Source organism: Streptomyces sp. TRM68367 (assembly GCF_014495685.1).
Classification (GTDB): Bacteria; Actinomycetota; Actinomycetes; order Streptomycetales; family Streptomycetaceae; genus Streptomyces.
Map to the genome: position 1 here is coordinate 1 of NZ_JACTVI010000067.1, position 51,736 is coordinate 51,736.

Sequence of the window (51,736 nt, forward strand, 5' to 3'; positions counted from 1 at the left end):
GTCCTTCGTCCGTCCGGACGAAGGACGCCGACGAGACTCCCGGACGAACTAGCCGCGGCTGTCCGTCGCTTCCAGGGTGAGGGGGTGGGTGGCCAGCGGGGTCACCTGGATGTCCGCGTACGGCCGGATGGGCAGGGAGGCCAGCACCTTCTCCAGCTCATCCGCGTCTGCGGCCGACCAGATGCCGACGTTGCCGCGCTGGCCGGGCATCCGCCAGATGTGCTTGAGGACGCCTGTGGCCATGAGTTCGTGCGCGTGTGCGTGCTCGCGCTTGACGACCTCGTCGCGTTCTTCGACCGGCAGCTCGTAGACGCGGGAACCGTCGAGGTGGATCATGAAATCCATGGAAGTCCTCCTTGGGTGAGTTGTTCGATGTGCCGCGCGGCGATGGGCTGTGTGATCCCAGCTGTCTCGTCCGTCAGCGGGTCTGCGGTCCATCGGGGTGGGCGGAGACGGCGTCGGCCTCGGTTTTTCTCGGCGCGGGCGCCGATGAGTCCACGCGCTGATGGCCGGCGGGCAGGAAGCGGACCACGCCCAGCGTCGTGGCCACCAGGAGGGCGGCCCCGATGATCAGGCTGATGCGCATGCCCGTCATGAAGTGGGCCGAGTCGGCGATCAGTGCGCCCAGGAGGGCCACGCCGATGGCTCCGCCGAACTGGCGGGCCGCGCTGAGGACTCCGGAGGCCAGGCCTGCCCGCTCGTGCGGGACCGATTCCAGCATCGCCGTCGTCAGGGGCGGGATCGCCAGACCTCCGCCGATGCCCAACGGGACAAGCAGCACCAGGAGCAGGGGAGTTGGGGTGTCCTCGGTGACGAAGAGCAGCCCGAGGATGCCCAGCGTCTGGATGATCTGGCCGATGATCAGCGGGAAGCGCGGCCCGTGGCGGTTGGTGAGCTTGCCCGCCAGCAGGTTGACCAGGGTGGTGAAGGCCGTCATCGGGATGAACATGAGGCCTGCCATCAGGGCCGAGGCGCCGCGGTGTTCCTGGAAGAAGATCGTGAAGACGAAGACCAGGCCGTAGTAGCCCAGGTTGAGGGCCAGGCCGGCGCTGGTGCACACGGCCACCGCGGGGTTGCGGAACATGGTCAGCGGTACCGCCGGGTTGCTCTGGCGGGACTCGGCGATCAGGAACACGGCTGCGGCGATGACCGCGACCGCGAAGCCGGCGATGGTGGCCGGGTCCGTCCAGCCGCTGGAGCCTGCGTTGATCACCGCGAAGACCAGGGCCGCGAGGGCCAGGACGGCCGTGATCTGGCCTGCCGGGTCCATCGGAGCCTGTCCGCGCGGGGATCGTGGGGCGCGGAGCATGCCGATGAGGGCGACGATGCCGACGGGGATGTTGATGAAGAAGATCCAGCGCCAGCCGAGCCCGGTCGTCAGGGCTCCGCCGACGACCGGGCCCGCGGCGACGGCCGCCCCGCCGCCCGCCGTCCACCATGCGATGCCGCGGGCGCGCAGCGACGGGTCGTCGTAGGCCTGGCGGACCAGGGCGAGCGAGGCCGGCATCATCACCGCTGCCCCTGCTCCCTGGATCGCCCGCGCGATGATGAGCACGTCGAGGCTGGGGGCGAGTCCGCAGAGCGCGGACATCAGGGTGAAGACGGACAGGCCGATCGTGAAGGCGCGGCTCGCGCCGACACGGTCCGAGATCGCGCCCGCCGACAGCAGCAGCGCAGCGAAGAGCAGGGTGTACGCCGTCACCACCCACTGCAGCGCCGAGACCTGACCGTCCCACTGCGCGCCGATGCTCGGCAGCGCGACGTTCACCACCGTCGTATCCAGCGTGATCACGAAGAACGCCAGACAGGCGACGAGGACGGTGGCATTGGGGCTCAGACTCGGCCGGACGTCAGCCGCCCTTGCCCCGGAGGGAGAACCAGCGGCAGGTCGCCTGCTCACAGTGTCCTTTCGAAGTGGGCCCTCACCGAGTCCAGGGCCGGTGCCACTGTCGATTCCTGGTCGTAGAAATCAAACTGGGTACCCGTTGTCCACTGCAGTTCCTTGGGGGCCGTCAGCGCCTCGTGGAAGCGGCGGGCGCCGTCCGGGACGGCGGCGTCCGGGCTGTGCAGCATGAAGGTGGGGGCCGTGCACCGGGGGGCGACCGCGATGGGGTCGAAGGTCAGCCACTGCGGCCAGCTCATGACGGCGAACCGGTTGCCCCACTGCGGGATGGCCCCCCGGTCGGCGTTCAGGTAGTAGTCGAACGGCCCGTACATGGCGGCCCGTTCGTCGGTGTCGCTGGCCGCCGGAATGTAGTCGACCTCGCCCGTCGACTCGTACTTCGCCCGGGCCGCCTCGCCCAGGGTCATCCGCTCGCGGATGCCGTCCAGGCCGCCGTAGATGTCCTGGACCAGGGTCGCGTCGTGCAGCCATGGGGCCACCATGGCGACGGAGCGGATCTCCGGGGTGCGTGAGCCGGCGACCGCGATGTACCCGGCGCCGGCGCAGATGCCGAGCGCGCCGATCCGGGACGGGTCCACATCGGGCCGGGACTTCAGGTACTCGACGGCGCTCACGATGTCCGCGATCTTGCGCTCCGGCGATTCGAAGTTCTGCGGATCGCCCTTGGACGTCCCGTAGCCGCGGAAGTCGAAGGCGAGAGCGGTCAGGCCCCGCTGAGCGAGTCCGGCGGCGTAGCGGCCCGCCATCTGTTCCTTGACCGTGAGCCACGAGCCGACCACGAGTACTGCGGGAGAGGCGTCCCCCGCCGGCTGCGACGCCGGCCGGTAGAGGTCGCCGCGCAGGTCGACCCCTTCACTGGGGAGTGCCACCCCCTCGACACGCACATCACCGTTGGGGTTCATGGGTCTCCCTTCCAGGTCCTGCCAGCGCTCACTGCGCTCCGCGATGCATGGTAACCAAAACGCTTGACTTACTGTCAAGCCATGAGTCATTTTTCCTTGATCGAATATGACTACCTTGTTGACATTCCATCCGTCACGCAGTCACTCTCGATCGATCACCGAACAAGGAGTCGACTATGACGCAGGGTCAGCTCGCCCCGCCGCGCGACGCCCAGTCAGTGGGGCGCTACTTCCTGGACCAGATCGGCGGTGGGCAGCTCGAAGCCGCGTTCGCCTGCCTGGCCGACGACGTGGTGATGGAGATGCCGTTCGCCCCGCCGGGCAGCCCGACCCGGCTGGAAGGGGCCGATGCGCTGCGCAGCCTGTACACGGGGGTCGTGGGCGCGGCCCTGTCGATCGAACTGCCGGTGAGCACCACCTGGCCGTTCGCCGACCCCGAGTGGGCGCTGGTCGAGTACACGGGCCGGATCGTGCAGCCCGGCGGGCAGGAGTACACGAACGTCTACCACGGCCTGTTCCGGGTCGTGGACGGGAAGATCAAACTCTTCCGGGAGCTCTACGACACCTACCGGTTCGCCGAGCAGGTGCCCCTCGAAGCCCGTCGGGCGATGTTCCCGACCACCGACGAGGGGTGAGCGGGATGCCCCAAGCCGCCGCCCGTGCCGTCGGTGTGGGAGTCCCCCTGTCCGGAGCCTGGGCGACACCCGCCACCCAGGTGCGGGTCGCCCAGCAGGCCGAGGAGCTCGGCTACCGGTCCCTGTGGACCTTCACCCGCCTGCTCTTCCCGATGCAGAGCAACGATGCCGAGTGGTCGTCCGACTTCCAGCCGGCCTTCCACTACGGCGTGGCGGAACCGCTCATCACGCTCGGATATCTGGCCGGCTGCACCGAGCGGATCCGGCTGGGCATATCCGTACTCAACGCGCCATTCTTCGCCCCCGCGGTGCTGGCCAAGCAGCTCATCCAGCTCGACCGGGTGTCGGACGGACGGCTCGACGCCGGTCTTGCCCAGGGCTGGTCCGAGGAGGAGTTCCGGGCTGTCGGCCTGCCCATGGAGCGGCGCGTGGCCCGCACTCTGGAGTACGTCGAGGTGCTCCGCCGGATGTGGGAGCAGGATCAGGCGGAATTCCAGGGCGAGTTCACCGAGCTGCCCCGCACCCTGGTCCGTCCTCGCCCCGTGCAGCCGGTCTTCCCCCTGCTGCTCGGCGGCTCCACCGAGAAGGCCTGGACGCGGGCGGGGCGCCTGGCCCAGGGCTGGGTCAGTCCGGGTTTCGTCACCGTGGCGGAGGTCGCCGAGGCCGCGTCCGGGGTCCGCGCGGCCGCCGAACGCGCCGGGCGCTCCCCCGACGAGATGCGCATCGTCGTGCGGGCCACCGTCTTCCTCGGCCCCGAACTCGGTTCCGGGCGCGCCCCCTTCAACGGTTCGATCGGCCAGATCCGGTCGGACATCGAGCAGATGCACGACGCCGGAGCCACCGAAGTCTTCCTCGACTTCAACTTCGATCCGCAGGTCGTCGGTCCCGATGCGGACCCCGCCGGCTCCCTCGGCCGGGTCGAGGAAGCGCTGGGTGAACTCGCTCCCGTCGCGCTTCCCGCCGCACGGTGAGGCGTACACCAGGAGACTTGGAGAGACCATGATCCATGCGATTTCGCGGCTCGTCGCGGGCTGCCGGCCCGACGGCACCTCGGTGGTCGAGGCGAGCGGGCCCCTCGCCCCGGTGACCGTGGGCGCGCTGCCCGGCGTCGAGTTCTATCAGGTCTGGGGGCGCAACGACGCCCCTGCGATAGGCGACGGCGGCACCGAAGCGGCCTTCGTCCCCTACTTCCCCGGGGCCGACGGGACCCGCTTCGTGATCCTGCGCTGGCCCCCGGAGACCGGGCGGGGCCCGCAAGGCGATCCCGACGCGCTCTCCGCCGAGGTCGAGGGGGTCTTCCCCGGACTGCTCCAGGCCCTGGCTCCGGACGAGAAGGGACACCACGCGACGGACACCGTGGACATGTCGATCATTCTCGAGGGCGAGCTCTGGCTCCAGCTGGAGGACGGCTCCGAGACCCGGCTGACGCCCGGCAGCTGCGTCGTGCTGCGCGGCAACCGGCACTCCTGGTCCAACCGCAGCGCCGAACCGGCCGTCATGGCCAGCGTCTTCATCGGTGCGAACGACAAGCTCCGCCAGACCGGCTGACCCCCTTAGTACGCGCCTGCCCGGTCGGTGGAAGTGAGCCGGCCGGGCAGGCCCGCGTCGTTCAGGGCCTGCTGGTACGCGGCGGTCGACTCGGCGACGTACCCGTACTGCTGCCAGATGTCCGCGATCCGGCGCCACGCGGCGGCCGACGAGCGGGCGGGGGGCAGTTGGCGAAGCTGCTGTGCCGCGGCCCGGAGCGTCTCCTGCGCCTGCTGGCTCTCCCCCGCGCTGAACTGGGCGTGCGCCAGCACGGCGCGGGCCTCGACCGACTCCCGGCGCGGTTCGTCGCGCAACAGCCCCAGTGCCTTGGACGCGTGCTGCTGCGCTTCGGCGGCCCGGTCCAGTCGCAGGCACGCCAGCGCGATTCCGGTCTGCGCCGATGCCTGCTCGAGGACCGTTCCGACGTCCACGAGCTGGGCGTGCGACCGCTCGAGCAGCTGATGGGCTCGCTCCGGGGCACCGGGATCGGAGCAGAGCAGCAGCGTCCCGTAGGCACCGCAGAGCAGGGCGTGGTGGCGCACATGGTCGCTCTCGGCCAGCAGCGCGCGTGCCCGCTCGGCCAGTGCGAGGGCCTCGTCGATCCGGCCCTGGGACTGCGCCACGAGAGCGGCGTTCCAGTAGGTCTCCCGCTGTGCGGTCCGGCCGCCGCGGTCGTCGGCGATCCTGATCAGGCGGTCGGCCACGAGGCGGGCCTTGGCCAGGTCGCCGCGGGTCCGGTAGCAGCCGACCAGCACGGCTGCGAGCTGGATGTGGTCGTCCGTGGCCTCGAGGCCGAGCTGGTCGAGTCGGCGCAGGGCCCGCTCGCCGATCTCGACGCTGAGGACCTGGTCGCCGAGTGCCTGGTGACAGCGGCAGAGCGCCGTGGCCAACTGGCTCCATTCCGCCGATCCGGCAACGCACTTGGGGTCCTCGTACAGCAGGGTGAGCACCTGGACGGCGGCCTCGGTGCGGCCGAGTTGCTCCAGGGCGAGCGCCTGGCCCAGGCGTGCCCGGCGCACGGTGGCCTCGGGCAGGACGGGCGCGGAGGCGAGGACCTCGCTGAAGGCCTGCAGCGCCTCCCCGTTGGCACCGTTGTGCAAGGAGAGGTCGGCGAACGCCGCCTTGAGCTCCAACTCGCGTGTACGGGTGCCGTCCTGACCCGTGAGCAGATAGCCGGTGGTGCATCCGAGGCGCTCGGCGAGGAGAGCCACGACCGCCGCCGAGGGCGTCCGCTTGCCGGACTCGATCAGCGAGATGTAGCTCACCGAGACGTCGTCGCTGGCGAGGTCCTGTTGCTTGAGCCCCCGAGCACGGCGGAGTTCCCTGAGCCGTCGGCCGGTGCCTTCACCGTCTTCGGCGGTGCTGTCCACAGTGTCTCCTCGGGGCCTGCTGGGGTGCTGTCGGCGGGGTGAGGGAAATTTTACAGGAAGTTTGACAACTGTCGCCATCGCCGGTGAAGGAAGTCACAACTTCTGCTCTGCCGCTGCCCACACACCGCGACTTCAGGATGTACAACGTCCCTTCTCGCGGCCTCCCCCCGGCCTTGGCTAAGGTCACGCCGAGTGACGGCAGTGCACCGCATGAGGGATCTGGGCTGGTCGCAAGCGCATGTGGGTTCGAGACAGGAGTGGGGCATGTTCCGACCGATGCGGCGTGCGGCCTTCTTCGACCTCACCCATCCGGAGCGCCCTGTGCACGAGGATGCGGCCCTTCGGGACGCGCTGGCGGGCCACCGGGCCGAGGGGGACCTCGTCGTCCTGGTCGTGGATGCCCACCGGCGGTTGCCGGAGCGGCTGTCCGCCGAGGGGACCCTCGTGCGGCTGCCCCCGTCCGCCACCTGCGACATGGACAAGTGCACGACGGTCGTCGAGGCGATGACCCGCCTGTGCATCGACCCGGCCAGCTGTTTCGGCTACGGGGATCTGTGCGCCGGGACGGGGTTGCTCAGTGTCGTCGGCAATCCGCGCGTCATCGCCTGCAGCGCGGACAGCAGCAGGCTCGCCCAGGAGCGGGGCTGGCCCGTCATCATGCCGCCTTCCGCCGTGTAGGGGTGCGGCGGCCGATGCCATCGGCCCGAGTGGAGAAATCGGCCCGAGTGGAGAAACTGCCGAAGCCCGCCAACGTCCACGGACCTCAGGAAGTCGCCATGCATGTGCAGCAGCCCGCTCATTCGTCCCGCATACGCGTCGATCTGCTCACCAAGGAATTCTCTCCGGAGATTTACGGAGGCGCCGGCGTCCATGTCGCGGAACTCGCCGGGGAATTGCGCGCACTGGTCGATCTCGAGGTGCGCTGCTTCGGTTCGCCGCGCGACGCGCAGAACGTGACCGCCTACGCGGAACCCGAACTGCCGGGAGAGCAGAACCCCGCCCTGCGCGCCCTCGGTGTGAACGTCGAGATCGCCGCGGCATGCGCGGGCGCGGACCTGGTCCACAGCCACACCTGGTACACCAACGGGGCCGGCCGGCTCGCGCAGGTGCTGCACGGCATCCCCCATGTCGCCACCACCCACAGCCTCGAGCCGCTGCGCCCCTGGAAGGCCGACCAGCTGGGCGGCGGCTACGCGTTGTCGTCCCTGGTGGAGCGTTCGGCGCTGGAGAGCGCGGACGCGCTGATCGCCGTGTCGCACGGCATGCGCCAGGACATCCTCCGCGTCTATCCCGACGTGGATCCGGACCGGGTGCACGTGGTGCACAACGGCATCGACACCCGGGCCTACCGTCCCGACCACGGCACCGCGGCGCTCGAGCGGCACGGGGTGGACCCCGACCGGCCCATCGTGCTGTTCGTCGGCCGCGTCACCCGGCAGAAGGGACTGCCCCAACTGCTGTGCGCGGCCTTCGAGTTGGACCCCCGTGCCCAGCTCGTGCTGTGCTGCGGGCAGCCGGACACCCCCGAGATCGGAGCCGAGACCGCGGCGCTGGTCGACGAGCTGCGCCGGGTGCGGGAGGGGGTCGTACGGATCGACGGGATGCTCGACCGGACCTCCCTGCTGCAGTTCCTCACCCATGCGTCCGTGTTCGTCTGCCCGTCCCTCTACGAGCCGATGGGCCTCGTGAATCTGGAGGCCATGGCCTGCAGCACAGCCGTCGTGGCCACCGCGACGGGCGGCATCCCGGAGGTCGTGGCGGACGGCGAGACGGGGCTTTTGGTGCCCATCGAGCAGGAGCAGGACGGCAGCGGCACCCCCCTGGACCCCCGGCGCTTCGCCGCCGACCTCGCGGCCGCGGTGAACCGGCTCCTCGCCGACCCGGACCACGCCGCCCGGCTCGGCGCGGCCGGCCTCGCGCGGGCGCAGAAGGAATTCGGCTGGGATGTGGCGGCGGAGCGGGCGCATGCCGTCTACCGCTCCGTGCTGGATCGCCGGCCGCACGGTCCCCGTACCCCGACTTCATGATGTGTGTTTGATTTCGTTGACCCGACCACCACTTTCGCCGATACCTTCACAGGCATGTCTCAAACGACTTCCGCGCACCGAGCAGAAGGCGTCCCGGAGCATTCGAGGCCCCCAATCGGCAACTCCCTGTTCGAGGGCGGGGCAATGAAGTCCGGGGGGTCCGCTGCGTCATCCGTGGAGGCCCCCCCGAAAGGGGGGGCACGGGTAACAACCCTGGAGTTGTTCTTCGATCTCGCGTTCGTCTTCAACTTCACGCAACTCGCCCGGGTGCTCAGCCGGGACATGACGCTGCGCGGAGTCGGTCAAGTACTGCTGATCTTCTGGCTCCTGTGGTGGATGTACGGCGGATACGCGTGGCTCACCAACCACCTTCCGCCGCACCGCAGGCACCACCGGATCCTGCTGCTGCTCGGCATGGCCTCCTTTCTGGTCATCGGCCTGGCCACTCCGAACGCCTTCGACGGCGACGGCGTCGCGTTCGGCATCGGGTATCTGCTGATCGTCACCGTGCACGCCGCGCTCTTCGCGTTCGGCGGCCCGGGAGCGGCCCGCAACATGCTGCGCATCGCGCCGTTCCACACGGTGGGCGCGCTCCTCATCATCTGCGCCGGCCTCCTCGACGGATGGGTCGTGTACGCGCTGTGGGCCTCGGCCGTCGGCCTCGAGGTCATCGCGCCGGTGCTGACGGGTGTGTCGGGCTTCGAGCTGAAACCGGGCCACTTCGTGGAACGGCACGGACTGCTCATGATCATCGCGCTCGGGGACTCGTTCCTGGCGCTCGGCATCGGCACCGACGGCGGCCAGGCGGGGCCGTCGGTTGTGACCACGGCGGTCCTCATCTTCGTCATCCCGGCCGGCCTGTGGTGGGTGTACTTCGACGAGTCCGAAAAGGCCTGGCGGGCCGAACTCGCCCTGGAGCGCCAGGATGCGGTGCAGCGCTCGCGCCTCGCACTCGCCGCGTTCTTCTACGCCCACGTCCCGATGCTGATCGGGCTGATCCTCATCGCCGCGGCCGTCAAGAAGACCATCGTGCACCCCTACGAACCACTGGCCACGGCCCCGTCGATCGCGCTGGCCGGTGGTGTCGCGCTGTACCTCGGCGGCATCGCATGGTTCCACGGAATTCTGAAGATCGGCCCACAGCGTTTCCACTTCACCGCCGCGCTGCTCGCCGTCCTGGCCGTTCCGGTGGGCCATACCGGATCAGCGGTGGCCGAAGTCGTACTGCTTGGTGTCCTCATCGGCGCCGCCCTGCTCAGCGACCATCGCTGGACCAAGAAAATGGCACACCTCTATCACTGAAAGAAGAAGAATTCATGAGTTCTGTGGCCGACCGGCTGGACATCATCGAGACGTGCACCCGCATGGGCTGGTACATCGACCAGCGCGAGTGGGAGTCGCTGGGGGATGTCTTCAGCGACGAGATCATGCTCGACTACACCAGCCTCAACGGCGGTGAGCCGGGCCCCGTGTCCAAGAAGGACCTGATCGGTGCCTGGTCGGGGCTGCTCGGCAACTTCGCCGCCACCCAGCACCTGCTCAGCAACTTCCTGGTCGACGTGCAGGGCGACAGCGCCGTCACAACCGCGATGTTCCAGGCGACGCACCGCATGCCCAACGAGCACGGCGGACCGCTGTGGACGCTCGCCGGCACCTACCGCATCGCCCTGGAGCGCACGGCGGACGGCTGGCGGATCAACGGCATCGTGATGACGGCCACTTGGGCCGACGGCAACCAGCATCTGTTCGCCCGCGCCGCACAGGCTCAGTCCACCGATTCCTGAGCGGCGATATCAGAAAGTCGACCACCCATTTCTTGCTGGCTCCTGGGTTCTCTCTCAGGATTTCTCTGGGATTCCTTCCATTTCTAGGAGAGTTCATGAGCAACGCCACGGAAGAAACCAGGAAAGTCGTTCAGCGGTGGTTCGACGCACTGACATCGGGCGACTTCGAGACTGCCCTTGACACGCTCGCCGAGGACGTCGAGTGGATCAACTACACGCCGGTGCCCGGCTACAACGACGACATGAAGTGGATCGGCAGCTACCGCGGCCGCAGCGCCGTCCTCGAGACCCTGAAGATCTTCACCAGTGCCGTGGACGTCCGCTTCGAGAAGTTGGTGAACCTGGTCGTCGACGGCGACCAGGCCGCGGGGGTCATCCACGAGATGTCCACCGTGCGGGGCACCGGCGTCGAGTTCGAGATCGAGTTCATCCAGTGGCTGACGGTGCGCAGCGGCAAGATCACGCGCTGGAAGTCCTACACCGACCCGTCGCAGATCATCCGGGCCCTGCGGGGCGACGTGTCGGGGCAGGAGGCCGCCTGATGAGTGCCGAGCTGATCACCGCCGTACGCGACCGGGACACCGCACGGGTCACCGGCCTGCTCGCGGCCGGCGCCGACGCACGCCACCGCGAGCCCAGCACGGGGCTGACCGCCCTGATGATCGCGGCGGGGCAGGCGGACGCCCCCACGGTCCGTGCCCTGATCGACGGCGGGGCCGATGTGCTGACCGCCGACAGCCGGGCCGGCGCGACCGCGCTGCACAAGGCATGCCAGGGCGGCAGCCTGGAGGTCGTGAAGGCTCTGGTGGAGGCCGGTGCCTTCGTGGACGCCGTCGCGCCCACCACCGGGCACACCGCCCTGATGGACGCCCTCTGGTACAAGTACCCGGACATCGCCGCGTACTTGCTGGACCAGGGCACCGCGCTGCAGGTCTACACGCACTACGGCTTCTCCCTCGAGCAGCACTTCGCGTACGAGCTGAACGTCAACACGTTCGGCAAGGACAAGCTGCTCAGGGCCGAGGAGCACCTCAACGCCCGGCGGGCCGGGGACGAGCGCGCGGTGGCCGAGCAGGAACTGATGGCGGCGACCGCAAAGGGCGACACCGAGCGGGTGCGCAAGCTGCTCGCCGCCGGCGCCCCGGTCGACGAGCGCTCCCCCAACCTGAGCGGCTTCAACGACAGTCACACCCCGCTGCTCGTGGCCTGCCGCGACGGTCACGACGAGATCGTGCGGCTGCTGCTCGCGGCGGGTGCGGACGTGAACGCCGTCGAGCCCACCTTCGGCGCCGTGCCGCTGCACAAGGCCGTCTACAACGGTCACGCCGGCATCACCGCCGACCTGGTCCGCCAGGACGGCATCGACCTCGACTTCCAGGGCGCGACCAACGGCTACAGCCCACTGCACGACGCGCTGTGGCACGGCTTCGAGGACTGCGCACGCACGCTCGTCGAGTCCGGCGCCCGGCTCGACCTCATCGGCCACGACGGCAAGACGCCGCTCGACCTCGCCGTCGAGGTCTTCGGCGCCGACCACGCGCTCACCGAGCTGATGAGCTCGCGCGGCGCCCGCTGACCGCTCAGCCCTCAACACCCAACAGCCCTCCACAGACACGGAGTTGAAGCATGCTGTTCTACGTCCAGATGAAGTGGAAGCACGAGGGACGCATCACCCTCGACGAGCTGTGGGAGCTCGAGCAGGACGAGGCGGCGCACGCCCAGGAGACGGTGGACTCCGGTTTCTGCGTGGGCATCTGGAAGGTCGCCGCGCAGAAGCGGGTCATCGCCATCATCGACTCACCGGACGCCGAGGAGCTCGACCGCACCGCTCTGGGCCGGCTCCCCATGCGGGAGTACCTGGAGTTCGAGACCGTCTGGCCGCTGCGCGACTACCTCGGCTTCGCCGAGGACGTCAAGCAGCGCTACAAGGTCTGACCACGGCGGAGTCCGAGTTCGTGAACCGGGAACTGGGCCGCACCGCCCTCGTCACGGGCGCCAATCGCGGCATCGGTCTCGAGACCGTCCGCCAGCTGGATCTGGCCGGCCTCGACGTCGTGCTGGCCGCGCGTGATGTCGCGCACGGCCGGGCCGCCGCGCGCTCGCTCGACAGCCCGCGCATCCGGGTGGAGGAGCTGGATGTCACCGATGCCAAGAGCGTCGCGGACTGCGCCCGGCGGCTGGCCGACGACGACGTCGACATCGACGTCCTGGTCAACAACGCCGGGATCTACCCGACCGACTCGTTCTTCTCGCTCGACGAGGACACCATGCGCCGAGCCCTGGACGTGAACCTCATGGGGGCGTTCCACGCCTGCCGGACGTTCTGTCCCGGTATGGCGCGGCGCGGCTACGGCCGGGTGGTGAACGTGTCCTCCGGGCTCGGCGCCCTCACCGAGAACGTGCCGTCCCCGGCCGCGTACGGCATCTCCAAGGCCGCGCTCAACGCGCTGACCCTTGTGGTGTCCGCAGCGGTGCCGGGGACCGTCAAGGTCAACGCGGTCTGTCCCGGCTGGGTCCGGACCGACATGGGGGGCCGTGGGGCACCGACCGGTGTCGAGCAGGGCGCCGACACGGTGACCTGGCTGGCGCGCCTGCCGGACTCCGGGCCCACCGGGGGGTTCTTCCGCAACCGCAGAAAGATCGACTGGTGAGCGCGGCCCGGGTCGTCGCGGTGGTGGCGGCGGTGGTCGTTCTCGCCTTCGCCGTGGCGGTCACGGCCAGCGACTATGTACGTGCCGCGACGAAGGAAGCCGTCCGCGACACCCCCGACGAGCACGACCCGGCGGCCCTGGCCGCGCTGGACCCTGCCGTGCGCGGCTACATCGACGCTGTCGACTCCCGGGACGTGAACGCCCTGGTCACGGTCTTCGCACCGCAGGCGACCGTCGACGACACCGGGCGCAGCTTGCGCGGCCGCGCGGCGATCAGGAACTGGGCCGGCGACGAGGTCATCGGCGGCCGGCTCACCGTCCTGCGCACCACGCCCGGCCCCGAAGGCCCCACCGTGCTGCTGCACTTCGACCCCGCGGGGTTCCTGGCCGGTTTCCGGGCCCGCTACACGTTCGACGTCGACCACGGCGTGATCGCCCGGATCACCCTGCGCTACGCCTGACCCGCCATCACCCCGAGGAGACCGCCGTGCCGTACCGCCCCCTGATGTCCGCTCTCGCGCTGGCCGCCCTGCTGCTGGCCGGCTGCTCCGAGGGCTCCGAGCAGGCCGACAGCCCACCGGGCACCACGCGGCAGGCGACACCGGATGGCGCGAAGGAGACGACCGGGCAGGCCCCTGACGACACCGTGAACGAGGACCGGAAGGACACAACGGTGGACCCCGCCGCCCAGGCCTACGTCGACGCCGTGGCCGCCAAGGACCTCGACGCGCTGGTGGACGCGTTCCACTCCGATGCCCAACTCGTGGATGTGGGACGGGAGTTCACCGGTCACGACGAGATCCGCGACTGGGCCCGCGACGAGGTCATCGGCGGCCGGCTCACCGTCCTGAAGAACACGCCCAAGAGCAACGGCACGACGCTGCTCGTGCGCTTCGCCCCCGGCGGCACCGGCGGATTCGAGGCCAACTACGAGTTCGACGTCCGCGACGGCCGGATAGCCAGGCTCAATCTGCAGTACGCCTGACCGCGCCTTCGCGCCCTGCTTTTCGTCCTCTTCCCAAGGAGTGGCTCTCCCATGAGTACCGCCACCGCACCGGGGCCCGGCGAGACCCACAACAAACTCGCCCTGGGCGCCCTCGGCCTGGGCGCCTTCGCCATCGGCACCGCCGAACTGGTCATCGTCGGCGTCCTCAATCTCATCGCCGACGATCTGGACGTCTCACTGAGCACCGCGGGTCTGCTGGTCACCGCGTACGCGCTCGGCATCTCCATCGGCGGCCCGATCGTCACGGCGGCGACCATCAAGGTGCAGCGCCACACGCTCCTGTGCGCGGCACTCGTCGTCTTCGTCCTGGGCAACCTGGCCGCTGTCTTCGCCGGGGTCTTCGGCCTGCTGGTCGTCGCGCGCGTGCTCTGCGGCGCGCTGCACGGCCTGTTCCTCGGCGCGGCCTCCGCCGTCGCCACCGGTCTGGTCGCCCTCGAGCACCGCGGCCAGGCCGTCGGCCTGGTCTTCGGCGGCATCTCCGTGTCGACCGTGTTCGGGGTGCCGCTCGGCACCCTGCTGGGCCAGAACCTCGGCTGGCAGGCCACGTTCGCCGGGGTGGCCGCCCTCGGGGTCGTCGCCCTCGTCGTGATCACGATCTGGGTGCCGGCCGTCAGGAGCAGTGGCTCGGGCGGTCTCGGCTCCCAGGCCCAGCACGCCTTCCACCCCCGGGTGCTGGCCATGCTGGCGGCCCAAGTCCTGCTGATGGGCTCGCAGTTCATCGCCTTCACGTATCTGGCGGCGTTCCTGGAGGACGTCACCGGCATCGACGGCGCCATGGTGAGCGTCTTTCTGATGATCTTCGGTGTGTTCAGTGCGATCGGTACGTTCGCGGGCGGTCGGTTCGCCGATGTCAACGCCTCGCGGACGCTGCTCGTGGGCAACGCCGTCCTCGTCGTGGGCCTGCTCGGTCTGTACGTCTTCCGGGAGAGCCGGCCGATGGTCGGTGTGGCCCTGGCCCTCTGGGGCGTCGTCGGTTTCGGTGTCACCCCGGCGCTCCAGCTGCGCGTCATCTCGCTGGCCGGGGAGGGCGCCGACCTGGCCGCCACGCTGGGCGCGTCCGCCGCGAACGTGGGGGTCGCCTCGGGCGCCGCGGTCGGCGGCTGGGCCCTGGCCTCCTTCGGCATCGAGGACGTCCCGCTGACCGCGCTGGTCTTCGCGGTCGTCGCGCTGCCCGCGGTATGGGCCACCCGGTTCCTCAAGGTGCCTGCCGTCCCGGACCCGGTGACCGGCTCCGTGACGGCTGGGGCGAGCGACAACACTCCTGTCTCCACCGGCAGTTGAACTGAGCCGCCACCGGCGGCAACGGGCTTGGTCGTTCAGATGCCGCTCACCTTGGCCACCGAGGACGGCAGGTCGAGGGTGGCGGAAGCGAACTGTGAGCGGAGCACGTGCAGGGAGCCGCCCATGCGCAGGAGCGCCGTCGGGTGTTCGAGGGCCGGGTCGGTGAGGTGGCTCGTGACGGTCGCGGACGTGCGGTCCGCGGAGAGCGTGAGCCGGCTGATGCCGTCCGAGCCGAACTGGACGGCCCACAGCTGGTCCTTCTCCCAGAGCAGGCCGTCGGCGAAGACCGCAGTGCCGCCGGTCACCGTCAGCTTGCGGGCGCCGCCGGTGGCGCGCTCGAGCCGGAACAGCTCGCCGGAGGCCATGTCGGCGGTGATCAGGTACCTTCCGGTCGCGTCCGATTCGATGCCGTTCAGGGTGATGGCGCCCTCCGGGTGCGGGGCGATGACGCCGTTCAGGTCGAACCCGGTGGCCAGGGTGGTGGTGCCGCCCGAGGCGATGGTGTCCTCGATGGTGGTGGCGGGCAGGCGGTAGACGAGCTGGAGCAGCGAGTCGGTGACGTACGCGGTGCCGTCGGGCGTCAGGTCGATGCCGGTGAGCAGCGACGCGCCGGGGGCCGGGCTGACGAAGCGGGCCAGGCGCGTGCCGTTCGCCGTGTCGTACACCGTCACCCCGTTCGCGTCGTTGACCCAGAGCCGGCCGTGCCATGGCCTGGGTCCGGCCGTCGGTCCCCGAGGGCAAAAAGACGGTGGCCTCCGTCTGGCCGGCGGGTGCGCGGTAGACCGCTCCGGTGGAGAACGAGGTGACGTAGAGGTCGCCGGTTCTCGGGTCGGTGGCCATGCTCTCCGGATAGGCCTGGTTGCCGGGCAGCGCGATGGCCCGGGCGACGGTCAGGGCCTGGGCGCCCGAGGCGTCCGCGCGGGCGCCGGTGGCCGGTGCCGTGATCCCGACGGCGAGTGCACAGGCGAGGGCGAGCGCGCAGGCGGTGAACCGTCGGCGGGCACGGGTGAGCTCCATGGGTCCTCTTTTCGAAAACGACGCGACCGCCGGGCGTGCCCCGGCGGGCGTCGAGGACCATATGGCTGGATCCGGACCCGAGTGGGGGCCCTCGAAGAGCTCCTCATGGTCAACGGATCGAATAGGGACGAGGTCAACTGCCCTGTCAGGGAGGGCAGTCGAGCCCGAGATCACCCACGAGGAGACGGCGACTTCGGTACGTGATGGACGACGTTCCGCATGGTGGGGAGGGCTCCGTCTCGGCCACCGCGTCAGTCGGATGCCGCGGCCGTGGGCTCCGGCTCGGCCGGCCGGGGCGCCACGGACCGCCGTCCGGGAGCCGCCCCGGGGTACTCCTTGCCGCGCCACAGGGTGATCCGCTGCGCGAGCGGCTCCGTGAAGCGGGCCGCCAGGGGGCCCAGGACGACGAGCAGCAGGACGTACGCGGTGGCCATCGGGCCGAGGGAGGGGTCGACCGCGCCGGCGGAGACCGCGAGTCCGGCGATGACGATGGAGAACTCGCCGCGCGCGACCAGGGCGCCGCCGGCCCGCCACCTGCCCCGCACCGCGATGCCGGAGCGCCGGGCCGCCCAGTACCCGGTGCCGATCTTCGTCAGCAGGGTGAGCACCGCCAGCACGAACGCGGGCCCCAGCACCGACGGGATGGTGCTGGGGTCGGTGCTCAGGCCGAAGAACACGAAGAACACCGCGGCGAACAGGTCCCGCAGCGGCATCAGCAGATGGTGGGTGTTCTCGGCCACCTCGCCGGACAGGGCGATCCCCACGAGGAACGCGCCCACCGCCGCCGAGACCTGCAGCTGCTGGGCGACCCCGGAGACGAGCAGCGTCGTGCCCAGGACGACGAGCAGCAGCTTCTCCGGGTCGTCGCTGGACACGAAGCGCGAGATGACCCGCCCGTAGCGCACCGCGACGAGCAGGACGGTGCCGACCGCGGCGAGCGCGATGCCGAGCGTCAGGCCGCCCGCCAGCCAGCCCGAACCGGCCAGCACCGCCGTCAGGATGGGCAGGTAGAGCGCCATGGCGAGGTCTTCGAGGACGAGGATGCTGAGGATGACCGGGCTCTCCCGGTTGCCGAGCCGGCCCAGGTCGCCGAGCACCTTCGCGATGACGCCGGACGAGGAGACCCAGGTGACGCCCGCGAGCACCACGGCGGCCACCGGCCCCCAGCCGAGCAGCAGCGCGGCGGCGGCTCCGGGGATCGCGTTGAGCAGGAAGTCGACGCCTCCCGCGGGGGCGTGGGTCTTGAGGTGGCCCACGAGGTCGCCCGCTGTGTACTCCAGACCGAGCATCAACAGCAGCAGGACGACGCCGATCTCGGCGCCGACCTCGATGAACTCCTCGCTGCCGCCCAGCGGGACGATGCCGCCCGCGCCGAACAGGAGTCCTGCCAGCAGGTAGAGCGGGATCGGCGAGAATTTGAGCCGTACGGCGAAGCGGCCGAGCAGGCCGAGCGCGAGGACGACCGCACCGAACTCGATCAGAAAGGCCGCGGAGTGCACGTGATCAGCCCCGCTCGAGGATCTCGTGGGCGCCGTCCACGCCTTCCCGGGTGCCGATGACGATCACGATGTCGCCGCCGTGCAGGCGGAAGTCGGGTCCTGGCGAAGGGATCGCGTGGGACCGGCGCATGACGGCGACGATGGAGGCCCCGGTGTCGGTGCGCATCCTCGTCTCCCCCAGGGTGCGCCCGTTCCAGTACGAGGTGCCGGTGATGGTGACCTGCTCGGCGAGGAGCCCGAAGTCGCTGGTGTGCAGCAGATTCGGGTTGTTGTGGCTGGGCAGCAGGGCGTCGGCGAGGGACAGGGCCTCCGCGCCGGTCAGCGGCAGCGAGAGGCCGCAGGAGTCCGGGTCGTCGTCGTGGTGCACGTTCAGGGTGCGGCTGCGGTCCCGGTGCGCGATCACCGACAGCGTGTCGTGGCGCCGCGTGGTGAGCTCGTACTGCACCCCGATGCCGGGCAGTGGGGTGGTCCTCAGGCGGGGAGCGGGCATGGTGTCTCCTTGGGCTGCGGGCTGCGTCATTGCTTGCGGAACCACACGCCGCCCAGCGGGGGCAGGACCACGCTCGCGCTGGCCGGCAGGCCCTGGAGGGGTTCGGGAACGGCGTGGATGCGCCCGGGGTTGGTGACCCCGGAGCCGCCGTACTGCGCCGCGTCCGTGTTGAGGACCTCGGTCCAGTGGCCCGCCTCGGGCAGCGCCAGGCGGAAGTCGCGGCGGACTGTGGGCTGGAAGTGGAAGACGCACACCAGTGACTCGCCCCCCTCGCCGTGCCGCACGAAGGAGTACACGTTGTCCTCGGCGGCGTCCGCGTCGATCCAGCGAAAGCCCTCCGGCCGGGTGTCGAGGCTCCACAGCACCGGATCGTCGAGGTAGTGGCGGTTGAGGTCGCGCACCAGGTCGCGCACGGCGGTGTGCGAGCCGTGCCGGAGGATGGACCAGTCCAGGCCACGGTCGTGGGACCACTCGGTGTCCTGCGCGAACTCCTGCCCCATGAAGAGGAGTTGTTTGCCGGGGAAGGCCCACATGAAGGAGAGGAAGGCGCGCAGGTTGGCCAGCTGCTGCCAGCGGTCGCCGGGCATCTTCGTGAGCAGCGAGCCCTTGCCGTGCACCACTTCGTCATGGCTGATCGGCAGGGTGTAGCTCTCCGCGTACGCGTACACCATCGGGAACGTCATGGAGTGGTGGTGGTACTGCCGGTGCACCGGATCCTCGGCCATGTACGACAGCGAGTCGTGCATCCAGCCCATGTTCCACTTCAGGGCGAAGCCGAGCCCTCCGCTGTCGGTGCGCCGGGTGACGCCGTCCCAGGCCGTGGACTCCTCCGCGATGGTCACCACTCCGGGGCAGCGCCGGGGCACCGTGGCGTTCATCTCCTGGAGGAATTCGACCGCTTCCAGGTTCTCGCGGCCGCCGTACAGGTTCGGCAGCCAGGCGCCGTCGGCGCGCGAGTAGTCGAGGTAGAGCATGGAGGCGACGGCGTCGACGCGCAGGCCGTCGATGTGGAACTCCTCGCACCAGTACACCGCGTTGGCGACAAGGAAGTTGCGCACCTCGTTACGGCCGTAGTCGAAGACGAGGGTGCCCCAGTCGGGGTGCTCGCCGCGGCGCGGGTCCGGGTGTTCGTACAGCGCCGTCCCGTCGAAGCGGGCCAGGGCCCACTCGTCCTTGGGGAAGTGGGCGGGGACCCAGTCGACAATGACGCCGATGCCCGCCCGGTGCAGCGCGTCGACGAGGGCCCGGAAGTCGTCGGAGCTGCCGAGGCCGGCCGCCGGGGCGTAGTACGACGTCACCTGGTAGCCCCAGGAGCCGCCGAACGGATGCTCCGCCACCGGCATGAACTCGACGTGCGTGAAGCCCAACGCCTTGACGTAGGCGGGGAGTTCGGTCGCGAGTTCGCGGTAGCCGAGGCCCGGCCGCCACGATCCCAGGTGCACTTCGTAGACGCTCATGGCGGACCGGTCCACGGTGCGTTCGGCGCGCCGGGCCATCCAGGCGTCGTCGCTCCAGGTGTGGCGGGAGCAAAAGACGACGGAGGCCGTGCCCGGTGCCGCCTCGGCCGAGGTGGCGAGGGGGTCCGCCTTCTGGATCCAGCGGCCGTCCGGGGTGAGGATCTCGTACTTGTAGCGGCAGCCCTCGCCGACGCCGGGGACGAACAGCTCCCACACTCCGCTGGCGCCGAGCGAGCGCATCGGGTGTGCTCTGCCGTCCCAGTGGTTGAAGTCGCCGACCAGGCGCACGGCACGGGCATTCGGCGCCCACACCGCGAACGCCGTACCGGCCACCGTGCCCCAGCCGGACTCGTGCTCGCACACCCGGGCCCCGAGCACCTGCCACAGCTGCTCGTGCCGACCCTCGCGGATCAGGTGCAGGTCGAGTTCGCCGAGGGTGGGCAGGAAGCGGTAGGGATCGTCGTACGCGTACACGTCGGTGCCGTAGTGGACGCGCACCCGGTAGTCGGGCACGACCGTGCCCGGCAGCCGGCCTGCGAACACCCCCTCGCCCTGGTGCGCGAGTTCCGCCAGCGGCTCGCCCGACGGCGCGGTCAGCCACACCTGGTCGGCGAGCGGCCGCAGCACCCGCACGGTCACGCCCTCGGCGGCCGGGTGCGGGCCGAGCAGCGCGTGCGGATCGCTGAGGTCTCCCGTGGTGAGCCGCTTGAGGTGGGTGGCGGCCAGGGCCGTTGGGCGCTGTGCGGTGGTCACGACTGCGAAGTCCCGTCCGTGAGTATGTGGGCCACTCGATGCCGGGGATCGAGGCGTACGTAGTTGTCGCGGCCCCAGCGGTAGTTCTCGCCCGACAGGGCGTCGCGCACCGCGAAGGTCTCGGAGCGCTCCAGGCCGAGTGCGGGCAGGTCGAGGGTGACCGTCGCCTCGCGCGTCTCGTGGGGGTCGAGGTTGAGCACCACGACGACCCAGTCGTCGCCCTCGCCCCCGGAGGCGCGCTTGGAGAAGCAGATCACCGCGTCGTTGTCGGTGCGGTGGAAGCGGAGGTTGCGCAGCTGGTGCAGGGCCGGGTGGGCCCGCCGGATGTCGTTGAGCGCACGGATCAGCGGGGCCAGGGAGTCGCCCGCAGTCTGAGCGCCGGCCCAGTCGCGGGGGCGCAGCTGGTACTTCTCGGAGTCCAGGTACTCCTCGCTGCCGGGCCCCATGGGCACGTTCTCGTACAGCTCGTACCCGGCGTACACGCCCCAGGTGGGTCCTGCCGTCGCGGCGAGCACCGCGCGGGCCGCGAAGGCCGCCCTGCCGCCGTACTGGAGGTAGGCGTTGAGGATGTCGGGGGTGTTCACGAAGAGGTTGGGCCGCAGGTAGGCCGCGCTCTGTTCGCCGCCGAGGCCGGCCAGTTCAGAGAGGTAACTCTCCACCTCTTCCTTGGAGTTGCGCCAGGTGAAGTACGTGTACGACTGGTGGAAGCCCACGCGCGCCAGGGCGTGCAGCATGGCCGGGCGGGTGAACGCCTCGGCGAGGAAGAGCACATCGGGGTCGCTCGCGTGCACCGCGGCGATCAGCCGTTCCCAGAAGGCGACGGGCTTGGTGTGCGGGTTGTCGACTCGGAAGATGCGGACGCCGTGGTCCATCCAGTGCCGCAGTATGCGCAGGCACTGCGTGTGCAGTCCGTCCGGATCGGTGTCGAAGTCGACGGGAAAGATGTCCTGGTACTTCTTCGGCGGGTTCTCGGCGAACGCGATCGAGCCGTCGGCGCGGTGCCGGAACCACTCGGGGTGCTCGGTGACCCAGGGATGGTCGGGTGAGCACTGGAGGGCGAAGTCCAGGGCGACTTCGAGGCCCAGTTCACCGGCGCGCGCCACGAAGTGGTCGAAGTCCTCCAGGGTGCCCAGGTCGGGGTGGATCGCGTCGTGTCCGCCGTCGGCCGATCCGATCGCCCAGGGTGAGCCGGGATCGTGCGGCCCCGCCTCGAGCGTGTTGCCCGCACCCTTGCGGTGGGTGGTGCCGATCGGGTGGACCGGGGGCAGATAGACCACGTCGAAGCCCATGTCGGCCACGGCCTCGAGGCGTTTGGCGGCGGTCCGCAGCGTGCCCGGCCGCGGCGGCTCGGCCACGCCGTCCACCGCGGCGCGGACGACGGCTCCCTCGGAGCGGGGGAAGAACTCGTACCAGGCGCCGTACAGGGCGCGTTCCCGGTCCACCCGCAGCGGCAGTTCCGGCGAGCGGGTGAGCAGCCTGCGCAGCGGGCGGGCGGTGAGCAGGGCGGCCACGGGAGCCGCGGTGACGGCGGCGAGCCGCTCCTCGGCGTCGAGGCGCCCGTCCCGCAGCAGCCCGGCCGCGTCGGTGAGCCGCGCCGCCCCGTCGGCCGGGGCCGTGCCGGCCACCTCTTCGAGGAGCAACGCGCCTTCCTCCAGGACCAGTTCGGTGTCGATCCCGGCGGGCACCTTGATCTCGGCGGCGTGCCGCCAGGTCGCCCAGGGGTCGGTCCACGCCTCCACCCGGTAGGTCCAGTCGCCTTCCCGTGCGGCGGTGACCCACGCGGTGTAGCGGTCCGTGCCGGGGGCCACGAGGCGCATCGGGATCCAGTCGCCCGCACGGCCGTCGGGGCCGGTGAGCACGACGCCCGCGCCGACCGCGTCGTGCCCTTCTCTGAAGACGGTGGCCGAGACGGCGAACTCTTCGCCGGGTACGGCGCGGGCGGGGGTGCGGCCGCCGGCGCCGTCGTCGATCTGTGGCGCCACGTCCACGATGGGGATGCGGCCCACACGTGCTTCGGCGGCCGGGCGCGTCGCGTCGCGCTGCATGGGCTTGCCCTCCGTAGTGCTCGTGCCTCCCGGGTGGTGCGGGCGGCTGTGTCGGTCGGCGAATGCGGTCAGCGTCGGATCGCGGTGGTCCCGTTGCTGACCTCGGAGATGATCCGGCGGTATCCGGACACCAGCGGATGGTGCGGGTACGCCGTGGAGAACACCCGCTCCCCGGCGAGCTGCACCATTTCGGGCGCGTACGGCAGGACCGTGGTGATGCGGGTGCGGTACGCGGTCTCCACCTCGCCGAGCAGCCGGTCGCCCACGGCGCCGTCGGGGGCCATGTTCACGGCGATGCTCATGGCGCCGAACCCGAGCCGGCTCGCCAGGGCCGTGGTCTCCCTGGCGCCGGCGAGGTCCAGGCGGTGGGCCCGGGTCACGACGACGAGCGCGTCCGAACTCGCCATCGCGGTCACGGTCTCGTTGTTGAAGCCCGCGTGGGTGTCGAGCAGCAGCACGTCGAGCGCCAGGGTGTCGATGAGCCGGTCGAAGCCCTCGCGCAGCAGGCCCACGTCGTAGCCGCGGCCCATGATCTCGTTGACCCCCGTGGTCTGGCTCCTGGCCGGGACCAGGAAGAACCCGTCGTGCCCGGCGGTCCGGTCGACGGCGTACGCCGCGTCCTCGATCTCGCAGCGGCCGATGAGGTAGTCGGTGAGCGAGCGCCGCGCGGGGACCGTCACGTCGCCGAACATCACGTCCAGCGCCGGTGTCTGGATGTCGGTGTCCACCAGAGCGACCCGCAGGCCCGAGGAGGCCAGCAGCAACCCGAGGTTGGCGGCCGTGCTGGATTTGCCGGTGCCCCCTCGGTAGGAGTGCACCGTGATGATCTGCGACATGTTCTCCACCTGACGGTTTCTGGGGGTCGGCGGTCCGGCTGGTGAGCGGTCAGTCGGCGGCCCCGGCCGGCGCCTGCCAGTGCACGGCCAGCATGGTGATGTCGTCGGACTGTTCGGCCTGGCCGACGAAGTCGCTCAGTGCGCCGTCCATGTGGTCGAGCAGTTCCTCGCCGCGCACGGTGGCCTCGGTCAGCTGCTCGACGAGGAGGTCCTCGCCGAAGAAACGTCCGGTCTCGGAGCGGGCTTCGGTGACCCCGTCGGTGTAGATGAACAGGGTGTCCCCGGGGCCGATCTGGGTGTAGCCGAGCGAGAACGTGCAGTCGGGCATGACGCCCACGACCGGCCCTGTCGGCTGGAGCAGCACCGATTCGGCGCCGCTTCCGCTCACGAGGACGGGGGGATTGTGGCCGCCGTTGATGTAGACGAGGTTGCCGGTGACCGGGTCCAGGACGCCGAAGAACATGGTGGCGAAGTAGCCCTGCTTCATGTGGTTGCGGGTCAGATAGCTGTTGGTGCCCACGACCGCGTTCAGCAGCGGGGTGGCGCCCACGACCGGGATGGCCCGGGTGTGTTCGGCCCCGCCGGGCTCCTCCCCCATCAGGTCCGCCGCGATGAGGTTCTGCAGGCCGCTCTGTTCCGCGGTGTGCCGCAGCAGCGAGCGGATGAGCGCCATGAACAGGGCCGCGCCGACCCCCTTGTCGCACACGTCGGCCACGACGAGGGCGAGGCGGCGCCGGTTGACGAGTTCGAAGACGTCGTAGAAGTCGCCGGCCACCGTCCGTGCGGGCCGGAAGCGCACCCGGATGTCCCAGCCGTCGGGGCTCGGCAGCGAGTCCGGCAGGAACCCCAGCTGGATCTCCCGGCCTATCTCCAACTCCCGCTCGTAGCTGAGCAGTTCGGCGTGTGCGGCGACCTCCTCCAGGTTCCGGTTGTGCTCGGCGTGCTGATGGCAGTCGCGCAGCCGCGCCTCCACCAGGACGGGGTGGAACGGCGGGAGCAGATAGTCGGAGCCCGCGCGCACATGGCCGTCGAGGAGGTGCAGATCGTGTTCCGCGTACGCCACCACGGTGGGCTGCTGCCCCTCGTCGGCCAGCCGTCGGGCCACCGACCTGACGGTGTGGGGCGACAGCGTCGCGTTGGCGAGCAGTGCGGTCACCGCCGGCATCCGGCCGCGCGACGCCGCCAGCACGTCGCCCGGTGTGCAGGTGTGCGCCTCGGCGCCCACGGCGTCCAGTGCCTTGGCCAACCCCGCTGGGACGTCCCGCCGTTCATCCAGTATCAGGACTCTCGTCTGCGCCATCTCCGCCTCGTCTACTCCACTGCCGGCCGGCGCATCACGAGGGTGCTCACATTGCGCCCCGCGACGAGCTCGTACTCGAAGGTGTCCACCGCTGTGAACGCCAGGAAGACTCCCAGGCCGCCGATCTCCCGCTCCGCGAGCGGCACGTCGAGCGCGGGCGCCCGCATGCCCTGCCGCGGGTCGAACGCCGGGGCGTCGTCCTGGAAGCGGACCCAGACGTCGCCCGGGTCGATCCCGCCGTCCACGGTGATCTCGCCGGGTTCGCCGCGGTATCCGTGCAGGACGATGTTGGTGGCCAGTTCGTCGGCGGCGAGGCGCAGCCGGTACAGCGAACTCTCCGGAAGGCGGGCCTGCTTGCCGAGGCCCACAACGAAGTCGGACACCGGCTCGAGCGAATCGATCGTCGCGGGAACACGGAGTGCGTTCGCGTGGCCGCACCCGGGCGCCTGCGCGACGCCCGCTGCCTTGGTGGCCGCTGCGGCCTCGAAGTCGAACGTCATCTCGGTGCGTCCCTTCAGGCGTCCACGAGATCGATGCTGTGGTCGAATCCGGCGAGCCGGATGGTCCGGGCCACCGGCTCGGACGCGCCCACGACGGCGATGCGCACCTCGTCGCCCATCTTCTGGCGGGCGACGACCAGGGAGCGCAGGCCGGCGCTGGAGAGGTAGCCGAGCTGCTCGGCACGGATGACCAGTTCGACGGCGCCGGCGCCGGCCGCCTGGCCGACGGTGTCGTGGAACTCGCCTGCCGTCGAGGCATCCAGCTCCCCCGAGAGTTCGATGGTGGCGACCTTGTCGTTGATCCTCAGCCGCACGTCGAAAGCCACGATGGTTCTCCTTCTGGGTCAGGCGGTCGTCGGATGGGCCGCGCGTCCCACGAGGACGACCGCGGAGTGGGCTCCCAGGCGGAAACGCCCGGGGTGCTGGAGCTCCGGTTCGCCGCCGACGGGATGGACGGCGGTGCCGGTGTCGGCGAAGAGGTGCCAGCGCTGCCCGTCGGGCAGGATGGGCAGCTCCAGGTCGTGCGCCTCCCAGTGCGCGTTCACGGCGACGTACACGTGGTCGTCGGCCACGCTGCCGCCCTTGGCGTGCCGGCCGCACCGCATCATCGCGAGCACCCGGCCGTGGTCGGCCCAGTCCGGGGCCCAGGCGCCGACGCCGTGCCAGCTGACATCGGGGTAGCCGCTGCCGACCCGGTCCGTGCCGGTGGCGTGGTCGCTGGTGCGCAGGACCGGGTGGGCGTGCCGGAAGGTGATCAGCTTCCGGGTGAAGTCCAAAAGTTCGGCGTTGGTCTCGACAAGCCCCCAGTCGAACCAGGACAGTTCGTTGTCCTGGCAGTAGGTGTTGTTGTTGCCGAGCTGGGTGCGGCCGACCTCGTCGCCGGCCAGGATCATCGGAATGCCCTGGCTGGTGAGCAGGATGGTCAGCAGGTTCTTCATCTGCCGCATCCGCAGCTCGCGGACGTGCGCGGAGGCGCTGGGCCCCTCCTCGCCGCAGTTCCAGCTGTTGTTGTCGCTGGCCCCGTCGTTGTTGTTCTCGCCGTTGGCCTCGTTGTGCTTGTCGTTGTACGAGACCAGGTCGGCCAGGGTGAATCCGTCGTGTGCGGTGATGAAGTTGACCGACGCGGACGAGGTGCGGCCCTGGTACAGGTCGGGCGAGCCGGCCATCCGGGTCGCCAGCTCGCCGACGAGGCCCGGCTCGCCCTTGACGAAGCGCCGGACCGTGTCGCGGTACTTGCCGTTCCACTCCGACCAGCGGCCGTAGTTGGGGAAGTTGCCGACCTGGTAGAGGCCGGCCGCGTCCCAGGCCTCGGCGATCAGCTTCGTGTGCCGCAGGATCGGGTCGTGCGCGAGCTGTTCGAGCAGCGGCGGGTTGGGCAGCGGGGTGCCGTCCGGGGCCCGGTCGAGGATGGCGGCGAGGTCGAAGCGGAACCCGTCGATGTGGTACTCGGCGACCCAGTGGCGCAGGCAGGAGAGCACGAAGTCCCGCACCACGGGGTGGTTGCAGTTGACGGTGTTGCCGGTGCCGCTGAAGTTGTAGTACTCGCCGCGCGGCGTGAGCATGTAGTACGTGGCGTTGTCGAGGCCGCGGAACGAGATGGTCGGGCCCTGCTCGTTGCCCTCGGCCGTGTGGTTGAAGACCACGTCGAGCACGACTTCGATGCCGGCCTTGTGCAACTCCTTGACCAGCGACTTGAATTCGTCGGCCTGCATGCCGAAGGGGCCGGTGGCGGCGTAGCCCGCCTTGGGGGCGAAGAACGAGACGGTGTTGTAGCCCCAGTAGTTGTAAAGGCGCTCACCGGTCACCGGATCGGTGCGCGGATTGTCCAGCTCGTCGAACTCGAACACGGGCAGCAGTTCCAGGCAGTTGACGCCCAGCTCCCGCAGATACGGGATCTTCTCCCGCATTCCGGCGTACGTGCCGGGCGCCGACACCTTCGACGAGGGGTGCTGGGTGAAGCCGCGGACGTGCGTCTCGTAGATCACGAGGTCCTCGGCGGGGATGCGCAGCGGTCGGTCGCCGCCCCAGTCGAAGTCGTCGTTCAGCACCTGCGAGCGGTAGTGGTAGACGTTGTCCCAGTCGGGCTCGCGGCCCCACACCTCGCGCCCCGAGATCAGCCGTGCGTAGGGGTCGCTGAGCACCTTGGCGCCGTCGAAGCGGTCGCCGCGGGCCGGGTCGAAGGGGCCGTCGGCGCGGAAGCCGTACTCCAGGTTCTCCGCGTCGAGCCCGAAGACCGTCATGGCGTACACGCTGCCGATGCGGAACTCCGGCGGGAACTTGAGTTCGGCACTGGGCTGGGTGGCGCCGCGCTCGAAGAGCACCAGGCTCATCGAGGTCGCGCCGTCGGAGTAGACCGAGAAGTTGACGCCGCCGGGCACCGGGGTGGCGCCGTACGGGAAGGGCCGGCCCGCCCTGACCCGGTACGGGCCGATCCGGTGCGTCGGAAAGGCGTCGATGCGCTCCCGGATGTCCTGGGTGCTCATCGGCCCGCACGTTCCAGCTCGGCGTCCAGGTCCTCGGCGACCCGGAAGAAGTCCAGGAACCCCGTGGCGGACATGACGAACGAGACCTCCTCGGAGAGGCCGACCAGGGTGATCTCGGCGTCCAGCTGCTGGGCGTGGCGGTGCACGATGAGGAGGGTGCGCAGGCCGGCACTGGAGATGTACGAGATCCCGGTGAGGTCGATCAGGACCACCGAGCCCTGCCCGATGAACGGCAGCAGCTGGGACTGCAGTCCCCCGGAGGTGGTGGAGTTGATCTCGCCCTCCAGGGCGACGACGGTGGCCCCGGCGAGCACCTGCGAGCTGACCTTGACAGTCATCCCCTCACCTCCGGGCGGGAGTTGGCTTCGAGGCGGACCTTGACCTTGACGCGGCCCGAGGTCTCGGGCAGCCGGACGGTCAGGGCCTGCGCGTTGAAATCGGTGTGCTCCGCGCCGTCGATCTCCACGGCCGCGATGCGCACGGCTGTGGCCGGCAGCAGATCGGGGGCGACCCGCAGGACGCGGTCCTCGATCAGGGCGGGGTCGGGCTTGAACCAGAAGTCCATCGGCTTGCCGCCCGCGAGCAGGTTGTTGTAGACGGCCGCCAGGTAGCACAGCTCGGCCGAGTGGTACATCGACATCGAGTGGCTGCCCTTGAGACGCTCCACGCCGAGGAGGTAGGGCAGGCCGCTGGCCATGGTGTTGAAGTAGACGGCGCCCTCGTCGTGGTCGAGGAAGAACGCGTTGTAGAACGACTGGGCGTCGCGCGCCTCGGTGCGGAAGTCCACCCGCCCGGTGACGCCGTGCAGGATCAGATAGGCGAGGATCGCCTGCTCCTGCTGCCACCATGCCTTGCGGTCGTGCCAGGCGAAGCGGAACCTCTCCTCGCCGTCCACCTCGACGCGCTCCACCACGTCGTACCAGCCGCCCCGCTGGCGGTCGCTGCCGACCTCGGGCATGGTCTCGCCGAGCGAGACGGCGGTCTGCAGGTAGACGTCCTTGGGGCGCAGGGAGTTCATGCGCATCAGGTTCCAGGCGATCTTCAGGTTGTGGCCGACGACCGCGCGGTTCTGCTGCCACCCGTGCGTGGTGTCGGGCGACCAGTCCTTGTGGAATCGTTCCTGCACGAACGGGCTGTTCTTCAGGTCGGGGAAGCGCTCGACGATCGTGTCGAAGGTGTACTCCAGCATGTCGGCGTAACGCTGTTCGCCGGTCGCCAGGTACAGGTTGATCAGGTACGCGGGCGCATGGTCACCGACCGAGTTCCAGTTCTTCCGCGCCTGGTTGGGCCCGAGCGAGGAGTGGTGCGGGCTGAGCAGGATCGGGTCGATGTGCGAGAAGTAGCCGCCGTCCTCGGGGTCCAGGTAGAAGCGGTCGAAGAGCCGGATGGTGGCGTCCGCGTCCGCCTTGATCCGCGGGTCGCCGGTGATCCGGTAGGTCTGCACGGGCCCGGCGAGCGCGTAGATCTGCTCGTAGGCGGGCAGCGCGTCGTAGTCGTCGGAGAACTCGGACGTGAACAGCTTCGTCTCGAGGTCGCCGTCGACCTTGAGGCCGTGGTACCAGTACACGACGTTCTCGTCGGTGTCGACGAACCGCATGTGCTCGCGCAGGTACTCGGTGCCGCGCTCGGCGACCTCCAGGTACTCGTCGTCGCCGGTGAGCAGGAAGGCGGAGGCCATGCCGTAGACGAGCCGCGAGATGGTGTCCGTCTCCTGGACGTGGCTCGCGGTCTTGTCGCCGCCGAGCCGGATCTCGGTGCGGTAGTCGCCGAAGTCGACGGGGCCGTCGCCGAACTGGGCCTTGCGGTAGAAGCCCGCTATTTCCCTGATCTGCCGGATCCACCAGCCGGCTTCCTCGAAGCGGAAGTCCTCGGGGTCGCGCCCCACGAAGATCAGCCGCTTGGCCTCGAAGCGCAGCGTCTCGCTGTGGGGGTAGAAGACGCCGTAGGCGAGGACGAAGGCTTCCTGGGTGAGCAGCTCGTCGATGTGGCTCGTGGCGTCCTGGTACGGCTCACCGAGATTGTGCAGCAGCTCCGCGCTGGGGCCGCCGTCGAGGCTGATGTCGAAGGACCGGCCGTCGGCGGTGACCACGGAGAAGACACGGGCCTCGCTGTCGAAGCCGCAGACCCGTCCCGCGATGGTGTCCGAGAAGGTGAAGTCGACGTTCCTGGGACTTGCTGACATGGCTGACATTGCTGACACGGCTGTCACACCCCTCGCAGTACGAGTTCGTCGATGATGGTCCTGGCGAAGAGATGGCAGTGGTCGCCGGTGCGGGCGGTCACCAGGTCCCCGTCGACGACGACGTCCTGGTCGACGTAGTTGGCGCCCATGTTCCGGACGTCGCCGAGCAGGTTGTTGTGGCAGACCACCTTGCGTCCGCGTACGACGTACGGGATCGACGAGGCCAGCCACATGCCGTGGCAGATGATCCCCTTGACCACGCCCGACCGGGCGAAGGCCCGGCGCAGCAGGTCGGTGGCGGGCGCGAGCTGTTCGATGTCCTCGGTGTAGCGCAGCCGGTCGGCCACCATGCCGGACGGCACGATCAGCGCGCTGTACTCGCGCAGCCGCCGGTCGTCCAGGTCCTCCAGGCTGCGGGTCACCCTCAGCGGGGCCCGGTGCTCGTGGCCGGTGAAGGTGATCGACTTGTTGCCCCACATCCGGGTGACGAAGTCGAGCCGGGCGCCTTCCTCGGCGAACCGGCGCTGGTAGTAGGCGATTTCGGGCTCGTAGAAGTCGCTCTCCGCCAGGATCGCGATCTTGTGCCCGCTGAGCACCCCGTCACGGGACGGTACGTCAGCCACGGTCTCCCCCTTCGGTGGTCCGCAGGTCGATGAGGAACGGCTTGTCGTCCGCGAGCATCCGCTTGACCGCGTCGCCGACCTGGCTGTGGTCGTCGACCCGCAGGGCGTCGACCCCGAATCCGCCGGCGATCTGCGCGAAGCCCAGATCGGGGTGGGAGAGGTCGAACGGCGTCGGGTACGCGTGCGGGGCCACGTCCCGCTCCCGCCAGTACTGCTCGATGTTGTTGTCGAGCAGCTTGTAGCTGCGGTTGTTGCAGACGACGAACTTGGCGCCGATGCCGTGCCGTACGGCGGTGTAGAGCGCCTGGAAGGTGTACATGGAGCCGCCGTCGCCGGTGAAGCCGATCACGGTCTTGTTCGGGTGGGCCAGCTTGATCCCCATCGCCCCGGGGATGCCGACGCCGAGCGAACCGCCGCGCGTCGAGAACCAGTGGCCCGGCCGGCGGCCCGGCAGATGGGCGTTCAGCGCGCCCGAAGCGGTCAGCGATTCGTCGAAGATCATCACGTCGTCGGGGACCTGGTCCGCCAGTTCCCGCAGGAAGGCGTGGAGCAGCGACCCGTCGTCCGCCACCTCGGTGGGCCGCTCACCGCGGCGGGCCTGGAGGCGTTCGGACGCCGCCACCTGGTCGAGTTCGGACAGCGTGTCGACCAGCTGGGCAAAGAGCGCTGCGAGCGTCTCCTTCGGGTCGGCGACCAGGCCGAGGGTGACCGGGTGGTTCTTGGCTATCTCGTAGTCGTCGAGATCGATGTGGACGATCCGGGCGTCCGGGCGGAACGGGTCACCGGTGTCCGGGAAGACCTCGGGGAAGGTGTACGTGCCGACGATCAGGACCACGTCGGCGTCCTTGACGGCGGCCGTGCTGACGGCGCCGAACATGTGGCCGAGGTCCCCGCGGTAGAGCGGGTGGGTGACGTCCAGGTTCACCTCGGAGTAGTTGACGCCGTAGATGTCGGCGCCCAACTGCTCGGCCACCCACACCAGTTCCTCCTGGGCACCGGATGCCGAGACGCCGTCGCCCACCAGGACGACCGGCTTCTGGGCACCGGTCAGCAGCCGCGCCGCCTGCGCCACGAGATCGTCGGCCGGGGCGCTGCGGGTGCTGGGAGCCGAAGTCGGCACGATCTGCTCGGTGTTGAGAGCGTCGAGCACATCGAGAGGAAGCGCCACGAAGACCGGGCCCATCGGGGGCGTCATCGCCATCTTCATCGCCCGGCGCAGCACCCGCAGCACCGAGCGCGGGTCGGTGACCCGTGTCGCGTACTTGGTCACGGGCTTCGCCATGGCGACCAGATCGGCTGCCATCTGGGCGTCCATGGACTCGTACTGGACGCCCGACTCACCCGCGATCGTCAGGATCGGCGAGTGGCCGCGCTTGGCCTGGTACAGCATGCCGATGGCATTGCCGAGGCCGACCCCGCTGTGCAGCTGCAGGAGCGCGGGCCGGCCCGTGGCGCGGGCGTAGCCGTCCGCGATGCCGACCGCGACGGTCTCCTGCAGGGTCAGGATGTACTGGAGGTCGTCATAGTCCTCCAGCGCGTCCAGGAATCCCTGCTCGACCGTTCCTGGGTTGCCGAACATGAACGGAACTCCGTCGGCGATGAACTGCTCGATGATCGCCGCATTGCCCTGCCTGGCCATGTCTGCCTTCTCTCGATTTCTCAATCGTTGCCGCGCATTTACCAGCCGAAGCGGCGCAGGCCGTCCTCGAGCACCTCGACGACCTTTTCTCCGGTCAGATAGGAATCCGGCGTCGAACGCCCGGTGATGAACGGGTAGTCCACGATCACCGAGGTCTCTTTGCCGAAGTTTCCGATGTAGCGGCCCTCGGGTCCGGTGGCGTCACGCAGGATGTACTCCAGCGGGTACGGCGGCGGGCCGATCACGAAGTCGGTGCCGAGGAATCCGGTCCCGTCCTTGTAGTCGTACTCCTTGCAGTGGCCCGTGACGTGCTTGCCCCAGATGATGGACTTGCGGTCCTCCCAGTCGCGGGCGAAGGCCAGCGGCGCGACGCCGTAGCACTCGGCCGCGATCGGCTTGTCGGCGCGCAGGAAGGCCAGGATGATCTGGTGCACCCGCTCGTTGTTGGCGAGGTCCACGACCGGGCCCGAACCGCCGACGATGAGCAGGGCGTCGTAGTCGTCGAGCTCCTGCGCCACCACGTCGATTGCCCGGTGGTAGGCCTCCAGCTTGCGCAGGTAGTCGTCGTCCGCCGTGTAGGGGCGTTCCGGGATCCAGCTGGAGATGTCGATCGGGTGGTCCAGGCGGGTGGAGGCGTCGACCTCCTGGGTGAGCTTGGCGACCTCCTCGGAGGTGACCGAGCGGCCGAGCGGCGGGTCGATGTACTCGGGGTCCGTCGACGGCGGCAGCGCGTGCGCGCGCTTCCCGGTCGGGGTGGCGAACTCCACCTCGTAGCCCCGCTGGTCGAAGTGGTGCAGGGGCCCGACGAGCTCCTCGCCCCAGTAGCCGTACTCCGACAGGATCACGAGGATCTTCTTGGCGTTCTTCCTGGGCACGCCGACTCCTTCGGTCTTCGGTTCAAAATGGGTGGCCGGGCCCCGCGACGGAAGGGGGCGGCGCCTCAGCCACCGGATCAGGGGGATCAGCGGGCCTGCGGACCGATGATCCAGTTCTCCTTGGCCGCCAGGGAGAAGACGTACTTCTGGTCGACGATCTCGTCGCGCGCGGCCTTCACCTGCTCGGTGAAGTAGGGCGAACGCAAGCCTTCCTCAAGGGCGTTCACGTCGTCGAACCACAGCTGCTCGACGCTGTCGAAGGCCGCTTCGCCGAAGACGTAGGCGCCGTCCACGGTGTGGGCGTGCAGGTAGCGCCGCAGCCCCGGGGTGCCCTTGACGACCGAGGCGTACGCGTCGAGGGTCTGCTTGCGGTAGTCGTCCAGGGCCAGGCCCGGGCGCCTCTTCTGCAGCACCGTGAGCTTGACCCACTCCTGCCCCCTGGCCAGGGGCGGCCCCGCGACGATCTCGTGCGCGGTGGTGTCGACGACGATGGTCTGCCAGAACGCTGCCCAGTTGGGCTCGTCGAGCCGGGCGCCCTGCAGGAACTCCTCGGTCTGCAGCGAGGCCAGCTGCTCCTCGCCGTTGGCCAGGAAGATCTCGGCGATGCCCTGGTGCGGCAGCGCCGGCTCACCGAGGTTGCCCTCGATGTCCACCACCGTGTCGACCATGTACTTGCGGATCTGCGGAATCTTTGATGCGTACTGCACCGCGTGGACATTTACCCAGTAGTCCTGGAATTCCTGTGCGGTCATGCCCGGCTTGGGCGCCGCCAGAATGAACTGGTGGATCATCAAATTCTCCTTTGGACGGGCTCGTTCATCATGTCCAGCGGTCATCGAGAAAGCCAAAGAAGGAAAATCGACTTTCTGAACTGTCGCGCCGGTTGCGGTACCGCTGTCAGTCCGCCTTCAACTCCGGTGGGTAAAGGAAGTAGTTGGCCGCGGAGGCGGCCTGCGCCCCCTCCTGCACCGCCGCCGACACCTGGTGGGAATGCGGCGCCGTGATGTCCCCCGCCGCATACACGCCGGGAACCGACGTGTGCTGCTCCGTGTCCACGTCCACATAGCCCTGCGCGTTGAGCCGGAGGCCGAGACCGCGGGCCAGGGCCGTCTCCGGGGTGGCACCCTGGATGGAGAACAGGGCGTCCAGCGGGAGGCGTTCACCGCCCCGCGTCACGATGGCCGACAGCCGGCCGTCGCTGCCCTCGGCCGCCTTGATGCGGTCGTGCACGATCGGTACGCCGGCCGCGGCGAGCCGGCGTCTGAAGCGTTCACTGATGTCGTCCCTGCGGCTGTTGGTGAGCAGCCGGACCCGTTCGGTGAGGCTGTGCAGCTGCATGGCCTCGCCCGCGGCCGCGTCGGTGTGCCCCACGACGAGGATGCGGCGCCCGCGGTTCTCGTAGCCGTCGCAGGCGATGCACCAGAACATCGAACGGCCCACGTACTCCTGCCAGTCGGGGAAGTGCGGGAAGTGGTCGAGCACGCCGGTGGCGAGGACCACCGCCCTGGCCCACCACACATGGCCCTGCGCCTGGACCGTGAATCCCCGTCGCGCGTCGCCGACCACACCCGTCACGCGGTGCGCGGCGATGCGGGCGTGCGGGTAGTGGGCCAGCTGGCGCCTGCCCAGGTCGCGCAGTTCCGTGGTGGCGATGCCGTCGGGGAACCCGAGGTAGTTGCGGTTCGTCTGGTGATGGGTGGAGCGCCCCTGCCCGGTGTCGAAGACCAGCACCCGGCGTCCGTAGCGGGCCAGTTGGAGCGCGGCGGACAGCCCGGCCGGACCGCCTCCGACCACCGCGACGTCCGCGTCCTTCAGGTCCTTCGCGCCGTCCGGGTCGTTCGTGTTTGTGGCCACCGCGTCAGCCCGCGGACCGGCTGCCGTGCGCGAGCCGGCGCACCGCGGCGAGCGGTATGGGCAGCCACTCGGGCCGGTTGCGGACCTCGTAGAGCGCCTCGTACACGGCCTTGTCGGCCTCGAACGCCCTCAGCAGCACCGGGCTCGTGCGCGGGTCCTGGCCACCTGCCGCGGTGTAACCGGCGCAGAAGGCGCGGCGGCTGTGGACGGCCCAGGCCGAGGCCCGGCTCGTCATGCGCGTGCCGCGAAGATCGCGCGAGCTCGGCCCCCCGGGCGGGGCGCCGAGGATGTCGCCGAGGGCGTGGTGCGCCGCGTAGTCGAAGGACCGCAGCATGGCGGCGACGTCGCGGACCGCCGGCTGCAGGTGGCGCCGCTCCTCGAAGGGATGTCCGGGCTCGCCCTCGAAGTCGATCAGGACCCATCCGTCCGCGGCCCGCAGCGCCTGACCCAGATGGAGGTCACCGTGGATGCGCTGGATCGGCAACGGGTTGCCGCGCCGCACCACTTCGCGCAGATCCTGATACGCCGTCTGCAGCCCGCGCGCGTAGGGAGTGAGGTCGGGCACCTCGACGAGGGCGTCGTCGAGCCGGGCCACGAGGGTGTCGGTCAGCTCCACGGCTTCCGGCAGGCTCAGGGTGCGTGCCTCCAACTCCTGCGCGAGCGCCCTGTGCACCTGGGCCGTGGCCTGCCCCAGGGCGAACGCGTCGTCCGGGAAACCGCCCAGCGGCGCGACGGATGCACACGCTCTGCGGATGCAGGCCTCCGCCTGCGCCGTGGCGATGCTCCAGCCGTCCCCGAGCGAGGGCACGAACTCCTGGAGGATGCACAGCGTGGCCGGCTCCGCGCCCTGCCACCCGGCGGTCTGCGCCCAGGCCAGCGGCGCCGCGCTCGGCACATCGCCGGTCCGCTCCAGTGCGGCCAGCATCTCCAGCTCGGTATTGGCACCCGGCATGATGCGGCGCAGCACCTTGAGCATCATCCGGTCGCCGAAGGCCACCGACGTGTTGGACTGCTCCCCGGTGAGCGGCCGGGCCCGCAGTCCGGCCGGGATCACCGCCCCGGGGATGTGGTGGTACTCGAGCGCTCCGCACGGCTTTGCCGCGACGAAGCGCTCCAGCAGCGCGGACAGCAGCTCGGGATCGGAGCTCGCCTCGTACAGGGTCAGCCACCGCCCGTCCGGCGTACGGCCGCTGCCGATGACGGCGTCGGCGGGCACACCGGTGCGGGCATCGGCCGGTTGGGGCACAGCGCCGACGAGCAGCTGGTAGCACGCGCCGTCGTCGGTGCGGAACACGGTCTGCAACAGCGCCGGTGTGCCGGGGACGACGACCTCCGCGAGCAGGGGCCGGACCTCGGACAGGTCCTGGCCCTTGCCCGCGTACCAGCGCCTGCCGGGCAGCCAGTCCGGCAGGAGCCGGCACAGCTCGTCGACCATCAGGTCCAGGTCATCGGCGCGCAGTCCGTCGGACCGGCGGGGCGTCACGGTGCGCGGGCCGGTCCCGGTCATCAGGCACTCACCTTCGTGTCGCGTGACGGGACGAGCGTGATGCGGCCCGTGGGCGCGGGCGCGCCCTGCGCGCGGGACGGCGAGAGCACGGTGACGGCATGCGCCAGGGACACCATCGTCATGTGGTGGTGCCAGCCGCGGTACGAGCGGCCCTCGAAGTCGCGGATGCCGAGATCGTCGCTCACCTCCGCCAGATCGCGCTCCACGCGCCGCGAGAGCATGGCCGTGCGGTACACGGTGCCGAGCTGCGACTGCGCGAGGTTGGAGAGCCAGAACTCGCTCGGGGAGCGCCGGCCGGGGTCCGCCCAGGCGGCCAGCAGTACGAGGTCGAGGCGTTCCGGCTGCCCGTGGACGGTGATGCCCTTGCGCAGCGCGACTCGGGCGGCGCCGACCGAGGTGGCGCGCATGGTCTGCTCCGTGTGGTCGAACCACTCCACCGGCATCCGTTGCTTGTGCAGCGCGGAGAGCAGCCCGGCCGAGCCCACCCATCCCCCGCCCTGGTCGGCGGGTCCGGGCCCGCTCGGCCCGGTCTTCGGGCCGGGCGGCACCGGTGTGATGGAGGACGGGTCGACCCGGACGACGAAGGGGATCTGACGGGCCACCAGCTCCGCGCAGACCGGCTGCGGCGACGTCTCCCGCAGATCCATCACCACCGGCCGGCCGCGCAGTCCCCACTCCTGCGCCATCTTGCTCACCGAGTCGACGGCACACTGCTCGGGCGGGCACGATCCGACGTCGGTGGGGATGGAGGCGCGGCGGCGCATGTCCTCCTGGTCCGTCCAGCACTCGGGCAGCGCCAGTTGCCAGTCCACGGGGCAGCTGCCGCGGTCCCCGGCGAGCCAGACGCTCATCGCCTGCTGGCAGTTGACGACCCGGCCGATCTGCGAGACCCACTGCCGCTCCACGCCGACCGAGTGCTGGCCCACCTTCGTGATCACGAGGGGCTGCACCACCCAGGCGCGGGGCTGCGCGCGCTCGATGAGCAGCCGCGCCAGGTCGCCGCGCACCGGGTCGACGTCCCACGGTGACTTGCTGATGAATTGGTAAAGACTTTGCTCGGCCCCGCTGCCCGCGCCATTGGCGAGGGCACGCATGGTCTTCTTCCCGCGGACCGCGAGCAGCCCGCGCACATAGACCTCGCCCCAGCGCCGCTGGTCGCTTCGTGGAATGGAGCGCAGCGCAGAGAGAACCTCAGCGAATTCGTTCGGTGAAATGTTGTCGGGAAGCGTCTGCTGGTCTTCTGCGGACACTGTTCTCCCCTCTCCATCAAATACGTGAGCCACATTCCGGTGAGCCACGGATCCGTGCTGCGGGAACCGAGGACCGCATCCGGGCAGGCCTCACAGCCGCGTGCCGGATACGGGCATGCGACGGCGCAGCGAATGGGCGGCCAAAGCGAAAAGCGCGGTGGTGGACACGGGGCCGGCGGGCGGTGCGACGGCACTGGCACCGGCCCCGTGTCCCTGCCTGCCGGTGACGGGGGAATGCCCGGCAGGTCTCGAGCGGGGTGGGCCGGTCAAAGGCTCCGCCCCGCCGTGCGGGTGGCGCTCAGGCGCCCGTCAGCGGACCGGTCCCGGATACGCGGGGACCCGGTCGGGGATCAGCCGGTCGAACAGCGGACCCCAGTCGGTGGACTCCTCCCCCGGTTCGTTGTAGAGCTCGAAGGTCGTCCCGCCCGCGGACGGCAGGCGCAGGGACTGCACGCACGCCTCCGCGACCGACTTCCTCGAGACCCAGCCGTTGCCGCGGTCGTGCTGCTCGAGGCGCACCCGGGCGCCCGCGACATCGCCGTCCGTCAGCCAGCTGGGACGTACGACGGTGTAGGGCAGGCCCGAGGCACGCACCTCGTCCTCGCCGCGCAGCCGCCAGTCGAGCAGCCGTCCGTAGGCGTTCATGGGGTGTTCGCGTCGCGTCACGTAGATCTGGCTGATCAGGACGACGTGCGGGCGCTGTCCGCCGTCGGCGGCCGCGGCGAGCACATTGCGCACCCCCTCGTAGACCGTGCTCTCGGGGCTGTGCGGACCCGAGTCGGCGGTGCCCGGCTCGACGGTGAACACGATGCCGGAGCAGCCGCGCAGCGCGGGACCCAGGGAGTCCGCGTACCGCACGTCGGCGCGGTGTCTCTCCACTCCGAGTGGCAGCACCGCGCGCTCCGGGTCGCGGCTGATCACTCGTACTTGGTGGCCTTCCTCGATCAGTCGGCGTGTGATGATCACGCCTGTCCGGCCGGCCCCTCCGATGACTGCAATGGGGCTCTGCATGGTGCCCTCCAGGGATGAGCGCCGTCACACCCAGCGCAGGATGTCGTCAGCGTGCCTGAGCTCGGTCTGTGCGGGTACGCCGGCCAGCGCCGGAACCCGCAGTCGGGGGTACACGGTGACCCCGCAGAATCGTGATCCCGGCCAGAGCACGGCTCCGTCGCCGATGGCCGAGAACCGCTCCAGTCGCAGTGGCCGGACGCGCTCCGAGAGCGCCTGGGCCATGGGGCCTATGTAGGTGTCGGTGATATCGGCCCAGCTGCCGACCACCGCCGACTCGCCCACCGCCGACCGGGCGAGGGTGGCCCCCTCACGGATCTCGGCTCCGTCGCCGACGTCCGTGTGTTCCAGGCGCACTCCGGGTCCGATCTCGACGTCGCGGCCGATCCGGACGCCCGGGCCGATGACGACCGAGCCGTCGTCGATCTTCTGGGCCAGCGTGGTGCCGGCGACGTCGTCCTTCGTCTGCAGGCTGGTCTCGTGGATCCAGCAGCGCGGATCCGTCCGGTCGGGGGCCGCCATCAGCCGGTTCATCTGCTCGTACGCGCCGTCGAGCACGAGCTGGACCGTCTGCAGGTAGTCGGGCACATTGCCCATGTCGCCCAGGCGCCCGATGGTGTGGGTCGCCACCGGTACGCCTCGTCCGACGAGGTGGGGCAGGAGGTCGCCGCCCCAGTCCAGACGCTGGTGGGACTGGCGGAAGAGCTCCGGCTCGCGGGCGAGCATCCGCAGGCGGCCGCAGTCCACCAGGTACATCCCGGCGTTGGTCGCGAGGGTCGCGGCCGGATCGTCGGCCGTCCGCGGGAAGAGCGAACCCAGCTCCCCGGTGCCGGGCTTCTCCACGAAGCCCTGGACCAGACCGCGTTCGTCGGTCCGCATGACGCCGTACTTGCCGGCGATCTCCGATGCGGTGCGGGCCACGGACGCGACCGTGACCACCGCGCCCTCGGCGCTGTGGGCCGCCTCCATCGCCGCCAGGTCGAAGTCGAAGAGCGAGTCGACGGGCAGGACCAGCGCCCGGCCCTGCAGGTCCCACTGCTCGAGGTTGTGCAGGGTGGCACCGGCCGAGCCCACGTTGTACCGGTCGAACCGGGAACGCGAGTAGGTGATGTCGACGCCGAAGCGCTCACCGTGGCCCAGCAGGAGCTTGATCTGGTTGCGGTTCTCGAGGCCGTGGGTCACGACGTAGAACCGACGCACGCCCTGCGCCCGGCAGGCGTCCATCATCCACTCGACCAGACGTCGTCCGACGAACGGGATGAGCGCCTTGCTCCGGATGTAGTCCGAGGATTTGAGAGTGATCGGCTTGGCCCGCTCGCCTCTGCCGCCGGCCAGAATGATGCCAACTGTTTCCTCGTCACGGTTCACGCCCACTGCCCCCCGCGAATGTGAATTGTGCGTCGTATTCCGGTTCCCGGTTCACCTGGCCGCTGCCCTACTCCGGAGCGGCACTCCAGTTCTCGTCGTCGTCCGCTTCCGCAAGGGGCGCGGACACCCTGTGTAGCAATAAGGCCGAAACCGTATCCCTTTGCATTTCCATCCTTTCCGCTCGACGGAAATGGCACCGCGCCCTTCCGCCTCAAACAGCATGGCGCGGAAAAGGCTGGAATCCACGGACGGGTAGGCTCAGGATCGCGCATTGCGGGAATCAGCAAGGGGAAAAAGTGTGCAGATATCCTGACATAAGCCCACAACCGAACGTCGTACCTCTGTGCGAGCGCGGGCTGGATTGCTACCGCCGCGCGCTGGCGGAGGGCCTCGCGTCCGACGATGTCCCGGACTGTCTGACCGAGTTGGGCCTGATGCGACGACAGGCCGGAACCGGCAATCGCTGGGTCGCGGTGCCGCCGGACATCGCGTCCCACGACCTCACGCGCCCGTTGGAGCGCGCGATCCTGGCCCAGCAGCACACGGTGGCGGGCATCTACGACGCGCTGTCCGCGGCCGAGGACGTGTACCGCACGCAACAGCGCACCTCGGCGGCGTCCGTGCGCCTGCTGCACGGTGCTGATGTCATCTACGCGGCGCTCGAAAGGGCCTCGGAGGCCTGTCGCGAAGAGCTGCTGACGGCGCATCCCGGCGGGGCCCGTGACCCCGACGCCCTGGGCAAGACCCTGCCCCGCACGCTGCGCCTGAACAAGCGTGGGGTGCGACAGCGCACGCTCTATCAGCACTCGGTGCGCGCGCACGGCCCGACGCTCGCCTACATCGAGCGGGTGACGAGCGCCGGAGCCCAGGTGCGCACACTGGACGAGGTCGTCGACCGGCTCATCGTCTACGACCGCTCCATCGCCTTCATCCCGGACCCCCGCTACGACCAGCAGACGACCGCCCTTGCCGTTGAGCATCCGGCGCTCATCCACTACCTCGTCAAGGTCTTCGACCACGCCTGGCAGCGTGCCGAGCCGGTCACCATCAGCCAGGACCACAGGCTCCCGCTCCTGACGGACGAGACCCGCCGGGCCGTGCTGAAGCTCATGGTCGAAGGCCACACGGACGCGGGGATAGGCAAGCGGCTCGGCATCAGCAGCAGGACCGTGTCCCACCACATCAAGAAGGCATCGGACCTGGTCGGGAGCCGCAGCCGGGCCCATCTCGCCTATCTGCTGGCCCGGTCGGAGCTCCTTCAGTCGCCGCGCGGCGACTGACCCGGGAGCCGGGCCCGCCCGGGGCGGCCGCATTCGGCCGCCCCGGCGCCCGCTCATCGCCACAATCCTTTGACGGTCGAGAGCACTCGGCCGGCGTCGGCGGCGAGATCGCCGCTCGGCGTCACCTCAAGCACGGCGCAGCCAGGCATCAGCCGGCTCAGCCGCTGCCGCACCCCGTGCCGCCCCGGATACCCGCCGAGCACAACGAACCGGTCGTGGTGACGGGCCAGTTCACCCGCCGCCGCGGCCAGGTGACTGTCGTCGAGGTACACCAGGTGCGCGTGCGCGAGGCCCGCGTTGCGCTCCCGGGCCGCCAACGCGAGCCGGGTGCCGTCCTCGCCGGCCGAGATCAGGCAGACCCCCGCGTCCGCGTGCCGCCGGGAGTCGCGGGCGACGCCCCAGACGACCGAGGGGATGTCCCCGTCGCCCGCACCCGCCCAGTCCGCCGTGACGTCGGCGGGCGCCCCCGCGCCGATGCGGATGTGGTACGGCCGTCCCGACCGTGCCGCACCGCGCACCACCGCCCTGATCTCCTGCACGCCACTGGGCGCCGCGATCCGGACGCGCGGTGTCCGCAGCAGCTCCGCCGGATCGACCTGGATGTCCGGCACCACGACCGACGCACCCGTCTGCAGATGGGCGAGAGCCAGCCGGGGCAGCCGCGCCGCTCCGATACCCGTGCCCAGTCCGCACACGAACACCCTGAACCCGGCGGTGACCAGTCCTTCGACCATGCTCACCATGGCGCTCTCGACGCTGCCCAGCTGGAAGAACCGGTCCGGGTGCGCCGTCTCGAAGGGGTGTCGTGCGCCGCCTGGCAGGGCTTCCACACACACCACTCGGCCGTCCTCCGCGCCGATCTTTGCCAGTTCCTCGCGGTAGACGTCCTCCGCCAGGATCGCTGGAGCCCCCATAGCGAAAACTCCTTTCAGGGAAGCATCCACAGAATGTAGAGTGCTCTCTTTGTTTTTCGGCCGAACGAGATCCGGGCGCGAGCCCCAGGGGCAGACCCCCGTACGAGCCCGTGACGGTGGGTGTCGGCGATGTCACGCACAACCAATCCCCTGACTCTTCGCGACCCGGCCTCCCGCGCAGCTAAACATAGAGAGTACTCTCTTTCATAGTCCGGAGGGCAAATGCAGGGGAGCCGCCTCGGCAGGCTCTCGGGACGCGCAGCGGCGCGATGACCAGGCCTGACCTGGCAAGAACTCGACTACGGCGTGGGCGAGTTGACCTAGCCTCCCGGTACGCGACGCCGCGGAACGCAGAGGATGAGGGATCGGATCAGGCCACTGTGCGAGCACCAAGACGCGGCACCGACGCCGGGGACACCCCCGCCGCACCGGACATCCGGCCTCGCCCGGATCCGTCCTGCGGCACGTCCGGCCACGGGAACGGACTGGGCGAACCGACAGGAGGGAAACGGCATGGCGGGGCATACCGGGCAGGCGCGAGCGGCGCTGACCCGAGGACGGCTCGTGCGGAACGCCGCGACGGAGTTCGCTCTGCACGGTTATGACGGCACGTCACTGTCCCGTGTCTGCAAGGCCGCCGGCGTCACCATGGGGGCGCTCACCTTCCACTACCCCAGCAAGACCTCCCTGGCGCAGGCGGTGTGCGCCGCCGGGATCGAGGCCACGCGCGCCGTCGTCGACAAGGCCGATCGGCAGGGGAAGACGCCGCTGCAGTCCGTCGGCGGCGTCGTGCGGGCCCTCGCCGCCCTGCTGATCGACGAGAGCGTGGCGCGGGCGGCAGCCCGGCTGTCCCGCGAACGGCCCTCGCTGCGCATGGACTGGCGGGACAGCTGGCTGCCCCTGGTGCGCACCCGGCTCCACCAGGCGGAGGTCCTTGACCAACTGCGCCCCGGCACACGGCCGGAGTCCGCCGCGCTCCTGGTCGGCAGCCTCGTGGCCGGGGTCGAGGCGGGTCTGCTGCCACCACCCCGCAGGACGCTCCTGCCCCCACCCACCGCACAGGAGCACCTCACCGAGCTGTGGCAGACCGCCCTGCAGGGGATCGGGGCGCTTCAGGACGACCCGGCGAGCGCCCCCTGACGCCTGCCATGAAGCCCCGGTACCAGGCCGCCGCCCCGTCGAGGCGGGCCAGCGGGCCAGGCCCCGGGTCCCTGGCGAGCAGCTGCCAGATCCGCTCACTCAGGTACCGGTGATCCTGCGCGAGCAGTCCCAACTGCCGTTCGCCGTAATGGCCTTGGGAGCGCGCGAGCAGCGCGCGGCACTGCTGCCAGTCGGCGCTGCCACGGGCGGGCGCCACGAGGCCGTGTGCGCTCAGCGCCGCTCTGAGGCGCCCGGTGGACACCGGCACCGGATGAGCGGCGTGGTGCACGCCCCGTACGGCGTCGGGTGCGGTCGCGGCGGCCACGACGAGGCGGGCCAGATCGCCCACGTCCACGAGGGACTGCAGCCCGGTGCCGCCGAGCCACTCGGGCGGCACCCGCTCGGCGAGCTCGGCGAACGCCGGAACGACCCAGCGGTCCCCTGCGCCGAGCACGAGGCCCGGCCGCAGCACCAACGCGCCCGCGTCGAGGGCGGGTTCCTCCGCGACGAGGCGGCTGCGGCTGGCCGCGGAGACCGGTGCGGGTGCGATCTCATCGACGTCGATGCCGTGGTGGGGACCGGTGCCGTAGACGGCGGCGGTCGACAGGTGCACGATGCGTCCGACCCCGGCCGCGCGGGCCGCCGCCATGACGGCGGTGGTGCCCCGCACGTTGACCGCCGCGCACCGTTCGGCGTCCTTGCCGACGTACGACACGGCATGGACCAGGGCGTCGGCTCCCTCCAGGACGCCGGTCAACGACGCCGGGTCGGTGAGGTCGGCCCGCACCTGTGCGACCGCCTCCCCGCCCGGCAGCACGACGTCCGCGCGGCGCACGACGGCACGCACCCGCACCGGGCCGCCGTCGGCCGCCGCACACCCGGTCAGCTGCCGCAGCACGGCGGCGCCGATGAAACCGGTGGCCCCGGTCAGCGCGACGGTCCACGGCCTCATTCGGACACCTCTGGCGCCCGGCCCGTGGGCTCCAGGCGGTCGATGACCTCGGGCGTGGCGACGGCCGGCAGGAAGTACGACCACAACTCCGCGATGCGCTCGGTCAGATCCTTGCGGCCCGTGCTGATCTGGGACAGCAGCTGCGTTCCGGTGTAGGCCCCGACCAGGACCCGGGCGAACTGCTCGGGGGCGATGCCCTCACGCAGTTCACCGAGCGCCTGGGCGACCATCAGCTCTTCCTCGAAGTTGGTGATCCACAGCTGGTACGCGGCATCGTCCTGCAGACCGAAGGCGCCCTGCTCGACGGCCAGCCGCACACCCGCGCGAAACAGGACGTTGCCCTGGAGCTCCCGCGCCAGGGCGAGCGTGAGGTCGATCAGGTGCTGCAGTCCGCTCGCTCCTCCCAACTCCGGTAGATCTGAGGCTTGTTCGGCCATCACGGCCCGGGCCAGGTCGTCCTTGGAGTCAAAGTGAAAGTAAAGAGCTCCCATAGTCGAACCGGCCCGCTTGACGATCTTGATGGTGCTGGTTCCGGAGAATCCGTGCAGGTCAAACTCTTCTGCGGCGGCCCTGACGAGAGCCGCCCTCGTCTTTACCGCACGCTCCTGCTGTGGGCGTGTCATAAATCCTCCCTCGACAAAGAAACAGAGCGCTCTCTAGGTTATGCCCTGTCGGCTGCGGCGCCCACAACCGTTCGATGTCAGTACGAGATCCACAGAGAGGCCGTTCCGTGACTGATACCACCGTTGTACCTGTTCGCCCCAGTTCCGCTCTCAAGACCGCCACCAGCCCTCCTCTACCGATGACGGCCATCCCGCGTCAGTACGTGCACAAGACCGCCCAGGCCGAAGTCCTGATCTGCGGCTGGCAGAACAACGGTGAGGACTCCTTTCTCGCCCCTGCCCAGTGGCCCCGGTCCCACAGCTTCTACGCCCCGGCCCACGGCCTGCACGACCCGATGCTCTTCGCCGAGAGCGTCCGTCAGGCGATGCCCCTGGTCAGCCACGTCGGGTACGGGGCACCCATGGACCACCGCCAGATATGGGACCGGTTCCGCTGCACCATCTCCGCCGAAGCGCTGCGGCACGAGCGGCTGCCCGCCGACCTGGAGATGCACCTGACGGGCGCCGACGTCGTCAAGCGCGCCGGACGCCTCGGCGGGATGGCGCTGCGGGCCACGGCGGTTCGGGACAAGCAGCGCATGGGGGCCGCCGAGACCCGGTTCGCCAACCAGGCGCCCGCCATCTACCGGCGCTTGCGCGGCCCGCGCTGCGACGCCGCCCGCGCCATGGCCGGCGCCGTCCCGCTGCCTGCGCCGATCGCGCCCGACCAGGCGGGCCGGATCGATCCACAGGACGTCGTCCTCGCCCCCGGGCGAGCGGACCGGCACTGGCAGTTGCGGGTCGACGTGACGCACCCCGTGCTGTTCGACCACCCGGTCGACCATATCCCCGGCATGCTGCTCCTGGAGGCGGCCCGCCAGGCGGCCCACTCCGCGCTGCACCCCCGGCAGACCGTCATGACCAGCATCGACGCCAAGTTCACGCGATTCGTCGAGTTCGATGCCCCATGCCGGATCGAGGCGGAGCCGACCGCCACCACCACGCCCGGTCAGGAGACCGTCCAGATCACCGCCCGCCAGGGCGAGAACGTGCCGTTCACCGCGACGGTGACCTCTCTGGTCGTCCCGCGCTGACGCACCGCCGCCACCGCACCCGTACACAGCAGAGAGGCGGCGCCCACGCGCCGCCTCTCCCCCGTTTCCACCCTGAGTCCGCCTCAGGCCTGCGGGTTCCAGGCCGCCACCAGACCGAGAAGTCTGTCAAACGAGCAGGGCTGGCCCGTAGTNTTTCCACCCTGAGTCCGCCTCAGGCCTGCGGGTTCCAGGCCGCCACCAGACCGAGAAGTCTGTCAAACGAGCAGGGCTGGCCCGTAGTCGGTGGTGAGGCTGGGTGTCCGTCAGGGTAGGAGAATGCGGTGGCGCAGGAGGTCGAATCCGGCGCGTCCGTGCATCTGCCTCATGATCCTCTTGGTGCGGGTGTCGACCCCTTCGGTGCGGCCGTTGTGGTAGGGCAAGGTGAGGCCGGCGTTCACGGCGGGCCGGTCGAGTTCGAGGCCGTTCGCGAAGGAGTGCAGGTGGGGCAGGTCCACGGCGCGGGCGGCCGTGATCCATTCGGTGAGTTTCACGTCGTTGTCCTCTGCCGGTTCCAGCAGGACGGCGAAGCCGCGTACCAGGTCGGCGAGTGCGGTCATCTCCGGGCAGGCCGCGGCGATCTTCTCCAGCAGGGCCGTTTCCTTCGGACGCAGGTTTCGGGGTCGGGTGAGCAGGAGGCGGCAGGCGTGACGCGGGGTGGTGACGGGGGCGGTCGCCTTCAGCGCGGCCCTGGTTGAGGCAGCGGACCAGCAGGTCGGCGCTGCCGGTGTAGCCCAACTCCCGGATCTTCCCCAGTAGGTAGGTGACAGCAACTGCCGGGTCCGCCCGCGCGCCGTTCGCGGAGGTGATCGCGGTAGGGGTCGACGAGAGTGGGCCGGTAGGCGGGGGCGATACGCAGAGCCTGGGATTTTGGCATACGGGCGTAGCGCTTGACGCTGTTCAGAGCGACATCGAGGCAGCGGGCGCAGTCGAACAGGCCGACACCCTGGCCGAGGAGGTCGTGGATTTTGTTCCAGCGTTCGCGGGTGGCCTCCTCGCGTACGCCCCCGGGCCGGGCGGGATTCACGGCGGTGGCCCAGCAGGCGGCGTGGGAGCGGACCTCGGCCAGGGCCTTGCCGCACAGGTTGCTCCACAGGTGCCACCTGTCGCTGACCTGCACCGCTTCGGGGAGGGCCTGACGGATCGCCTCGCCGTAGGAGAGGAGAAGCCGGGTGAAATCGTCAAGACCTGTGGATCAAGGTCTCTTAGTTGCTGTGGGTGGGGGCGTGTTCGGCGGGTCGTTCGATGAACGTGCCGCTGATGGAGTGCTGGCGCGGACGAGCGCGAGGAATTGGTGCGTCAGGCGCCGCACTCTGCCGGTCGGCGGTCCGCCGCTGAATCGACCGGTACGAGGAGCCCGAGACCGGAGAGCGCGAAGAGAACCGTCAGCGGCGTTTCGCCGGTGATGCCGACGAGAGGTGCGAGGGTCAAGGCGCGCACGGCGAGCAATCGCAGCAGCCGAGCTACGTCGGATGATGGTATGTCCATGTCTCTCCTCTCAGCGAGTCAGGAGTGTTTCTCGGTGCGTCGTCGAGGATTCTTCCGGACCAGGCCGCCGGAGACCGGCGCAGTGCCGATGCCGCTGTCGCCGTCCTCGTGGCGCAGTACCCAGTCGTCGAGGTCGAGGGCGACTTCCAGCGGTTCCCTGGCCATGTAGGCCCGCAACCAGCTCACTTCGTCGGCGGCTCTGGCGGTGCCGGTCCTCTCGGGGGAGCGTAGTTCCTCCCGGAAGCCGGCCTCGGCCATCGCGAAGCGCACCCGCGCGGTTTGCGGAGACACGTTCAGGACGTCGCCGATGAGCTGCCAGTCGGCGCCGCCCATACGCTCGAACACGGCCGCGGCTTCGAAGAACCGCTGCGCGGCCGCGAGCACTCGGGCGGCATCAGCCAGCACGGCGCCCGGCGAACAGGTGGTGCCGTCGGGGTTCAGCTCGTGCTCGCCGATCGGGACGGTGGCACGCGCGAGTTCGGCCAGTTCGCATGCCTCGTAGGCCATCACCAGCCTCGCTCGCGCCGCATCCGTGTACGGTGCGGTGGCTCCTGTGTCACCTTCGGTCATGTCAGTCAGCCTCAGCTCCGACGATGGGGGCTGATCACCGCGGCCCTTGCGTGGTCAGGCGCGCAGGAAATACAGGACGGTCGTGGTCACGGCGGTGGTCAGGATGACGCCCCGCAACAGCCGGGCGGGGAGACGGCGGGCGAGGTGGGCGCCGGCGAAGCCGCCGACTACCGCGCCGACCAGCATGCAGGTGAGGAGAAGCGGAGCGCTCAGTGTGTCCGAGGCGATGAGGAACAGCACGGTCGCGCTGAGATAGATCGCTGCGAGCTGCGCGATCCGCATCGGGTTGCTGACCGCGGCGTCGAGGCCGAGGCCGATGCTCCACAGGGCCAGCATCATGATGCCTACGGCACCGCCGAAGTATCCGCCGTACACGGCGAGGAAGAACTGGCTGACCAGGACGGCTCGGTAATTCATGTTGACCGAGTGGCCCAGCGTGATGCTCAACGCTTGGGAGAGGCGGCGTCCGAAGGCGAGGATCACCGTGGCGAAGGCGAGTAGCCACGGTGCCGCGGTGTCGAACGACGATGCCGGCAGCGCCAGCAGCAGACCGGCGCCGACTCCGCCGCCGATCACGCTGATCGCTGTCAGCGCCTTCGTGGATGTCGTCCCGACCCGGGCGAGCTCGCGTCGGTAAACCCACGCGCTTGCCACGGCCCCGGGTACGAGGGCGACTCGTGACAACGCGTTCGCCGTCACCGGTGACAGGCCGAACGCGACGAGAGCGGGCAGCGCCACGAATGTGCCCCCACCACCAATGGCGTTCAGGGCTCCGGCGGCGGCACCGGCCAGCAGGACAAGCAATATCTCGGACACACGCCGAGCATCGCTCCGTGACCAGTGGGTCCACAATGCGTAATCGGTGAACGCAGCCTAAGGCTGGCCCTTAGGCTGGGGCGGGTGCGCTATGACTTGGACGACCTGCGGCTCTTTCTCCATATCGTGACGGAGGGGTCGATCACGGCGGGCGCTCACCGGATGCACCTGAGCCTGCCTTCGGCCAGCGCCAGGGTGCGCTCGCTGGAGCGCCACGCCGGCGTGGCGCTGCTGATCCGCAGTCGGCGGGGCGTGCGGCCCACGCCGGCAGGGACGACCCTGGCCCGCCACGCACGCGACGTGCTCGCCCAGACTGCGCGGCTCGAAAGCGCCGTCGCGAGCTACACCCAGTCCCCGACCGCTCCGCTGACCCTGCTGGGCGGCGGCTCCGCGATGCATCGGCTCGTGCCGCGGGCCCTGGTCGCGTTCCTCCGCGCACACCCGGACGTCGACGTCACGGTGTCCGAGAGCCGCACCCCTCAGACCGTGCGGATGCTCGCCGACGGCGAGGCAGACCTAGGGGTCGTCCTCGACGACGAGGCCCGCGACTGCGGCCTGCACATGGAGCCCCTCGGCGACGACTCCCTCGTCGTGATCGGCCAGGCCGGCGGGATCCTCGCTGGGCGAACGACGCTGACCTACAGCGAGGTCGCTGAGCACCCTCTCGTCGGGCTCGACGCAGACTCCTCGCTGCGCCGCTGGATCGAGAAGCACCTCGGGCCACACGCTCCAGTGGTGCGCTACCGCACCACCGTCGCCAACCTCAACGTCCTCGTCACCCTCGCTGCCGCCGGCGTCGGGCTCGCCGTCGTACCGCGTCGCGCCATCGACCCCCACCAGCCACTCGACGTGTGCGAACTGCAGGACCCCTGGGCTCGCCGCCACCATTTGCTGGCCTGGGGCGTCAAAGACAGCGCCTCGCCGACGGCCACCGCGGCGCTCGCCGAACACCTGTGCCGCGCGGCACTGTCCGAGCCTTCCTCCCGCAACGCACACGGAGACCCGGTCGGCCAGCGGCCCTCCCACGACGGTTGACCGGAAACCGGACACGGGCCGGCGCCGAGCGCCCGGATCTGCGTGCCGAGCCAGTGGGAACCGTCCGTCGCCCGCCAGCCCGCCCTCGCCACCAGCTCGCGCACTATCAGCAACGCAGTAGCAGCGGCGGCGCGTTTGGTGCCTCAGCGAAGGTTAGCCAGAGCTGTAATTCGGTTGAGGTGCTTCAGGCTGCGTGAGTCTCGGGGCGTTCGACGAGGTGGCCGCGTTCGAAGCGGGCGCCGGCCCGGACCAGGGCGACGAGGTGGGGTGCGTTCACGGAGCGCCAGCGGCCCTGGGCGGATTCGACGAGCTTGAAGACCATGGCCAGCGCGGCGGCCGCACTGCCGGCGCCTTTGGTGACCTTGGTGCGCAGCCGGACAGTCGCAAAGGTCGACTCGATCGGGTTGGTGGTGCGCAGATGGATCCAGTGTTCGGCAGGGAAGTCGTAGAACGCCAGCAGTTCGTCGACGTCGTCAGTGATCTTCTTCACCGCCTTGGGCCACTTTGCGCCGTAGGCGTTGTCGAACGAGGTGATCGCCTTCAGCGCGTGCTCGCGGTCCTCGGCGTTGTAGACGTCCTGCAGGGCCTTGCGGGCACTGGGCTGGGCGGACTTCGGCAGAGCGTTGAGGACGTTGGCCGTTTTGTGAATCCGTCAAGAATCAACCTGTTGCTTCGTGATCAGCGGCTCGTTGGCCTGGTATGGCGATCACGGACGAGATGCTGTCCCAACTCGATCACCGCTTCACGGTGTTGCTGCCGCATCTGAACGAGCGGCAGCGGCCTCTGGCGGTGGCCGCCGAGGCGAGGCTGCTCGGACACGGCGGGGTACGCGCTGCCGCCCGGGCGGCAGCCGTGAGCGAGACCACCGTGCGCCGGGGGATCGCAGAACTGGAGTCCGGTCTCGGACCGCTGCCCGGCGGACGCATCCGCGCCGAGGGTGGGGGCCGCAAACTCGCCGAGGAGCTCGACCCCGGCCTGGTGAACGCGCTGATGGCCCTGGTTGAGCCCGATGAGCGCGGCGATCCGGAGTCCCCGTTGCGCTGGACGACGAAGTCGCTGCGCCACCTGGCCGAGGAACTGGCCCGGCAGGGCCACCCGGTCTCTGCCCCGACGGTGGGGCGGCTGCTGAAGCAGGCCGGATTCAGTCTGCAGGGCAACGCCAAGACCCTTGAGGGTGCCCAACATCCCGACCGCGATGCCCAGTTCCACTATCTCAACGAGCAGGTCAAGCAGCACCAGGCGGCAACGTGATCATCCGGCACATGTGGAGAGACGCGGAACAGCGCCCTGCCCAACCGCCCGCGCACACCGCAGCTTGACAAGAGATCGTCCGCGCCGGAGCCCGCCATCAGATCCGGTCGGGTGGACGCGAGGCAGAACATGTCCGGGACGAACGGGAGGTCGGTGGCCTTCTTTATCTCGTCGTAGAGCTCCGCGAGGCGGCCGTCGGCCTCCTCCTCGGCGATCAGTGGCACCCGGACGTTGGCGGTTGCATCGTCCATGCTCAGTTCACCTCTCAAGGTTGGCAGCGGCGACGCGCGGGAGATTGCGGCGACGCAGCACGGGCATTGCCTCGGCCTGGAAGTCGACGTCCGCGTCGAACGCCTTGATCATTCCTTCGATGACCAGGAGCGACAGCAGCGGGAAGGCGAACTCGGGCACCGGATACAGCCCGAAGCGGCGCTGCAACTCAACCAGGCGGCCGGCGAAGCGTGCCAGGTCGAAGTCGCCGGACCTGGCACCGGAGGCCTCCTCGACCAGCGTGCGCAGTCCGGCACGGAAGCCCTCGAGGTCGCAGTCGTCGGCCATCTGTGCTGCGCTGTCGATGACGATCTGCGCGCACATGCTGCCGTCGCCCCAGCGCCATGTTGATAAAGAAGTCTGCGAAGGACCGCCGCACGGCCTCGGGCAACCGGATGACGAAACCGGCATCGAGGATCACCAGGCCGCCGTCACGGTCGAGGTAAAGGTTTCCGGGATGCATGTCGCAGTTACGGCAGCTGTAGATAGCCCTGCCTGTGCTCATCGCGGCTGGTCAGCGGTTTGAGGGGGGTGGGTGCGGGGCACGAGGACGGC

51 protein-coding genes and 4 pseudogenes are annotated in these 51,736 nt (G+C 70.0%); 19 read left to right on the forward strand and 36 right to left on the reverse strand.

Annotation, left to right across the window (positions count from 1 at the left end; all coding sequences use genetic code 11):
* Positions 1 to 48: 48 nt before the first annotated feature.
* The 3 genes from H8R17_RS31475 to H8R17_RS31485 form a co-directional block, all read right to left on the reverse strand.
* Positions 49 to 345: a muconolactone Delta-isomerase family protein gene (locus tag H8R17_RS31475; protein WP_187826621.1), complete on the reverse strand. Its 297-nt coding sequence runs from the start codon at positions 343 to 345 to the stop codon at positions 49 to 51.
* Between the two features lie 73 nt (positions 346 to 418).
* Positions 419 to 1,792: an MFS transporter gene (locus H8R17_RS31480; RefSeq protein ID WP_399477520.1), complete on the reverse strand. Its 1,374-nt coding sequence runs from the start codon at positions 1,790 to 1,792 to the stop codon at positions 419 to 421.
* Between the two features lie 104 nt (positions 1,793 to 1,896).
* Entirely contained in the window at positions 1,897 to 2,805 is a 909-nt protein-coding gene (locus H8R17_RS31485) for an alpha/beta hydrolase (RefSeq protein WP_187826623.1), read from the reverse strand.
* Positions 2,806 to 2,981: 176 nt separating this feature from the next.
* On the opposite strand from H8R17_RS31485, the gene H8R17_RS31490 reads away from it, so the two are divergent.
* Genes H8R17_RS31490 through H8R17_RS31500 form a run of 3 tightly spaced genes read left to right on the forward strand, consistent with a single transcriptional unit; the run spans position 2,982 to position 4,988 of the window.
* Positions 2,982 to 3,440 carry a nuclear transport factor 2 family protein gene (locus tag H8R17_RS31490; protein ID WP_187826624.1) on the forward strand — a complete coding sequence of 153 codons (459 nt, stop codon included), beginning with the start codon at positions 2,982 to 2,984 and terminating at the stop codon, positions 3,438 to 3,440.
* A 5-nt stretch (positions 3,441 to 3,445) separates the two neighbouring features.
* Entirely contained in the window at positions 3,446 to 4,411 is a 966-nt protein-coding gene (locus tag H8R17_RS31495) for a TIGR03619 family F420-dependent LLM class oxidoreductase (RefSeq protein ID WP_187826625.1), read from the forward strand.
* A 28-nt stretch (positions 4,412 to 4,439) separates the two neighbouring features.
* Positions 4,440 to 4,988, forward strand: a complete 549-nt coding sequence (locus tag H8R17_RS31500) for a cupin domain-containing protein (RefSeq protein WP_187826626.1) — start codon at positions 4,440 to 4,442, stop codon at positions 4,986 to 4,988.
* A gap of 5 nt (positions 4,989 to 4,993) precedes the next feature.
* Here the strand turns inward: H8R17_RS31500 and H8R17_RS31505 are convergent, their stop codons facing one another.
* Positions 4,994 to 6,337 carry a helix-turn-helix domain-containing protein gene (locus H8R17_RS31505; protein WP_316959581.1) on the reverse strand — a complete coding sequence of 448 codons (1,344 nt, stop codon included), beginning with the start codon at positions 6,335 to 6,337 and terminating at the stop codon, positions 4,994 to 4,996.
* Between the two features lie 264 nt (positions 6,338 to 6,601).
* On the opposite strand from H8R17_RS31505, the gene H8R17_RS31510 reads away from it, so the two are divergent.
* The 11 genes from H8R17_RS31510 to H8R17_RS31560 all read left to right on the forward strand — a co-directional run bounded on the left by H8R17_RS31510 (position 6,602) and on the right by H8R17_RS31560 (position 15,086).
* Complete coding sequence (locus H8R17_RS31510) at positions 6,602 to 7,015, forward strand: hypothetical protein (RefSeq protein WP_187826628.1); 414 nt, start codon at positions 6,602 to 6,604, stop codon at positions 7,013 to 7,015.
* 98 nt (positions 7,016 to 7,113) lie between these two features.
* Complete coding sequence (glgA, locus tag H8R17_RS31515) at positions 7,114 to 8,364, forward strand: glycogen synthase (RefSeq protein ID WP_223125710.1); 1,251 nt, start codon at positions 7,114 to 7,116, stop codon at positions 8,362 to 8,364.
* Positions 8,365 to 8,508: 144 nt separating this feature from the next.
* Positions 8,509 to 9,666: a low temperature requirement protein A gene (locus H8R17_RS31520; RefSeq protein WP_262505642.1), complete on the forward strand. Its 1,158-nt coding sequence runs from the start codon at positions 8,509 to 8,511 to the stop codon at positions 9,664 to 9,666.
* 14 nt (positions 9,667 to 9,680) lie between these two features.
* Positions 9,681 to 10,148 carry a nuclear transport factor 2 family protein gene (locus tag H8R17_RS31525; RefSeq protein WP_187826630.1) on the forward strand — a complete coding sequence of 156 codons (468 nt, stop codon included), beginning with the start codon at positions 9,681 to 9,683 and terminating at the stop codon, positions 10,146 to 10,148.
* 95 nt (positions 10,149 to 10,243) lie between these two features.
* Positions 10,244 to 10,690, forward strand: coding sequence for a nuclear transport factor 2 family protein (locus H8R17_RS31530; RefSeq protein ID WP_187826631.1), 447 nt, complete (start codon positions 10,244 to 10,246; stop codon positions 10,688 to 10,690).
* Positions 10,690 to 11,724, forward strand: a complete 1,035-nt coding sequence (locus H8R17_RS31535; RefSeq protein ID WP_187826632.1) for an ankyrin repeat domain-containing protein — start codon at positions 10,690 to 10,692, stop codon at positions 11,722 to 11,724. Before H8R17_RS31530 ends, H8R17_RS31535 begins: the two co-directional genes overlap by 1 nt.
* 50 nt (positions 11,725 to 11,774) lie before the next feature.
* The gene (locus H8R17_RS31540; RefSeq protein WP_161304493.1) at positions 11,775 to 12,083 is read left to right on the forward strand and encodes a muconolactone Delta-isomerase; all 309 of its coding nucleotides are present in this window, start codon (positions 11,775 to 11,777) and stop codon (positions 12,081 to 12,083) included.
* A 20-nt stretch (positions 12,084 to 12,103) separates the two neighbouring features.
* A complete protein-coding gene (locus H8R17_RS31545) occupies positions 12,104 to 12,799 on the forward strand; it encodes an SDR family NAD(P)-dependent oxidoreductase (RefSeq protein ID WP_187826633.1) in 696 nt (231 codons plus the stop codon).
* Positions 12,796 to 13,260 (forward strand): nuclear transport factor 2 family protein, encoded by a 465-nt coding sequence (locus H8R17_RS31550; protein ID WP_187826634.1) that lies wholly within the window; start codon positions 12,796 to 12,798, stop codon positions 13,258 to 13,260. The genes H8R17_RS31545 and H8R17_RS31550 overlap by 4 nt, the downstream gene beginning before the upstream one ends.
* 26 nt (positions 13,261 to 13,286) lie before the next feature.
* Positions 13,287 to 13,784, forward strand: coding sequence for a nuclear transport factor 2 family protein (locus H8R17_RS31555; RefSeq protein WP_187826635.1), 498 nt, complete (start codon positions 13,287 to 13,289; stop codon positions 13,782 to 13,784).
* 51 nt (positions 13,785 to 13,835) lie between these two features.
* The gene (locus H8R17_RS31560; RefSeq protein ID WP_187826636.1) at positions 13,836 to 15,086 is read left to right on the forward strand and encodes an MFS transporter; all 1,251 of its coding nucleotides are present in this window, start codon (positions 13,836 to 13,838) and stop codon (positions 15,084 to 15,086) included.
* Between the two features lie 35 nt (positions 15,087 to 15,121).
* Here H8R17_RS31560 and H8R17_RS31565 read toward each other — a convergent pair whose 3' ends face one another.
* From H8R17_RS31565 to H8R17_RS31660, 21 genes are all read right to left on the reverse strand, one after another.
* Complete coding sequence (locus H8R17_RS31565) at positions 15,122 to 15,757, reverse strand: hypothetical protein (RefSeq protein WP_187826637.1); 636 nt, start codon at positions 15,755 to 15,757, stop codon at positions 15,122 to 15,124.
* Between the two features lie 597 nt (positions 15,758 to 16,354).
* Positions 16,355 to 17,602 (reverse strand): cation:proton antiporter, encoded by a 1,248-nt coding sequence (locus tag H8R17_RS31570; protein WP_187826638.1) that lies wholly within the window; start codon positions 17,600 to 17,602, stop codon positions 16,355 to 16,357.
* Positions 17,603 to 17,606: 4 nt separating this feature from the next.
* On the reverse strand, positions 17,607 to 18,092 hold the full coding sequence (locus H8R17_RS31575; RefSeq protein ID WP_187826639.1) for a cation:proton antiporter regulatory subunit: 486 nt from the start codon (positions 18,090 to 18,092) through the stop codon (positions 17,607 to 17,609).
* A gap of 26 nt (positions 18,093 to 18,118) precedes the next feature.
* The gene (gene glgB, locus H8R17_RS31580) at positions 18,119 to 20,302 is read right to left on the reverse strand and encodes a 1,4-alpha-glucan branching protein GlgB (RefSeq protein WP_316959582.1); all 2,184 of its coding nucleotides are present in this window, start codon (positions 20,300 to 20,302) and stop codon (positions 18,119 to 18,121) included.
* Positions 20,299 to 22,347, reverse strand: coding sequence for a maltotransferase domain-containing protein (locus H8R17_RS47570; RefSeq protein WP_262505641.1), 2,049 nt, complete (start codon positions 22,345 to 22,347; stop codon positions 20,299 to 20,301). The genes glgB and H8R17_RS47570 overlap by 4 nt, the downstream gene beginning before the upstream one ends.
* Positions 22,348 to 22,415: 68 nt before the next feature.
* Positions 22,416 to 23,183 (reverse strand): MinD/ParA family protein, encoded by a 768-nt coding sequence (locus tag H8R17_RS31585; protein ID WP_187826640.1) that lies wholly within the window; start codon positions 23,181 to 23,183, stop codon positions 22,416 to 22,418.
* A 49-nt stretch (positions 23,184 to 23,232) separates the two neighbouring features.
* A complete protein-coding gene (locus H8R17_RS31590; protein ID WP_187826641.1) occupies positions 23,233 to 24,483 on the reverse strand; it encodes a PP2C family protein-serine/threonine phosphatase in 1,251 nt (416 codons plus the stop codon).
* A gap of 11 nt (positions 24,484 to 24,494) precedes the next feature.
* Positions 24,495 to 24,983: an anti-sigma regulatory factor gene (locus H8R17_RS31595; RefSeq protein WP_187826642.1), complete on the reverse strand. Its 489-nt coding sequence runs from the start codon at positions 24,981 to 24,983 to the stop codon at positions 24,495 to 24,497.
* A 14-nt stretch (positions 24,984 to 24,997) separates the two neighbouring features.
* Positions 24,998 to 25,309: an anti-sigma factor antagonist gene (locus tag H8R17_RS31600; RefSeq protein WP_187826643.1), complete on the reverse strand. Its 312-nt coding sequence runs from the start codon at positions 25,307 to 25,309 to the stop codon at positions 24,998 to 25,000.
* An 18-nt stretch (positions 25,310 to 25,327) separates the two neighbouring features.
* Positions 25,328 to 27,466, reverse strand: coding sequence for a glycogen debranching protein GlgX (gene glgX, locus H8R17_RS31605; protein ID WP_187826644.1), 2,139 nt, complete (start codon positions 27,464 to 27,466; stop codon positions 25,328 to 25,330).
* A complete protein-coding gene (locus H8R17_RS31610) occupies positions 27,463 to 27,804 on the reverse strand; it encodes an STAS domain-containing protein (protein WP_187826645.1) in 342 nt (113 codons plus the stop codon). Before H8R17_RS31610 ends, glgX begins: the two co-directional genes overlap by 4 nt.
* Positions 27,801 to 29,648 (reverse strand): AGE family epimerase/isomerase, encoded by a 1,848-nt coding sequence (locus tag H8R17_RS31615; RefSeq protein WP_187826646.1) that lies wholly within the window; start codon positions 29,646 to 29,648, stop codon positions 27,801 to 27,803. Before H8R17_RS31615 ends, H8R17_RS31610 begins: the two co-directional genes overlap by 4 nt.
* A 23-nt stretch (positions 29,649 to 29,671) precedes the next feature.
* Positions 29,672 to 30,271, reverse strand: a complete 600-nt coding sequence (locus H8R17_RS31620; protein WP_187826647.1) for a DJ-1/PfpI family protein — start codon at positions 30,269 to 30,271, stop codon at positions 29,672 to 29,674.
* Entirely contained in the window at positions 30,264 to 31,910 is a 1,647-nt protein-coding gene (locus H8R17_RS31625) for a thiamine pyrophosphate-binding protein (RefSeq protein ID WP_187826648.1), read from the reverse strand. Before H8R17_RS31625 ends, H8R17_RS31620 begins: the two co-directional genes overlap by 8 nt.
* Positions 31,911 to 31,948: 38 nt before the next feature.
* Positions 31,949 to 32,785 carry a type 1 glutamine amidotransferase domain-containing protein gene (locus tag H8R17_RS31630; protein WP_187826649.1) on the reverse strand — a complete coding sequence of 279 codons (837 nt, stop codon included), beginning with the start codon at positions 32,783 to 32,785 and terminating at the stop codon, positions 31,949 to 31,951.
* Between the two features lie 86 nt (positions 32,786 to 32,871).
* On the reverse strand, positions 32,872 to 33,576 hold the full coding sequence (locus tag H8R17_RS31635; protein WP_187826650.1) for an EthD domain-containing protein: 705 nt from the start codon (positions 33,574 to 33,576) through the stop codon (positions 32,872 to 32,874).
* 106 nt (positions 33,577 to 33,682) lie between these two features.
* The gene (locus H8R17_RS31640) at positions 33,683 to 34,639 is read right to left on the reverse strand and encodes an NAD(P)/FAD-dependent oxidoreductase (RefSeq protein WP_187826651.1); all 957 of its coding nucleotides are present in this window, start codon (positions 34,637 to 34,639) and stop codon (positions 33,683 to 33,685) included.
* Between the two features lie 4 nt (positions 34,640 to 34,643).
* Entirely contained in the window at positions 34,644 to 36,146 is a 1,503-nt protein-coding gene (locus tag H8R17_RS31645; RefSeq protein ID WP_187826652.1) for a maltokinase N-terminal cap-like domain-containing protein, read from the reverse strand.
* Positions 36,146 to 37,396, reverse strand: a complete 1,251-nt coding sequence (locus H8R17_RS31650) for a transposase (protein WP_187826653.1) — start codon at positions 37,394 to 37,396, stop codon at positions 36,146 to 36,148. The genes H8R17_RS31645 and H8R17_RS31650 overlap by 1 nt, the downstream gene beginning before the upstream one ends.
* 309 nt (positions 37,397 to 37,705) lie before the next feature.
* Positions 37,706 to 38,407, reverse strand: a complete 702-nt coding sequence (locus H8R17_RS31655) for an SDR family oxidoreductase (RefSeq protein ID WP_187826654.1) — start codon at positions 38,405 to 38,407, stop codon at positions 37,706 to 37,708.
* A 24-nt stretch (positions 38,408 to 38,431) separates the two neighbouring features.
* Entirely contained in the window at positions 38,432 to 39,772 is a 1,341-nt protein-coding gene (locus tag H8R17_RS31660; RefSeq protein ID WP_187826655.1) for a sugar phosphate nucleotidyltransferase, read from the reverse strand.
* A 296-nt stretch (positions 39,773 to 40,068) separates the two neighbouring features.
* On the opposite strand from H8R17_RS31660, the gene H8R17_RS31665 reads away from it, so the two are divergent.
* Positions 40,069 to 41,052 carry a helix-turn-helix transcriptional regulator gene (locus H8R17_RS31665; protein ID WP_316959583.1) on the forward strand — a complete coding sequence of 328 codons (984 nt, stop codon included), beginning with the start codon at positions 40,069 to 40,071 and terminating at the stop codon, positions 41,050 to 41,052.
* A 53-nt stretch (positions 41,053 to 41,105) separates the two neighbouring features.
* Here the strand turns inward: H8R17_RS31665 and H8R17_RS31670 are convergent, their stop codons facing one another.
* Complete coding sequence (locus H8R17_RS31670) at positions 41,106 to 41,966, reverse strand: transketolase (protein ID WP_187826656.1); 861 nt, start codon at positions 41,964 to 41,966, stop codon at positions 41,106 to 41,108.
* Positions 41,967 to 42,479: 513 nt separating this feature from the next.
* On the opposite strand from H8R17_RS31670, the gene H8R17_RS45890 reads away from it, so the two are divergent.
* Positions 42,480 to 43,106 carry a TetR/AcrR family transcriptional regulator gene (locus H8R17_RS45890; protein ID WP_223125711.1) on the forward strand — a complete coding sequence of 209 codons (627 nt, stop codon included), beginning with the start codon at positions 42,480 to 42,482 and terminating at the stop codon, positions 43,104 to 43,106.
* Here the strand turns inward: H8R17_RS45890 and H8R17_RS31680 are convergent.
* Entirely contained in the window at positions 43,036 to 44,058 is a 1,023-nt protein-coding gene (locus tag H8R17_RS31680) for an NAD(P)-dependent oxidoreductase (RefSeq protein ID WP_187826657.1), read from the reverse strand. The two genes, H8R17_RS45890 and H8R17_RS31680, sit on opposite strands and share 71 nt — an antisense overlap.
* Entirely contained in the window at positions 44,055 to 44,681 is a 627-nt protein-coding gene (locus H8R17_RS31685) for a ScbR family autoregulator-binding transcription factor (RefSeq protein ID WP_187826658.1), read from the reverse strand. The genes H8R17_RS31680 and H8R17_RS31685 overlap by 4 nt, the downstream gene beginning before the upstream one ends.
* A 179-nt stretch (positions 44,682 to 44,860) precedes the next feature.
* Between H8R17_RS31685 and H8R17_RS31690 the strand changes: the two genes are divergently transcribed.
* A complete protein-coding gene (locus H8R17_RS31690; protein ID WP_187826659.1) occupies positions 44,861 to 45,754 on the forward strand; it encodes a ScbA/BarX family gamma-butyrolactone biosynthesis protein in 894 nt (297 codons plus the stop codon).
* A gap of 263 nt (positions 45,755 to 46,017) precedes the next feature.
* Here H8R17_RS31690 and H8R17_RS31695 read toward each other — a convergent pair.
* From H8R17_RS31695 to H8R17_RS31710, 4 genes and pseudogenes are all read right to left on the reverse strand, one after another.
* A pseudogene (locus H8R17_RS31695) lies at positions 46,018 to 46,910 on the reverse strand (transposase); the annotation flags it as partial.
* 140 nt (positions 46,911 to 47,050) lie between these two features.
* The gene (locus H8R17_RS31700) at positions 47,051 to 47,239 is read right to left on the reverse strand and encodes a hypothetical protein (protein ID WP_187826660.1); all 189 of its coding nucleotides are present in this window, start codon (positions 47,237 to 47,239) and stop codon (positions 47,051 to 47,053) included.
* A gap of 18 nt (positions 47,240 to 47,257) precedes the next feature.
* Positions 47,258 to 47,809: a hypothetical protein gene (locus tag H8R17_RS31705; RefSeq protein WP_187826661.1), complete on the reverse strand. Its 552-nt coding sequence runs from the start codon at positions 47,807 to 47,809 to the stop codon at positions 47,258 to 47,260.
* A 54-nt stretch (positions 47,810 to 47,863) separates the two neighbouring features.
* Positions 47,864 to 48,625 carry a sulfite exporter TauE/SafE family protein gene (locus H8R17_RS31710; RefSeq protein WP_187826662.1) on the reverse strand — a complete coding sequence of 254 codons (762 nt, stop codon included), beginning with the start codon at positions 48,623 to 48,625 and terminating at the stop codon, positions 47,864 to 47,866.
* Between the two features lie 84 nt (positions 48,626 to 48,709).
* Here H8R17_RS31710 and H8R17_RS31715 point away from each other — a divergent pair, with 84 nt between their 5' ends.
* On the forward strand, positions 48,710 to 49,660 hold the full coding sequence (locus tag H8R17_RS31715; RefSeq protein ID WP_187826663.1) for a LysR family transcriptional regulator: 951 nt from the start codon (positions 48,710 to 48,712) through the stop codon (positions 49,658 to 49,660).
* 184 nt (positions 49,661 to 49,844) lie between these two features.
* On the opposite strand, the pseudogene H8R17_RS31720 reads toward H8R17_RS31715, so the two are convergent.
* Positions 49,845 to 50,306: pseudogene (locus tag H8R17_RS31720) on the reverse strand (transposase); the annotation flags it as partial.
* A gap of 53 nt (positions 50,307 to 50,359) precedes the next feature.
* Here H8R17_RS31720 and H8R17_RS31725 point away from each other — a divergent pair.
* A pseudogene (locus H8R17_RS31725) lies at positions 50,360 to 50,905 on the forward strand (ISAzo13 family transposase); the annotation flags it as partial.
* On the opposite strand, the gene H8R17_RS31730 reads toward H8R17_RS31725, so the two are convergent.
* From H8R17_RS31730 to H8R17_RS49450, 3 genes and pseudogenes are all read right to left on the reverse strand, one after another.
* Positions 50,869 to 51,162: a hypothetical protein gene (locus H8R17_RS31730; protein WP_187826664.1), complete on the reverse strand. Its 294-nt coding sequence runs from the start codon at positions 51,160 to 51,162 to the stop codon at positions 50,869 to 50,871. The pseudogene H8R17_RS31725 and the gene H8R17_RS31730 sit on opposite strands and share 37 nt — an antisense overlap.
* Positions 51,163 to 51,169: 7 nt before the next feature.
* The gene (locus tag H8R17_RS31735) at positions 51,170 to 51,505 is read right to left on the reverse strand and encodes a hypothetical protein (protein WP_187826665.1); all 336 of its coding nucleotides are present in this window, start codon (positions 51,503 to 51,505) and stop codon (positions 51,170 to 51,172) included.
* A gap of 55 nt (positions 51,506 to 51,560) precedes the next feature.
* Positions 51,561 to 51,686: pseudogene (locus H8R17_RS49450) on the reverse strand (AarF/UbiB family protein); the annotation flags it as partial.
* Positions 51,687 to 51,736 lie beyond the last annotated feature (50 nt).

Coding starts and splice junctions, on each gene's coding strand:
- H8R17_RS31610 (WP_187826645.1), bottom strand. CDS start 27,804: ATGACTGTCAAGGTCAGCTCGCAGGTGCTCGCCGGGGCCACCGTCGTC.
- H8R17_RS31625 (WP_187826648.1), bottom strand. CDS start 31,910: ATGGCCAGGCAGGGCAATGCGGCGATCATCGAGCAGTTCATCGCCGAC.
- H8R17_RS47570 (WP_262505641.1), bottom strand. CDS start 22,347: ATGCAGCGCGACGCGACGCGCCCGGCCGCCGAAGCACGTGTGGGCCGC.
- glgX (WP_187826644.1), bottom strand. CDS start 27,466: ATGAGCACCCAGGACATCCGGGAGCGCATCGACGCCTTTCCGACGCAC.
- H8R17_RS31585 (WP_187826640.1), bottom strand. CDS start 23,183: ATGTCGCAGATCATCACGGTGCACTCCTACCGAGGGGGCACCGGCAAA.
- H8R17_RS31500 (WP_187826626.1), top strand. CDS start 4,440: ATGATCCATGCGATTTCGCGGCTCGTCGCGGGCTGCCGGCCCGACGGC.
- H8R17_RS31485 (WP_187826623.1), bottom strand. CDS start 2,805: ATGAACCCCAACGGTGATGTGCGTGTCGAGGGGGTGGCACTCCCCAGT.
- H8R17_RS31670 (WP_187826656.1), bottom strand. CDS start 41,966: ATGGGGGCTCCAGCGATCCTGGCGGAGGACGTCTACCGCGAGGAACTG.
- glgA (WP_223125710.1), top strand. CDS start 7,114: ATGCATGTGCAGCAGCCCGCTCATTCGTCCCGCATACGCGTCGATCTG.
- H8R17_RS31595 (WP_187826642.1), bottom strand. CDS start 24,983: ATGACGTTCGACTTCGAGGCCGCAGCGGCCACCAAGGCAGCGGGCGTC.
- H8R17_RS31635 (WP_187826650.1), bottom strand. CDS start 33,576: ATGATCCACCAGTTCATTCTGGCGGCGCCCAAGCCGGGCATGACCGCA.
- H8R17_RS31560 (WP_187826636.1), top strand. CDS start 13,836: ATGAGTACCGCCACCGCACCGGGGCCCGGCGAGACCCACAACAAACTC.
- H8R17_RS31475 (WP_187826621.1), bottom strand. CDS start 345: ATGGATTTCATGATCCACCTCGACGGTTCCCGCGTCTACGAGCTGCCG.
- H8R17_RS31520 (WP_262505642.1), top strand. CDS start 8,509: ATGAAGTCCGGGGGGTCCGCTGCGTCATCCGTGGAGGCCCCCCCGAAA.
- H8R17_RS31655 (WP_187826654.1), bottom strand. CDS start 38,407: ATGCAGAGCCCCATTGCAGTCATCGGAGGGGCCGGCCGGACAGGCGTG.
- H8R17_RS31575 (WP_187826639.1), bottom strand. CDS start 18,092: ATGCCCGCTCCCCGCCTGAGGACCACCCCACTGCCCGGCATCGGGGTG.
- H8R17_RS31510 (WP_187826628.1), top strand. CDS start 6,602: ATGTTCCGACCGATGCGGCGTGCGGCCTTCTTCGACCTCACCCATCCG.
- H8R17_RS31730 (WP_187826664.1), bottom strand. CDS start 51,162: ATGGACGATGCAACCGCCAACGTCCGGGTGCCACTGATCGCCGAGGAG.
- H8R17_RS31680 (WP_187826657.1), bottom strand. CDS start 44,058: ATGAGGCCGTGGACCGTCGCGCTGACCGGGGCCACCGGTTTCATCGGC.
- H8R17_RS31705 (WP_187826661.1), bottom strand. CDS start 47,809: ATGACCGAAGGTGACACAGGAGCCACCGCACCGTACACGGATGCGGCG.
- H8R17_RS31690 (WP_187826659.1), top strand. CDS start 44,861: ATGACGGCCATCCCGCGTCAGTACGTGCACAAGACCGCCCAGGCCGAA.
- H8R17_RS31495 (WP_187826625.1), top strand. CDS start 3,446: ATGCCCCAAGCCGCCGCCCGTGCCGTCGGTGTGGGAGTCCCCCTGTCC.
- H8R17_RS31530 (WP_187826631.1), top strand. CDS start 10,244: ATGAGCAACGCCACGGAAGAAACCAGGAAAGTCGTTCAGCGGTGGTTC.
- H8R17_RS45890 (WP_223125711.1), top strand. CDS start 42,480: ATGGCGGGGCATACCGGGCAGGCGCGAGCGGCGCTGACCCGAGGACGG.
- H8R17_RS31590 (WP_187826641.1), bottom strand. CDS start 24,483: ATGGCGCAGACGAGAGTCCTGATACTGGATGAACGGCGGGACGTCCCA.
- H8R17_RS31735 (WP_187826665.1), bottom strand. CDS start 51,505: ATGTGCGCGCAGATCGTCATCGACAGCGCAGCACAGATGGCCGACGAC.
- H8R17_RS31615 (WP_187826646.1), bottom strand. CDS start 29,648: ATGTCAGCAAGTCCCAGGAACGTCGACTTCACCTTCTCGGACACCATC.
- H8R17_RS31700 (WP_187826660.1), bottom strand. CDS start 47,239: ATGGACATACCATCATCCGACGTAGCTCGGCTGCTGCGATTGCTCGCC.
- H8R17_RS31490 (WP_187826624.1), top strand. CDS start 2,982: ATGACGCAGGGTCAGCTCGCCCCGCCGCGCGACGCCCAGTCAGTGGGG.
- H8R17_RS31540 (WP_161304493.1), top strand. CDS start 11,775: ATGCTGTTCTACGTCCAGATGAAGTGGAAGCACGAGGGACGCATCACC.
- H8R17_RS31535 (WP_187826632.1), top strand. CDS start 10,690: ATGAGTGCCGAGCTGATCACCGCCGTACGCGACCGGGACACCGCACGG.
- H8R17_RS31525 (WP_187826630.1), top strand. CDS start 9,681: ATGAGTTCTGTGGCCGACCGGCTGGACATCATCGAGACGTGCACCCGC.
- H8R17_RS31645 (WP_187826652.1), bottom strand. CDS start 36,146: ATGACCGGGACCGGCCCGCGCACCGTGACGCCCCGCCGGTCCGACGGA.
- H8R17_RS31685 (WP_187826658.1), bottom strand. CDS start 44,681: ATGACACGCCCACAGCAGGAGCGTGCGGTAAAGACGAGGGCGGCTCTC.